This is a genomic window from Acinetobacter sp. SwsAc6 (genome assembly GCF_013391565.1).
In the GTDB taxonomy this organism is placed as follows: domain Bacteria; phylum Pseudomonadota; class Gammaproteobacteria; order Pseudomonadales; family Moraxellaceae; genus Acinetobacter; species Acinetobacter cumulans.
Window position 1 is genome coordinate 57,672 of record NZ_JACAXE010000013.1, and the last position, 43,478, is coordinate 101,149.

General features: G+C 37.3%; 46 protein-coding genes (1 of these 46 only partly in view). 27 read left to right on the plus strand and 19 right to left on the minus strand.

Annotated elements, in window-relative coordinates; translation table 11 throughout:
* The 3 genes in view from HYG93_RS10335 to HYG93_RS10345 are tightly spaced (at most 22 nt apart) and all read left to right on the plus strand, a layout consistent with a single transcriptional unit that may run on beyond the window.
* Positions 1-1,305, plus strand: the 3' portion of a protein-coding gene (locus HYG93_RS10335; RefSeq protein ID WP_005028664.1) for a peptidoglycan DD-metalloendopeptidase family protein. 708 nt of this gene lie to the left of the window's left edge; only the last 1,305 of its 2,013 coding nucleotides appear in the window; its start codon lies off the left edge, out of view; its stop codon occupies positions 1,303-1,305.
* A 22-nt stretch (positions 1,306-1,327) separates the two neighbouring features.
* Positions 1,328-1,738: a hypothetical protein gene (locus tag HYG93_RS10340; protein ID WP_005005820.1), complete on the plus strand. Its 411-nt coding sequence runs from the start codon at positions 1,328-1,330 to the stop codon at positions 1,736-1,738.
* A gap of 14 nt (positions 1,739-1,752) precedes the next feature.
* A complete protein-coding gene (locus HYG93_RS10345) occupies positions 1,753-2,178 on the plus strand; it encodes a hypothetical protein (RefSeq protein ID WP_005028662.1) in 426 nt (141 codons plus the stop codon).
* Between the two features lie 52 nt (positions 2,179-2,230).
* On the opposite strand, the gene HYG93_RS10350 is transcribed toward HYG93_RS10345, so the two are convergent.
* From HYG93_RS10350 to HYG93_RS19415, 7 genes are all read right to left on the minus strand, one after another.
* Positions 2,231-2,875, minus strand: coding sequence for a hypothetical protein (locus HYG93_RS10350; RefSeq protein ID WP_005028658.1), 645 nt, complete (start codon positions 2,873-2,875; stop codon positions 2,231-2,233).
* Positions 2,868-4,424 (minus strand): UvrD-helicase domain-containing protein, encoded by a 1,557-nt coding sequence (locus HYG93_RS10355; protein ID WP_005028656.1) that lies wholly within the window; start codon positions 4,422-4,424, stop codon positions 2,868-2,870. The genes HYG93_RS10350 and HYG93_RS10355 overlap by 8 nt, the downstream gene beginning before the upstream one ends.
* 3 nt (positions 4,425-4,427) lie before the next feature.
* Entirely contained in the window at positions 4,428-4,985 is a 558-nt protein-coding gene (locus tag HYG93_RS10360) for a hypothetical protein (RefSeq protein ID WP_005028652.1), read from the minus strand.
* Positions 4,985-5,554, minus strand: a complete 570-nt coding sequence (locus HYG93_RS10365) for a hypothetical protein (protein ID WP_005028650.1) — start codon at positions 5,552-5,554, stop codon at positions 4,985-4,987. Before HYG93_RS10365 ends, HYG93_RS10360 begins: the two co-directional genes overlap by 1 nt.
* Positions 5,555-5,566: 12 nt before the next feature.
* Positions 5,567-6,241, minus strand: coding sequence for a hypothetical protein (locus HYG93_RS10370; RefSeq protein ID WP_005028648.1), 675 nt, complete (start codon positions 6,239-6,241; stop codon positions 5,567-5,569).
* A 12-nt stretch (positions 6,242-6,253) separates the two neighbouring features.
* Positions 6,254-7,159, minus strand: a complete 906-nt coding sequence (locus HYG93_RS10375) for a hypothetical protein (RefSeq protein ID WP_005028646.1) — start codon at positions 7,157-7,159, stop codon at positions 6,254-6,256.
* A gap of 122 nt (positions 7,160-7,281) precedes the next feature.
* Positions 7,282-8,811 (minus strand): hypothetical protein, encoded by a 1,530-nt coding sequence (locus tag HYG93_RS19415; protein ID WP_256733432.1) that lies wholly within the window; start codon positions 8,809-8,811, stop codon positions 7,282-7,284.
* Between the two features lie 1,081 nt (positions 8,812-9,892).
* Between HYG93_RS19415 and HYG93_RS10390 the strand changes: the two genes are divergently transcribed.
* Together HYG93_RS10390 and HYG93_RS10395 are read left to right on the plus strand one after the other, a co-directional pair.
* Positions 9,893-10,729, plus strand: a complete 837-nt coding sequence (locus HYG93_RS10390) for a ParA family protein (RefSeq protein ID WP_005028640.1) — start codon at positions 9,893-9,895, stop codon at positions 10,727-10,729.
* Positions 10,730-10,738: 9 nt separating this feature from the next.
* The gene (locus HYG93_RS10395) at positions 10,739-11,800 is read left to right on the plus strand and encodes a ParB/RepB/Spo0J family partition protein (RefSeq protein WP_024160785.1); all 1,062 of its coding nucleotides are present in this window, start codon (positions 10,739-10,741) and stop codon (positions 11,798-11,800) included.
* A 45-nt stretch (positions 11,801-11,845) separates the two neighbouring features.
* Here the strand turns inward: HYG93_RS10395 and HYG93_RS10400 are convergent, their stop codons facing one another.
* From HYG93_RS10400 to HYG93_RS10420, 5 genes are all read right to left on the minus strand, one after another.
* Entirely contained in the window at positions 11,846-12,673 is an 828-nt protein-coding gene (locus tag HYG93_RS10400) for a hypothetical protein (RefSeq protein WP_024160786.1), read from the minus strand.
* Positions 12,670-13,776 (minus strand): ParM/StbA family protein, encoded by a 1,107-nt coding sequence (locus HYG93_RS10405; RefSeq protein WP_024160787.1) that lies wholly within the window; start codon positions 13,774-13,776, stop codon positions 12,670-12,672. The genes HYG93_RS10400 and HYG93_RS10405 overlap by 4 nt, the downstream gene beginning before the upstream one ends.
* A 305-nt stretch (positions 13,777-14,081) precedes the next feature.
* Positions 14,082-15,377 (minus strand): ATPase, T2SS/T4P/T4SS family, encoded by a 1,296-nt coding sequence (locus HYG93_RS10410; RefSeq protein WP_024160788.1) that lies wholly within the window; start codon positions 15,375-15,377, stop codon positions 14,082-14,084.
* 27 nt (positions 15,378-15,404) lie between these two features.
* Positions 15,405-16,214: a type IV secretory system conjugative DNA transfer family protein gene (locus tag HYG93_RS10415; protein WP_024160789.1), complete on the minus strand. Its 810-nt coding sequence runs from the start codon at positions 16,212-16,214 to the stop codon at positions 15,405-15,407.
* Between the two features lie 37 nt (positions 16,215-16,251).
* The gene (locus tag HYG93_RS10420) at positions 16,252-16,698 is read right to left on the minus strand and encodes a DotD/TraH family lipoprotein (RefSeq protein ID WP_024160790.1); all 447 of its coding nucleotides are present in this window, start codon (positions 16,696-16,698) and stop codon (positions 16,252-16,254) included.
* 1,066 nt (positions 16,699-17,764) lie between these two features.
* Here HYG93_RS10420 and HYG93_RS10425 point away from each other — a divergent pair.
* The 12 genes from HYG93_RS10425 (at position 17,765) to HYG93_RS10480 (ending at position 32,882) form a co-directional block, all read left to right on the plus strand.
* Entirely contained in the window at positions 17,765-18,985 is a 1,221-nt protein-coding gene (locus HYG93_RS10425) for a hypothetical protein (RefSeq protein ID WP_228199015.1), read from the plus strand.
* A complete protein-coding gene (locus tag HYG93_RS10430; protein ID WP_024160792.1) occupies positions 18,986-19,273 on the plus strand; it encodes a hypothetical protein in 288 nt (95 codons plus the stop codon). It abuts the gene before it with no gap.
* A 133-nt stretch (positions 19,274-19,406) separates the two neighbouring features.
* Positions 19,407-19,967: a DotI/IcmL family type IV secretion protein gene (locus tag HYG93_RS10435; protein ID WP_228134816.1), complete on the plus strand. Its 561-nt coding sequence runs from the start codon at positions 19,407-19,409 to the stop codon at positions 19,965-19,967.
* A 13-nt stretch (positions 19,968-19,980) separates the two neighbouring features.
* The gene (locus HYG93_RS10440) at positions 19,981-20,928 is read left to right on the plus strand and encodes a DotH/IcmK family type IV secretion protein (protein WP_005005900.1); all 948 of its coding nucleotides are present in this window, start codon (positions 19,981-19,983) and stop codon (positions 20,926-20,928) included.
* Positions 20,929-20,949: 21 nt separating this feature from the next.
* Entirely contained in the window at positions 20,950-22,461 is a 1,512-nt protein-coding gene (locus HYG93_RS10445; RefSeq protein WP_024160793.1) for a DotG/IcmE/VirB10 family protein, read from the plus strand.
* 5 nt (positions 22,462-22,466) lie between these two features.
* Entirely contained in the window at positions 22,467-23,348 is an 882-nt protein-coding gene (locus HYG93_RS10450) for a hypothetical protein (protein ID WP_024160794.1), read from the plus strand.
* A 10-nt stretch (positions 23,349-23,358) separates the two neighbouring features.
* Complete coding sequence (locus HYG93_RS10455; RefSeq protein WP_024160795.1) at positions 23,359-23,934, plus strand: hypothetical protein; 576 nt, start codon at positions 23,359-23,361, stop codon at positions 23,932-23,934.
* A gap of 167 nt (positions 23,935-24,101) precedes the next feature.
* Positions 24,102-24,515, plus strand: coding sequence for a hypothetical protein (locus HYG93_RS10460; protein ID WP_130576362.1), 414 nt, complete (start codon positions 24,102-24,104; stop codon positions 24,513-24,515).
* A gap of 110 nt (positions 24,516-24,625) precedes the next feature.
* Positions 24,626-25,513 (plus strand): HNH endonuclease, encoded by an 888-nt coding sequence (locus HYG93_RS10465; protein WP_005005914.1) that lies wholly within the window; start codon positions 24,626-24,628, stop codon positions 25,511-25,513.
* 10 nt (positions 25,514-25,523) lie between these two features.
* A complete protein-coding gene (locus HYG93_RS10470; RefSeq protein WP_005028615.1) occupies positions 25,524-26,723 on the plus strand; it encodes a hypothetical protein in 1,200 nt (399 codons plus the stop codon).
* A gap of 61 nt (positions 26,724-26,784) precedes the next feature.
* Positions 26,785-29,967 carry a hypothetical protein gene (locus tag HYG93_RS10475; protein WP_005028612.1) on the plus strand — a complete coding sequence of 1,061 codons (3,183 nt, stop codon included), beginning with the start codon at positions 26,785-26,787 and terminating at the stop codon, positions 29,965-29,967.
* A 122-nt stretch (positions 29,968-30,089) separates the two neighbouring features.
* Positions 30,090-32,882, plus strand: coding sequence for a hypothetical protein (locus HYG93_RS10480; RefSeq protein WP_005005919.1), 2,793 nt, complete (start codon positions 30,090-30,092; stop codon positions 32,880-32,882).
* A gap of 40 nt (positions 32,883-32,922) precedes the next feature.
* On the opposite strand, the gene HYG93_RS10485 is transcribed toward HYG93_RS10480, so the two are convergent.
* Positions 32,923-33,108: a hypothetical protein gene (locus tag HYG93_RS10485; RefSeq protein WP_178962463.1), complete on the minus strand. Its 186-nt coding sequence runs from the start codon at positions 33,106-33,108 to the stop codon at positions 32,923-32,925.
* 409 nt (positions 33,109-33,517) lie between these two features.
* Here HYG93_RS10485 and HYG93_RS10490 point away from each other — a divergent pair, with 409 nt between their 5' ends.
* The 9 genes from HYG93_RS10490 to HYG93_RS10530 all read left to right on the plus strand — a co-directional run bounded on the left by HYG93_RS10490 (position 33,518) and on the right by HYG93_RS10530 (position 39,086).
* On the plus strand, positions 33,518-33,691 hold the full coding sequence (locus tag HYG93_RS10490) for a hypothetical protein (protein ID WP_165382508.1): 174 nt from the start codon (positions 33,518-33,520) through the stop codon (positions 33,689-33,691).
* Between the two features lie 86 nt (positions 33,692-33,777).
* Positions 33,778-34,866, plus strand: coding sequence for a DUF6685 family protein (locus HYG93_RS10495; RefSeq protein WP_042892355.1), 1,089 nt, complete (start codon positions 33,778-33,780; stop codon positions 34,864-34,866).
* Between the two features lie 12 nt (positions 34,867-34,878).
* The gene (locus HYG93_RS10500; protein ID WP_005005926.1) at positions 34,879-35,385 is read left to right on the plus strand and encodes a hypothetical protein; all 507 of its coding nucleotides are present in this window, start codon (positions 34,879-34,881) and stop codon (positions 35,383-35,385) included.
* The gene (locus HYG93_RS10505; protein WP_005005928.1) at positions 35,378-35,920 is read left to right on the plus strand and encodes a hypothetical protein; all 543 of its coding nucleotides are present in this window, start codon (positions 35,378-35,380) and stop codon (positions 35,918-35,920) included. Before HYG93_RS10500 ends, HYG93_RS10505 begins: the two co-directional genes overlap by 8 nt.
* Complete coding sequence (locus HYG93_RS10510) at positions 35,917-36,288, plus strand: hypothetical protein (RefSeq protein WP_005005929.1); 372 nt, start codon at positions 35,917-35,919, stop codon at positions 36,286-36,288. Before HYG93_RS10505 ends, HYG93_RS10510 begins: the two co-directional genes overlap by 4 nt.
* A 9-nt stretch (positions 36,289-36,297) precedes the next feature.
* Entirely contained in the window at positions 36,298-36,717 is a 420-nt protein-coding gene (locus HYG93_RS10515; protein ID WP_000145713.1) for a hypothetical protein, read from the plus strand.
* 5 nt (positions 36,718-36,722) lie between these two features.
* The gene (locus tag HYG93_RS10520; protein WP_033917408.1) at positions 36,723-37,175 is read left to right on the plus strand and encodes a hypothetical protein; all 453 of its coding nucleotides are present in this window, start codon (positions 36,723-36,725) and stop codon (positions 37,173-37,175) included.
* A gap of 276 nt (positions 37,176-37,451) precedes the next feature.
* Positions 37,452-37,961 (plus strand): hypothetical protein, encoded by a 510-nt coding sequence (locus tag HYG93_RS10525; RefSeq protein WP_005005975.1) that lies wholly within the window; start codon positions 37,452-37,454, stop codon positions 37,959-37,961.
* Positions 37,962-38,099: 138 nt separating this feature from the next.
* Complete coding sequence (locus HYG93_RS10530) at positions 38,100-39,086, plus strand: hypothetical protein (RefSeq protein WP_024160941.1); 987 nt, start codon at positions 38,100-38,102, stop codon at positions 39,084-39,086.
* A gap of 55 nt (positions 39,087-39,141) precedes the next feature.
* On the opposite strand, the gene HYG93_RS10535 is transcribed toward HYG93_RS10530, so the two are convergent.
* The 5 genes from HYG93_RS10535 to HYG93_RS10555 all read right to left on the minus strand — a co-directional run bounded on the left by HYG93_RS10535 (position 39,142) and on the right by HYG93_RS10555 (position 42,284).
* On the minus strand, positions 39,142-39,519 hold the full coding sequence (locus HYG93_RS10535) for a hypothetical protein (RefSeq protein WP_024160775.1): 378 nt from the start codon (positions 39,517-39,519) through the stop codon (positions 39,142-39,144).
* A gap of 13 nt (positions 39,520-39,532) precedes the next feature.
* On the minus strand, positions 39,533-39,847 hold the full coding sequence (locus HYG93_RS10540) for a hypothetical protein (RefSeq protein ID WP_024160774.1): 315 nt from the start codon (positions 39,845-39,847) through the stop codon (positions 39,533-39,535).
* A 531-nt stretch (positions 39,848-40,378) separates the two neighbouring features.
* On the minus strand, positions 40,379-41,329 hold the full coding sequence (locus tag HYG93_RS10545; protein WP_005005981.1) for a hypothetical protein: 951 nt from the start codon (positions 41,327-41,329) through the stop codon (positions 40,379-40,381).
* Positions 41,330-41,340: 11 nt separating this feature from the next.
* A complete protein-coding gene (locus HYG93_RS10550; RefSeq protein ID WP_005005983.1) occupies positions 41,341-41,811 on the minus strand; it encodes a hypothetical protein in 471 nt (156 codons plus the stop codon).
* 65 nt (positions 41,812-41,876) lie between these two features.
* Complete coding sequence (locus tag HYG93_RS10555) at positions 41,877-42,284, minus strand: hypothetical protein (RefSeq protein WP_005005986.1); 408 nt, start codon at positions 42,282-42,284, stop codon at positions 41,877-41,879.
* Positions 42,285-42,504: 220 nt separating this feature from the next.
* Between HYG93_RS10555 and HYG93_RS10560 the strand changes: the two genes are divergently transcribed.
* Positions 42,505-42,798 carry a hypothetical protein gene (locus HYG93_RS10560; RefSeq protein WP_005005987.1) on the plus strand — a complete coding sequence of 98 codons (294 nt, stop codon included), beginning with the start codon at positions 42,505-42,507 and terminating at the stop codon, positions 42,796-42,798.
* Between the two features lie 195 nt (positions 42,799-42,993).
* Here HYG93_RS10560 and HYG93_RS10565 read toward each other — a convergent pair whose 3' ends face one another.
* Positions 42,994-43,269: a hypothetical protein gene (locus HYG93_RS10565; RefSeq protein ID WP_372658877.1), complete on the minus strand. Its 276-nt coding sequence runs from the start codon at positions 43,267-43,269 to the stop codon at positions 42,994-42,996.
* Between the last annotated feature and the right edge of the window lie 209 nt (positions 43,270-43,478).

The following is a 43,478-nucleotide window of genomic DNA, read 5'->3' on the forward strand; positions in this document are numbered from 1 at the left end:
CCATATTTACCTCAAGACGTTGTGATTAGTGTCTCGCCACAAGGACAAGCATTAGAAAACAAATACACACCGTACTTGGGTAACACCATTAGGACTCAATGGAATGCCTTATATTCATCATCAACAGGAATCACCCTCCCCGTTTCTTCATCGGTAGATGGCATTGCAGTAAAACAAGGCAAAAAGCTTCCAGCACTTGCATTTAGTGGCGATGTTTCGATGGATGCTTATGGATCTGCACAAGTGCAAGTCGCTCAAATGATTGCTGACGGTACTATCTCACCTGAAGCAGCTGCAAGCGGTACCATTTATGCAAATGATGTTGCTCAATATGCACCGCCTAGAACTATTTTTGGTGGTACGGCTGATGATGTGGGTTTTGATATTGGTGCACTTAATTCTACGCCAGCAGAATTAATTGAAAACATTGGTACTGGACGTTATGGCAACTCTAAATGGTTTAATGAATTAGCAACTATGTCGATGATGGGGCTTTTGATTGAAAAGCTAAACATTATCAATGCACAAAACTATTTGACTAAAGAGATCCATAAACAAAATGAACGCTTAGAGGCTCTTTTGGCAGCTTATACAGCGTCAGAAACTCAACGCTATTCTGGCCGTGTAGATGAACTTTATACGAAAGCTGAACAACCAACTGTTATTCCTGAAGTAGCAGTAGTTGAAATGAAACAGCTTTTTGAGGAAGGTGGAAACGGGCAAGTTTATTCAGATGCACAAATCTTAAAAGGTGGACAAGGTACTCCAGATCGTAAATGTGGTTGGGGTATACCAGGTGCTTTTGGTGCGGTTAAAGATGGTATTAAACGTGTTTCTTTAAAACATGGTTATAACCCTAATGACGTTGCAGCTATTCTTGGTTTTGAATCTGCCGGTTTTAATCTTAAAATTGACAACAACGCTGGTGCATATGGTTTAAGTCAATGGACTAAAATTGGTATAACAGATATTAATGCTTCAGATTTAACAGCGAGAGGAATACCAGCTTCAATTAAATCAAACCCTAAGCAAATCACTACACTGAGTGCTCAACAACAAGTCGAATTATTAGATTTATATCTTGCAGTAAAAGCACGACAACGTAAAAGCGACTATAATAATAAAACAATAGCTGGGTTTTATGCTCTAGTTTTAGGTGGACCATATAAAAGCCCTAGTCGTGAATATAATGCGAACAGAAACCTCGATAGAAACCCTCGAGATGGTGTTGTGACTTTAGCTGAAGCCGTTACATTTGAAGGTATTGTTATGCGTTTATGCCCTTACTATTCTGAATACCCTTAATAGAGCAATTAAAGGAAATATTATGAAAAACAGATTTTTGTCTTTATTGGGTTTTAGCCTTTTAGCATGTGCATCTTTTAATGCTAGTGCTAATACTAGCTCAGACTCTATTCGTGCTGAACTTGAAAAACTGCGCTTAGTAAACGTTAAATGTGCTGCGGTTTCTAACGATCCATTTGATGCAAAACACCTAAATTGCTATACAAATGTTTATAACCGCGCAAGTCAGCTTGGTAGCCTTGCTTCTAAATATATTAATAATGAAGAAGCTCCGCGTGTTCTAGCTGATCACAATCGAAACTTTACTCAGTTACTTGCTAACTGCGATCAGTTATACGCTGGCCAGACTGCAAAGTACAAAACACTAAGCATGCAATGTAAAGCGACCAATAAATTAGGTTGGGCAATGTTTATTCCGGCATTAATGAAGTAATAAAGGATCAGGTTATGAAAAAGTTTTTAAGTTTAGCTTTGTTATGTGCTGCTACCATTATTACGTCATCTGCCAACGCTGGTTATAAGACCAAAGCTGAAGCTATTCAAGCTTATAACAAGGTACAAGCTGAGTATCAAAAATGCGTGTTTAATTATAATGAAGCGCGTGATTCTGAGTACGGTTCACCAGAACTTAAGTGCAATACACCATACAACCAATCATTAACACGTTTCATCAAAGACGTTCGTGCGGAAAGTCAAAAAAATGCTGCAGCTTGGCAAGCAATCAATACACAACATATTAAATTTAGCCAAAACTGTGATAGTCAAACTATGGTGAGCTCATACAATCCATCGTTTTTTATTCGTCAATCTTTTATGTGTGAATCCTCTGCTTTTACATCTTTAGCACAAGTGGCAATCGACCTTTCTTATTAATTTCAAAACATAAAAAGGGCATCTATAAGATGCCCTTTTTTGTCGTTTGGTTTTAGACTTTTTCTATAATTGTTTCGGTATCTGGTGTTTCAACTTCAAACCCAAAGTGAAGATTACCGTATTCAATTGCTTCTTCTACCCAATGCAAGCCCATGTTTTGCTCATTTCCTACTTTGCTTGAATCATAAGCCTCAAGGGGCATCACCCTCTTAATATCATTTTCGATGAAAAAATATGTATAACAGTGAGGGTGCACATATATTCCATCAAAATAAAATGGAATTAAATATCTCCCCTTTAATTCCTTAAACTGCTCAATTGTATGTTTACTTGAAGCAATTCCACCGCCTGAATCTATGACAATGCTTCTAAAAGATCCTGAAGGAATATCAACGATAGCCAGGCCATCGAACGTTTCTACACCATTTAATATCTCTTTAGTTTTGAGATAAACACCTGGTTCAAAATGGCGTTGCTTGAAATTAAAATCTTCCGTGAAACTAAAGATTGACTTTGTTTCCTTTTCAATTAGATGAAACATTTCAAGAAGTGGTGTGATTATATCTGCGACCTGTGAGCCCTTTTTCTTAACAAGCTCCATGATATACGGTTCGTGATGAAACTCTCCGCGAATATAACTAGCATTGTGACATGCCTGAAACACTCTATTTTGCAGAACTTCAACTTGATTAGGCATTTGAAATCTCCGTATTTTTTGAATTTAAGTGTTCCAATAAATCATTAATGCCATCTGTAAATAATATGTTTTTGGCTCGTGTTACGGTCACATACAACAGCCGTTTTTCATCTGCAGAAATCATTAGCTTTTTATCGAGAATTTTATAGTTAAAGCCTTTTGCGATTAGGACATTATCCCACTCTAAACCTTTACTCTTGTGTGATGTGCTAATGACCAAAGTGTTTTTTGGGTCAGTTTCATCATCAGCCATACTATTTTCTAACGCCCACTCAATCACTTGCCATGAGTATTGGTTTGTTAGATCCAGAAAGGTTTTTAATTCTGTAGTTGCCCCCTCCACTTCTCCAAACACTTGTATATGGTCCACAAGCTCTTGGTAGGAAGAAAAGTTTTGAAGCTCTTTACACGTTGGCCGTTTATTTGCTCTCAGTTGAAAAATCCCACTGAAAATATCTTTACTGCGCTTTCCATCAACCTCAAGACGTATTTTCTTTTCGCCATTAAGGTAGCCATGAAACTTAAAAAAGTATTCAAAAGCCGTAGCATTTGTTCTACAAATAATCGCGTTCAATGAAGATGGTGCATAACTTGATGTACTGAAAGTGGTAACTTTTGACGTTTTACTTGGTAAACCTTTTAACTGTCTGGTTTCACCAAAAAGTTTATTGAGAAGTAGATTAGCTATATCTGCAACTGCATTACCAAACCGAAACGACTGTTCTAAGTACAATGCTTCAAGATCTAGGTTCTGTAAAATATCTTTCGCACCCCTAAAGCCATATATGCTTTGGTATGGATCTCCAACAAAAATAACTTTTGCTTTTTGACGTTTGAGTACGTCTAGTATTAATTGGTCACTATCTTGGCTTTCATCTACCATCACGTAATCAAAATCAAGTTGTGGTTTTTGCAGTACCCACCACTTGAGATAGTAATCGTGTGTAATACCATAATCACCGTTTGGATCAACTACATCATTCCAGATCATTTTCGCAATTGAAGTGATTTTATCTTCAAGAACGTCATTGCGCTTAATTGATGTTTGTTCTTTTAAAGCTATGTAAGCATGATCATTGGTAACAGTCTGATCCACTGTCATACAAAAATAACGTAATGTATTAAGGATAATCAGCGCTAATGTTAGATCGGTGAGTTGTCGGTTTTTCCCGTTGTACTGAAATCGAATGTTTTCAAGCTTAAACTTTTGAACAATATCTTTAGGAAGTAACGTAGGTTTGTTAATCTTATTTTTCAGCCAACCAGGTATATTTCTGTAAGCTAGAGAATGGAATGTAGAACATGTGACTGAATTCAGCCCATATTCAGCGAATTTTTGATTAGCTTCATCTGCCATCTTTTTATTAAATGATAGATATAGTCCAAGCTTACCTAGTTGTTGCAAAGCACTACTACAATGGATCAATGTCGTAGTCTTACCAGTACCAGCAAAAGCAATCAATTTAAAACTGGTTTTTAGTCGTGTTGCTTTATCAATTGCTCGTTGCTGTTCACTGGTAGGTTTTTGAGTAATTTTCTTCACAACCATTGCTTAATTTCGTGCTAAAAAAGAACTTGGTTTTTTGTTTTTCATTACAAGCACATCGCTTTCAACAATTTGCATCTGGCTTGCTAAAAAGTTAACTTGTTGCTTCAGTTCGTTTATATCGCTTTTTAGTTCAACTACTTGCACTTGCATCTCAAGGTTTGAATATTTGAGCTTGTTATTCTCAGTTTCTTTCTCTTTTAGTGCTGCCTGTAATCTTTTGATTTCCTGTTGGCTCTCTATGTTAGCCACATTAATATTGCTCTTGCTTTGAATATTTTGTGCTTGAGAAGATGTACTCTCAATTGCAACAGGTGTTGGCTTTGGTTGTACTGTGCCATTATATTTGGTTGTCTCTGAGATCTTATCCCATAGTGAATATGTGCGTAATGGCGCTGGTATATTTTGATTTGGTGTTGAAAAACTGGTGCGTAAAGCATTTGCACTGTCTTTAGATACAATGTCTCCAGAACTATTAATTTCAGTAAAGCCAGCATAAGCAAGTGAAACAACTGTTGAAACTGCTATTGCACCAATTACCTTAAAATAGTTTGATTTCTTCATTAGAATGCCCCTTTCAAGCGCTTATTTTTTGCCGTTTGATTTGATGATTTTCGAGTGATTGTGTTGTTTTCTAAATTGATAGAAACACCTACATTCATGACCTGATTTTTCTGTGGGTTGTATTGAATAAAGACCAGTTCTTTTGCATATTTCTTTGCGTGTGTTAAACGTTCAGCATGAATTTCATCAAGATTAAATCTGATTTGCATTCGCGATATATACAGCTTGAATAACTGATCATTTACTTCAGCTAAATTTAAAACTAAGCCTTTTTCATCTATAGAAGCAGACTCGAAAGTTAAATCATTTAAAAACCAATTTTCGGGTTGTATTAGTAAATAAAACTTTTCAACTTCGCTTGTGATTGCATATGAAAAACAAAACTCATTCACCTGATAGGTGCTTAAGCAAATGGTTTCATTGTTATAGCCACGTTTCATGTTTCGGTCATATGAGCTCAACCACCAAACTAAATAGTGTCGTGCTTCCAACTCTTTAACGGTTATTTGTGCTATTTCTGAGGCCTTTAGCTGTAATGCTTCAAGGTTTTCTATTCGTCTAGCTCTCATAGATATTTCACCTTATTTTTCTTGAAAGCATGAGTTATCAAAAGCCATTGAGTTAGGATCTAACCCCATGTTTTTAAGAGCCAAGGCTTTACCGTCAAGTTCAGGGTTATCAGATGTGCTTAGTTGTTGCGAACTTGTTTCTGAAGATGCATTTTTCTCATTAGTACCTGAACCTAAAAAGTAACCGCCTCCAGCAAAAACAACTACTGCAGCTACAATGCCCATAGCTGGCCAAGACGTTTTAAAACTAGAGAATCTATCTGCTAAAGATAAGCTGTATTTTTCTTCATTAGAACGTATAGGGCTGTCTGTAACATCAGCCTTATATTCATTTAGAGCTTGATGCCAAACTTCCTTTATGTAGCTCTGAAGTTCATATGTACTGAAACGAACCTTGCTTTTGTTTAAGTAATAGCATGGCTCACTTATAAGAATTTCTGTGTTTTCGTCAGACTTTAAGAAAACTTGTCCTCTAAACAAATTATTCTCGACCTGATCAAATCCTTTGATCGTTAATAGTAGATCCGTGGCCTTTGCATCTATATTGAAGATGCTCACCTGGCGATTTCTATCCGTATCTCCAGAAAGGTCAGAATCTAAAAACATAGACTCATTGTTTATCTTAGAGAAATAAGGTGAAAAGTTTCCGACAATCGATTGGAAAGCTTTCAATTGAGTTTTGTTCATCTCAATTCCCTCTTATTTGAAAATATAGTCAAGAGTGGCTGTTTCTGAAGTTCCTCTACGAGCTTCAACTTTTCCAGTCTTTTTATTTACAAAGATAGCAACTGGTACACCAGCAGTTAGTGGCTGTGGCTTTTGTCCAGCGCTACGAATTGCTTCTCGCTGTTCACGATCTTCTTTTGGCATTGCAACAATATCTTCGTGATAGAAGAAGATAGATTGAAGAGCGCCTAAGTGTTTATCCAACTCAGCAAGTTCCTGTGGTGTAGGAATCACTTTAATTGAGTTAATTTCTTCATCTGTTCCATTAAAGGTTTTATTAATAGTATCTTCAGATGGTTTACGAAGAATTCCAGCTGCTAATTGTTTTCCGTTTTCACTTTGGTTTAGAACTAAAGCTGGAATCCATTTAATAGTTGCACCGCTTTTAACGTATGAGCGAGAAAGGTTGAATGTTTCGTGACAATATTTACAGCGTGGATCGTAAATGATGTAAACAGTGTTGTTATCATTCGCTTTCCCCTCTTTAAACCCTGAAAGCGTTTTTACAGCTTTAAAGACTGGATGATTGTATGCACTGGCCAAATTCCCAACGGAAGCTGTTGGTTGTCGTGCTGGTGTATTCATTTTTTTTGCAGTTAATTTAAGAGGCTCAGATATATTTTTTTTAGTAGCAGAATCCCAAGCTGTACCATGTAAGATGACTTTTTCATCGGATGTTGTAAAAAACACCGCATTTTTCCCATTAGGTGCCTCAAGAATCCAAGAAGTTAAACCTCCACTAAAGGGTTTAACTTCTTTTACTTTGCCCATTTTTTGCATCTTAGAAGTAAGGTCCTGAGATGGTGCAGCGTAAGTAGAGATTGTAATAATACTAATAGCGCAACTTGCTACTATTTTAGTGAAATTATTTAAAAGCATTTTAGAGTATTACCTTTTAAGCCATGTTTTAGCAGTATAGTTAAAATATGGTTTTAAAAAAATAGTTAAATAAAAAAGACCGGTGTTTTAATACCGGTCAATTATAACTTATAAGTTTAAGACTAAAACCCTTTTTGCTTGTTTTTTTGTATTTCATCCTGTGGTATTTCTACGCTCACCATATCAAAAACATGATCGTCACTATACTTAAAATCATCTTTATCATTGTTTTTAGAGTTATAAGATCCGTTGTTTAATTCCTTGTCCGTAAACTCTACTACTCGAATAATACTGTTCACATCTTCAGCAGCTTTTTGTCTAGCTTCAGTCATGGCAAAACTCAATAATTCGTATTCAAAACCAACAAGGCCAATGTTAAAGTCTGGCTCTTCTAATGGCTTCCCTAATTTCACCTCAATTAGATAATGCGAGATTGGACCTAAACCCTCACTAAACAAAGACGGTCTACCAATATTCTGTATGAATGCGTATGCAGTTCGATTGTATAGTTTTAACCAGCGTATATCTGTTGGTGGCATTACACCTAGTTGTCTTGCTGTTAATACAACCTCACACAAAATAGTTCTTACATATGCATGGTTTTTAAAAATCTTAGTAGCAACGGGATGTTTAATGTATTTGTGAATTCTTTTTCTAAGGAAATCAAAATTAAACCCTACAAGCTTACGATCGCCCTCAACATACTGATTTTCAATTGCAAACAATGGGTTGTTAGGTATATTTTTTGTGCAAATATCCCAATAGTAATTAATTAATGTTGTTGAATCTTTTTTGATTTTACGGAACTCTTCATCATCCATAGATTCATCGGTTGCACATGCTACTGGTAAATACAAAGCTAGCAAAATTGTATCAACATCGGATAAATACGATAATTCATCGGGTGATGTTTCTTTTGAATTATCAAGGGTTATCCAAAGATCCCCTAGTTGTTCACGTAAGACATTTAAAAACTTCTCTTCATCTATGATAGGTACTGTTTCACTTTTATCATTATATTCTTTCGTTACTCCGTTGATTGTAATGTTCACAAGGCGCTCTTTAGTTCCTGTAATTAACTCATGCCTATTTGCAAACTCATAAGTTGAATCTAGCGCTTTAAAATGACCATTGTTCGTATCATATTTTGACAAGTCTAATGGACCAAAAACCTGTAAGTGTCTTTGGTTTGGAATTTGTTCCTCTATGAACTCTTCTAGGTTCATGCTTTTGATAAAGCCCCGTGCTGGATGCTCGCTGTTGAAGCGGTCATAAGCTTTCTTTATCCAAGGTGTTGCCAGCAAAAATATTAATAAATTCCATGCTTGACTGGCTTTTGAAATTTGAAAAATAGTGACTTCGCTAAACTTATTTTGACAAAATAATGGAAGCCAATTGTTTGTTGGTTTACATAGGTGTTCTGTTGAATACACCAACTCACTTAGTAAAGGCACGTAGTTAAGCCCGATAGCTTTGAATATGCTATGTACCCACCATAGAGGAATAATTAAAATGCCTTTTGTGTATACTAAAAACCCTACAATTTGAGGTTTATAAGCAAACCATACAGCAAAAAAAGCCACTAAAACCATAACAACAGTAAATATATAAATATGATTCTCATGTACAAGCTTATCTTTTGGATCTGCCATTTTATAGCCTATTAATATGTGTATTGTTGGGTATTATATAGTTAATATTGGTTTTAATCTAATTCCCCTTAAACCTTTTAAGGATTTTAAGTCTGGTTTTAAGCTCTTGACTAAAGTGGCATTTAATACCTTTTAAAGCTTAAATCAGGTCAATCTCAACACTAAGCCAGTATTCTTGGTCAAATACTAAAAAGAATGAATAAGAAGCCCTCCCCTACTAGACATTTAAGTGGATTAACCGCCTATATAATAAATTTCTCTATAAATATTGTTGGTAGTCTTTTTATTGAATAGGGCACTCCCCTACTCAGCTAATATAGATCATTTTCAGTTGTGCATTTCACAACGTCTACTCATTTATTTAACTGTAAGTAGTAGTAAGCCCTCCCCTCTTCTTGGCAACTCCATTTTTATCAGTCTGATAATGAATAAATCAACGATTTAGAATCGAAAAACCGTTATCAGCCTGATAATGAAAAAACCACGCCAAGGGATCTAAAGCTGTTATCAGTCTGATAATGAAAAAAACCATGCCAAGGAATCTAAAGCTGTTATCAGTCTGATAATGAAAAAAACCACGCCAAGGGATCTAAAGCTGTTATCAGTCTGATAATGAAAAAAACCACGCCAAGGAATCTAAAGCTGTTATCAGTCTGATAATGAAAAAAACCACGCCAAGGGATCTAAAGCTGTTATCAGTCTGATAATGAAAAAATCCACGCCAAGGGATCTAAAGCTGTTATCAGTCTGATAATGAAAAAATCCACGATTAAAAATCGAAAGCTGTTGTCAGTCTGATAATGAAAAAATCCACGATTAAAAATCTAAAGCTGTTATCAGTCTGATAATGTAAAAAACCACGCCAAGGGATCTAAAGCTGTTATCAGTCTGATAATGAAAAAATCCACGCCAAGGAATCTAAAGCTGTTATCAGTCTGATAATGAAAAACACATAAGATATGGACACATGTTAGGCATATAGATTGAAAAAGTTGAAATATATTAAAAATAAAGTGAAAAAGTATTTTAAATATTTTTCAAATATTGTATTGTTTGACTTTACTTGAAAGGTGATTGAAAAATGGAAAAGAACTCAGGAAAAACTTATATTTGTACAAGCATCCACTTTAAAGGTGGTGTGGGCAAAACAACATCTACGGTGAATTGTGCTGCTAAGCTTGGAAAATTAGGTTATACGGTTTTAGTAATCGACTTAGATAGCCAACGTAATGCAACAAAACATATTTCAAATGTTCCAGATATTAACGATATAGATGGCACTCTAAAAGATATTTTTGAAAACTATAAAACAATTAACATTCACGATGTTATACAAGGTCCAGATAAAACCAACTTTGAAAATGTGTCTTTGATTGCTTGTGCTAATAACATTCGTGATGTTGAAATCAATATTCAGCGTTCTAGTCCAGTTCCTAATGAAATTATTAGAAGTGTATTAAGAAAGATAAAAGGGGATTTCGACTTTATTTTGTTAGATTGTCCACCGCGAATGGAAACTCTAACTTTTAATGCTTTGTTAGCATCAAACAGTTTATTAATTCCATTACAGGGTGAATACAGTATTCAGGGTTTGGAAGATATACTTAACTCTATGGATGACTTAGAGACAAGCAATCCAGATTTAAAAATTCTATCGCCAGTACTAAACTTTTATAACAAGCGTAATACAGTGGATCTTACCTTGGCTGAAGATATTCGCAATGAATATGCTCAACCAAAATTGCAAGAAAAACTGGTAAATAAGGAATTAATCTGTATTCCAAATGCTACGGTTTTTAGTCAAGCATCATATGTTAAGTGTTCCGTATTTGATCTGGATGCTGGAAAAGAAACACCAGCAAAACAAGCAATTAATCAACTTGTAGATCTAATGGTTTCTGAATACAAAAAATTATAAGGTGCTGATATGAACTTTAAAGATAAAGTAAAAAGCATGAAAAAAACATCTGTTGCTAATGCAACAGGGAGTGATGCTCAAGTTACTGATGTAAAAGAAAATACAGCGACTCCAACCATAGAAGAGGGGAGTCTTAACCCACTAGCTAAGCGAGAAACAAAAAATATTGTTAGCGGATCTCATTTAGAATCAATCGACATTGATTTAATTGATCCATCACCTTATCAACCACGTATCATGAATAAACGTGTATATGAGAAGTTGCCAATTTTGGCTGCTGATATAGAAACTAATGGACAAATTAACCCGATTACAGTTCGACAGAAGGGTAATCGTTACGAGTTAATTGCTGGTGAGAGACGTTTTAGAGCAATTAAAGAGATTTTAAAGCTCAAGAGAATTACTGCTTTAGTTAAAACATCTATGAATGATGATAAAGCTGCTATAACAGCTTTATTGGATAATACTGCTAGACAAAATCTTTCAGATTTTGAAAGCATATTAAAAATCAAGCAATTATGTGAAGAGTTTGGTTATCCTTTTGAAAGTTATGAATTTGTTACTGAAAAATTTGCGATTGATAAGTCGAAGTATTTCCGTCTCAAATATATTCTAGACTTACCTGAGTTCATTTTGGACTCTTTGAACGAAGATCCTGAGCTAATTTCTGGATATATTGCTCAAGAAGTGAATACCGCAATAAATAAAGCTTTAGAAACTAAAACTGAAAAAGCAATTTTCGACTTGTTAAGACCAGAATGGGATAAATACGTTGAAGAATTTAAATCCACGGGCAAGCGTCATAAAGGATTTATAGCTATTTTGAGTGAAGAAGAAAAAGCAAATAAGGCGACTAAGCCTGAAAAAACTGAAGAAGCTACTACTGAAGAACAACCGAGTAAGATTAAATTCGATTTTAAGACAGATAAGGGCGTTAAATTTGGTTCTATGAGTTCTGAATGTGGTACCAAAGGTAAGAGTGTACTTAAGTTGCGAGTAGCCTTGGATGCAGATATTACAGAAGAGAAAGCTAGAAAAATTGAAGAGTTTTTTAAGAGCTTGAATGATTGAAGTTTCAAAACTTTGAATGAAAAAAACCGGCATTGCCGGTTTTTTTTATAATAGATCTGGATTAAAAGTCTGGTTCAGCCAATCCGAACTACTTGGATTGGTTACTGGTTTTGATTCAGATACGTTTTGACTTGGTTTAGCATTGTTAATTTCGGACGTTTCGGTATTTTGAGATGTTTCAACGGTAGGGGAGTGGTCCTGAATGTTTTTATGTTCAGTATGTTTAGCTTCCTTTATCTTAACTGCTTTTTGAACAGGAACCTCCTTGCTCTTGATAGAATTAGTTACGGGCTTTTTAGGTGATTGTTCAATTTGCTCCTTACTACTTTCTGGTATTTGTATGGATATATGATCAAGATACTTTTTTTCAAGATATTCAATATCGTACACATAGTAAGCAGTATTAAACTTGGTGTATGTTTCAACACAAGTACTTAAGCCAAACCTTAATAGGAAAGAATTGACAGAATATAGGCTTGCCATATCCTCATTAACTTCATACAACTTATAAAGGTATGAAAGCTCAATTAGAACCGCTATACCAGCATGTAAAACAGCAGTTATGTAATTTCTACGAAGCTTTCCTTGAGGATGTTTTTTAATTGAATTAAATAGTTTTTGATTTGCATTTTTATCTATTTTCATTCGTACAGGCTGTGCAAACGTCTCGTCTATTTCATTTTGCACTGGCGCATTTAGAAAAATCTTCTGCTTGTCAGTACAAAAGATAAATCCTAAATACAGCAGACTTAAACTAAAAGCGTTTAAGTCTAGACCTGGTAGATTTCTATTAACATTACTAATCACATCAAGATCTTCTCTTGTTAAGTGAATTAATTGATAGGATAGTTGTATGTAGTTTGAATCTGTCATTTGATTTCTGCGTACATTTTATACATGTATTTAGCTAACTTATATAAACCTTTAGCATTGGCGTACTCTGGTGATTCAGCGATTCTTACGTTCGGTAAGTCGTACTTTTCTTTAATCTCTTTTTCAAGAAAAGCTGCACCGCCTCCACAAAATAATACTAATGCTAAATCATCGCCTCCACCGATCTGTTTAGAGATAAAGTTATTTAATTCGATCATGAATTCGTTTTTAGCTTGCTGAATTAAACCTGTAATATCTTTGGCTTGAGATCCTATACCATAAGTTCCAGATTTTAGTGCGAAATCTAGCCAGTTAGCGTTAACTGTTTTATAGCCAGATTCAAGAATTAAGCTAGTGATTCGTTCATAGATGGTAAGAATACCAAGGTTACGTGATGTAGAACGATGGCCATCAAGCATGTTTCCTCCATCTAATGTGACTACAATATCAGTGGTTTTACCGCCAATATCGATTACAGCACATTCAGAACTTATTAAAAGATCACTATCTTCTGAACCGTTTCCGTGTACATCAATAATCTCATTAAAATAAGCTGTTTGAGCTTCACATTTAACAATATGTCTTTTAATGATATTAAGCGGTTTACCAGCTTTATGATCTTTTAAGTTGAAGCAAACATCACCATTGAGTAGAAAATTAGTTTTCATATCAATAAGTGGCATGTTTTTGGTTTTTTCAGGTGTGTAATAGCGACTAACAGGAAGTGAAGTAGCGATTGCAAACGCTCTACCATCATATGTTCCGATATGGTCAATATAGGCCTTAATTGCCTGGTGTATTAGTGCCTTGTTATATTCAGATGTCGGGTATTCGTCTGTTCTGGTATCCAGAGGAACACTACTATTGATCTTCTTACCAACTGTATAAAAGTTTTCATTAACTTTAACCACATAATAGTCAGTAGAATCCTCTTCGCCAGTGAGGACTTTTCCTGAATAAGCAATACTAGGAATAGTCAGTTTGATTTCATTTCCATCTTGATCTAGACCAGCATAAAGCTTTGTACCGCCATGTCCATCATCAATACCTAGAACAATATAACGTTCTTCAATCGCTGGTTTTTCATTTTGAGTATTTTTCATAAGTTTACCTTTCAATTTTTCAAGATTTACAACGAGTAACGTCTTCTACCGCGTCTAGTGTATTTATTGCCCCCAAAAACTAAGCGTCTAAGAGCAGAGGGGATATAGCTGTATTTGTATTTAAATACTTTTTCAATAACCAATGTTGCTACTATCAAGCCGATGAAAAGCATAAGTTTGAACAAGGAAAACTTAATAACAACAGCTAGAAAAGGTATAAACAAATATCCGTTTAAACCGCCCCATAGGATTAGATTTAATCTAAATTGCGACCAGTGTGCATATTGATCATCCATATTCGCCTCTTAATAAATCAGTTTGTAATAGTAGTCTTCATGCAAACGACCAGCTTTGAGTAGATCGTCAGCTTGTTTCCTGAAACTCTTACTGATGTTTGGATCTGAACCATCAGAATTAATCATTAACTCTCGAATAAACTTCTGTTGAGCATGAATATCATCAATTAAAAGCAATTCTTCTTTCAGTTGAGGTGATAAAATTAAGTGTTCCCTTACAGCAAATACCTTGCCGTTCACATCTTTAACAAGACGTTGAGCAATCAATGTATAAACTGAACCAATAATGTCAGCTGCAGCCTGAAGATGTTCTTCATGCTTAAAGCGCTTCAACATACGTGGAATAATTTTGTCTACGGTGGTTGCGTGAACCGTTGCAAAAACAGGGTGGCCAGTTAAAGAAAGTTCTAGAGCTGCAGAAATTGTTTCTTTATCTCGCAATTCACCGATTTCAACTGCAGCAGGACGTCTACGCATCGCCTCTCTATTTGCATCCGCAAAAGTCTCGAAGTTATTGGGGATTTCGCTTTGACTAACAATACTGTGTGTGCTTTCAATTGCGTCATACTCGTATTCGATAGGCTCGTTGTGAGTCAAAATATTTCCACGAATATGAGTATTATTTTCCAACACATAGCGAATATTTGAAGCTAGTGTTGTACTTTTACCAGAACCAGTGATTCCGCCAATGATGTAGCAACCATTGTGAGGTAGCGATCTTTTAATGAAATCTTCATCTAAACCCACTTTTGAAAAGTGAGGGGGAATGCCAGAAATTGTACGTAACGTTATCTGAAAAGAATCTCCAGATCCACGATACGAAGTTCGAGATACGTTCACACGAAAGTTATAACGAGTTTCCTTACCTGAAGCGTCTTTCTGCAGAATACGATATGCCTTATTAATAAACTTATTATTAATAAGGACTAAGTAGGCATTTTCATCAGCAATCGTTCTTAGGATGTGTAGAGCTTCATCACGATTGATAATACGGTGTGTTAACGAATATAACTCCAAGTCTTTCATCATTGTGATGGGGCGATCTGGACTAATGAAAATATCTGAAGCACCATGAGCTAATGCTTCATATAGAAGACTTTCAAATTCATCGCGACTTTTAAACCCTTGTTTCGGATCTTTGTATGTCGTTATGGCTGTTAATGTAGCCAAACCAAAACCACGGCTAGAATCGTAGTCTTTGCGAATGTCTTTGGTAGCTGTCAGAATCTTATTTTCAGATCCTTTAATCTTGTTAACATCAAATAATGCAGATTTTGCTTTTAATGTCGAAACCTTCATTTGCATTTAAAACTTCCAATTGAGTTAGCGAACTTAAGGTTCGCTAACAAGGTTAATTTTTGGAATTTGATAGCTAGGTGCAATTTGTTCAGGTTGGAGAATTGGTTTCCAAGTTTCAATATTTGAATTGAACTGCGGTAATTGTTGGATTTGAAGCAATTTCATATCAAGAGCAATAGTGTCTTGTGTAGAAGAAACAGCCAGTGATTGACTGCTAATTGCTGGCATTGATAACTTGCCCTCTAAAACAAACTTATGGAAAGTAACCATCCCCAAATAATCTCGTTTAAGACGATCTACTGCATCTTCAACAATATTTCGGCCCTCAACTAAACCCATTTCATAAGACTTAGCAGCAGTCTCTTTCCATATTTTTCGTTCTTGTTCGTTAGCTGGTAACATTTCTTTCGGAATGAAAGTCACGTAATCAACATTGCTATCAAGTGTAGGGAAAACAAGGTACTGACGCCAATCAGGTGCACGAGTACTGAAACGAGCTTGTTTCAAGATTTTATAAGTCTGCTTAGTCGTCTTGTACGACATGGCATTAGGTGTCTCAGTTACATCTTTTGATTCAATAATAACCGGGGGAACAACAACATCTTTGATCATGTAAGGTTTAAAGTTAAAGATTGTATCAAGGTTACGCTCTTGGCTTTTGATGACCTCACGAGCGTTGCTTAAATAAGTATTGATCCCTAACTTAATACCTTTTTGCTTAACTAATTCAAGCATGGCTTCATAACGAGCTTGCTGTTCAACATTACTAACATGAACTTCTAAAGAAGACTGGTTAGATGGGTTTAGTAGCTCTTGTAATGAAGCATTATTAGAGTAGTCCATAAAAACTCCAGATATGTATAAAAGGATTTAAAGGGTATTAGTTATAAGTCAATAAAATACTTTTATTTTGATGATCTAGAGTTATCGAAGCAGTATTTAAATATGCAGAAACATCGCGTAAAGCTTCTACACCAGTAAGACGCTTTTTATTAAAATTAACAATTGGAAGCTCATGAGTAGGACCAGCTTCTACAAAACGGTATCCGTATTGGCTAGAAATACTTTTAATTAAAGGTATTGGATCGCCTATGTAGTCGATATTTAAAAGGTCATGGTTGATGCTACCTTGTTTCTTCTGAACAGTTTGCATTTGAATTGCAGAAGAGTTCTTTAAGTTCTGTTGTGCAATTAAAGCCTCTTGAGATGCTTCAGATATAATAGATAAAGGGCTTGCTACGTTTAATTGCGTTACATCACGACTAGCACACCCAGACATCATTAAACCAATTACAAGAACGCTTAAAAGCTTTTTATTGTGCTTCATTTTTACTCCGGATTAAGTGGGTATAAAGACAAAATGATTTTAGTCTAAAAACTATTAAAATGCACTTTATTAATTATAAAAAATCCCTTAAAAGGTATAAAGCCGACTTTTAGGCACTCGCTTAAACCTAATTTATAAGCTTTAACGTATATCTAAGGGCGTTCTTCAGGCAGTCGTACCTGGCCTAAACAAGACAAATCTGTAAAAAATACTCTTTTTAAGTGCATTGTCTGTCCAAAACAATGCTTTTTTTTAGTAGTACCTATCTGAAATGGAAATACAACGTACTTTTTTCAATCAATTATAGAGAGTAAATGAGCTCTTATAGTTTGCTAGACGTCTTTTATATTCCTTTATAGTCTTATTCTTTCTTTTTATTATCTTTTCTATTCTTTTTTGTTCTTTTTTTAGAATATAATTTATACAGAAAATAACAAAGTACATTTATTCTTTTTTTAATTAAAATATTATTAATACTGTAATTTATATTTTACAGTATAGAAGTATATTAATAAAGATGTTAATATGCTTTTTTTAATTAATATTAAAAATATTATTGGTGATAATGCAATTTATTTATAAGCCAGCTTCTTTAATATTAAATAAATTGATAAAAACTGTTTGAAGAAAAAATGCATCTTGGTATATACCATTCCTAATTTAAAAGTTTAAAGACATTAAAGCTGCTACTTATAAAAACCTATCTTATGGTTTAGTGCTGTGCATCTTAAATATAAAGATTTGACACCTTAAACACCAATTAAACTGCAATAATGATAGGCTTAGAGTCGTATTTTTCCCTAAAAATTTAAGGCATCGCAACTGGCAAAAGACTATTGAAACTATGCATATCAAGCACTTCACTGTAAAAAAGGACCACTGTGTTTTTATGATTTCTCAACTTCATTTTTTTGATTTTTCCACTGTACTAACAAGAGAGGAGTCAAAAAAGACATTCGCATTTATTGGGCTTAAAAGTGAAAAACATTTTAACGAGTACTTTTAGAAAGGTGTTTAACGTTGTAGTATGTGCTCATGTTTTGCATGTGGATAAAGGGTGGTAGTGGTGAGCAGTTTTGAGAATCCTAATAGCTATCCAAAGACATTAAAAGAATACACAAGTCGTATAGAAGATTTTCCGTATTCTACTAAGACCAAATATGATATTGAGCTTAAGCAAAAAATTGATAAACATTTAGATAGTTCAGAGCTAGATTTAAAAATGTTATATGAAAACATATATTCTGAATTTAAAACTAAATCTGAAAATGGTTATTACGCGGAATCTACATTTAGAACATATCGTGCATATTTAGTGTATGGAATCGGTCTAAAGCTTAATGAGCTAAATAATGGCTCTATTAATGATGAAGATATAGATGCTGGTTTTGATGAATATTTTTTAGAAGAATTATATTTAAGAATCATTAACACAAAATATACAGCTAATAAGGACAAACCTAAGCGTACTTCTGAGCTGAAAACAAAGTACTTTGAACGCACGTTTTACAACTACTTGGTAAGAGAATTCGAGCATAAGAACGAGAGTAACACCAGGGTTAGTGAGTTTGATCGGATGATGGTTGCTTTTGTTGATGCCAATCTTGTTGTTGGATTGCGTCCTGTTGAGTGGTTTTCCGTTTCATTCTGTTGTGCAGTAAAAGGACCAAAACTGATCATGATTGTGGAAAATGGCAAGGCTACACATGGTCGGGCTAATGGACTTAAAAGGTATTTAATACTTGATGACCTTAAACATGAAGATCAAGAAAAGATATACCTTTATTGGAACTTGCTAAATAGGTATGTGAGAAAGGTATCTAGTTTAAATAAAACTAGTGGCTATACCTTTGGATGGGATGAAAAACAGACTTTTATTAAAATACTGCAAGAGCGTTTACGTTTAAGTTATATCAATTACTTTAAGCTTAGAGGCAAGGTTTTAACTAATGAAGATCAACGACCTACTTTATACAGTACAAGGCATCAATGTATTGCAAATGCTAAGGTAAAGGGTATTGATAAGTTTGTGATAGCTGGTGCTTTTGGACATGCTGGTAAAGATACTGCTTCTAACTTTTATGGGCGAAAGTGGAGAGGCCATAGTGGTTTTAGTATAAAGCCTACTTTAGATTCTATTGAAAACGTTAATGGTAGCCATGAATTTGTTAAAACACTTTTAGCTAATAACCTAGATACCTTTTATTATTTTGATCTTAATATAGCAAATGAGTTTAATACCGACTATTATAAGGACGAATTAAAGTCGGGTTTAGTGATTGACTAAATGGATAACTCTAAAACTAATTTGACTACTTCAACATGGGGTTCTCCTTACGCTGAAGTATCAATAATAGGTAAAAGAAAATACGCAAGGCTTTTAAGAGTGTTGGTTAGTACGTTTGCCTCATTGTGCATTTTAACCGTTTTAACAACGCTTAGTTTTGTAGCTTTTAAACTCACCACAACAGATTTTGAATCTTTGGTTTTTGATGACGGCACACCAGTTAAGTGTGTGCTTAGCTCTAAATCAGATCGTCCAATTCCATCTGTTATATATCAGCCAGCGAAATAGGAGTGCTGTTGTGTCTAAAGACAAATCTAATGAAAACGCTGAAATAGGTTCTTGTGATCCTAGTCTTTGGCTCAGAAAACAGGTGGATGAAAAAGATAAGGAGATTGCAAAGTTAAGACGATGGCTTGTTTTCGTGTTTTTCGCTTTTATCGTGAGTGCTGTTCTTGCGATGATTATTTTTGCTGCCTTTAATGCATACCCAAAAGTCAAAGCTGTTCAAACAGTAGATAACTCGGTTATCTGTCCAATCGAAGCATCAAAAAACCCTCGCGTTACTGACGTTGTTATTTCTGAATTCGGTAAGAGTGCAATTCTTTCTGTCTACAACTTTGATTTCTTGAACTGGCGTGACGTTATTAACAATGCTGGTTCAATGTATTTCACTGAGGGCGGTAAAGATTCATTGATGAAGCAAATCGCTCAATCACAAACAGTTGGCACAATCGTACAAAACAACCTAACGATGCGAACTACTGCTACTGATGTTCCACAAATCGAAAACCGTGATTTACATGCTGCAGAACCTAGTTGGACTGTTCGTGTTCCTATCACTACTCAATTCTTCTTAGGTGACAAACAACCTAAAGAGACTCACCGCTTCATTGCGACAGTTACTATTGTTGAGCATCCACGTTCTTATCTGAACTACAACGGTATTGCTGTTAAGACAATTACGTTAACTCCAGCGCGTTAATTGGATGATACTTATGAAATTGAAAAAATTATCTTTGGCTCTTTTTGCTTCTACTGCATTAACTACAATAGTTAATGCTGCTGATATGCCTCCGAATACTTTTGCGGATGCTCAATCTCCTTTGGTTGCACCTGAGGTAGTTGATACAGCATCGGAAATTGACAGACAGGTTCACAATCTTGTTGGTTTGCAGTTCACACCTGAGCAAACAAAAATAGTTAAAGGACTTTTGTTGCAACAAAAACGAAGCCTTTCTAGTCCTTATGTAAATACGCCACAAGCGAAAACCCGTAGTTTGGGTATTTCATTAAACCCTGGTGAGGAACCGCCAGTAATTCGTTTAAGCGCTGGCATGCTATCTACTATTGTCTTTACCGATTCTTCAGGAAATCCATGGAACATTGAAAAGATTTCTTTGGACCGTGGACGTTTCTCAGATGGCTTAGGTGAGCAAAACGAAAAAGAGCCAGACGAAATCCCTGAAACTAACATCCTTTCAATCGAACCATTAGATCCAGCTGCTTTCGGAAACGTAACGGTCACATTAAAGGGATTGGGTGCTCCAGTAATTTTGATGTTAGCTACTGGCCAACGTGATTTAGATGTTCGTGTAGACGCACGTATACCTGGTCGAAGCCCAACAGCCAAAGCTATGTATTCAACAGGCAATCAAACATCGATTATTCCAGATGGTGTGAGTTTGCAATTTATGGATGGCTTAGCGCCTGAGGGTGCTGTTGAAATGCGAACCGATAGTCCTAATGTCCGTGCTTGGAAGTTTGGTGGCTATATATATGTGCGTAGTAACTTTGGTGTTATTCAACCAGCCTTTTTGAGTTCTTTCCGCGCTAACAACGGTATGAAGATCTTCCGTTATGAAGATTCTGAAGATCTGAAGTACATCACATTTTCAACGACTGGCGGTACACCTAAAACTGTTTACCTCGAAGACGCATTTTAAGTCATTAAGTGAGAATTAAAAATGGATTCAACGAACCAACAAAATAACCCGAATGACATTGAAGAGAATTCTAGTCGTAGCACTGAAGTAGGTACTACCGATGAAACTATTATTTCTGCAAACCAAGTTCATTCAGAAGAAGACCAACCTAAAAAACTGAAAAATACAAGTATTAAAACTGCTAACAAAAAACGTGTTTTTGCAGATACGCGCTTTCGCGTTGTTGCAATTATTGGTTTGGTAGTAGTTGGTGGATTAGGCTTTTTTATGTTTAACCCAATGGGGAAAAGTGACCAACTAGCTTTAGATAATCAGGTTGCTATTGCTACACCAGAAATCCAAGGACAGGGTACAAATGTTATCCCTCCTGAATATGTAGAATATGAACGTCAAAAACAAGCTGAAGAAGCTGCTCGAGCTGGCAAAAATGGTGAAAGCTATTTGCCCGAATTTAAAACAGTTGCAACACAAGATCCAAACGGCGATCTGAACGATCAGAATTTTATTACAGGTCCAAATGGGCAACCTGTAAACGGTTCTGCAACAGGTGGTACACCAAATATTACGCTTGAACTTGACCAGATGGCCAGAGCTAATATGGCAAATCAAGGTGGTGCATTACCTCAACCAACTAGCGGTGGTCTACCACAACAACCACAAACACAAAACGGTGCTAATCAAAACGCACCGATTTATCAAACTAACTACGCGCAACAATATGAACATGCTTCATCTGCTGCTAATGATGTTGCTAGTGTATATAGCCAACAAGCAGCTGCTTATGCAGAACGTAATGCTGCAACGCGTGAATTAAGTCAAACTGCTTTTGTTGATCAACTTGCTGCGTTTTCTAATACAAAGAACAAGGTCAACGGATATTCAACATATAAATATTCACACAACACTAAAGCATCGGAAGGGCAACAAAACCTTGGAAGCTTGAACGTTGCGAATACGACTAGCGAATCTACTAAAGGACTAGCAATCATTAAAGCTGGTACAACAATGAAAGCGCGTTTAGATACAGGTGTGAATACTGATAAAGGTAAAAACCTATTTGCTACTGTTATTGGCGGTAAATTTAACGGCGCAAAACTTATTGGTACTGTTGGTCTGAATACTGCGGATATTGAATTTAACTTTACCCGTATGTTGTTTAAGGGCGAAGAGTATGCAATCCAAGTACGAGCTTTAACTCTTGGAACAAAACAATCGGGCATGGCTGATAAAGTCCAAAAACACACTTTGCAAAAGCTTGGCGGTATGGTTACTGCTGGAATCTTTGAGGGTTACGGACAAGCCTATCAAAACATTGGTACAACCCAAATCACAAATACTGGCAATGTTGTAAGCACGAAGGAAGAGCCAAACGATAAAGAAATTGCCGGGAACATCATTGGTAACGTTGGTACGGAAATGGCGAACATGGCACGTACATCAACAGTTCGACCAACTACGTATATCGTTAACAGCGGAAAAGTATTTGAAGTCTTTTTTGATGCTGACGTAACAACACCGAAAAATAAGGGGTAAGCGAAATGTCTGATAATCAAATGACTGCTGAACAGGCAAAGAAAAATCTAAAAGATGCTGAAGGCAAACCCCAAAAAGGCGAAGGTAGTGCGAAGGGTGGTATTCCTCCAAAACTTCTTATTGTTATTGGTGTTATTGCCTTAATTATGATTGGTACTTTCTTTTGGATACAAATGAGTAAACCAAAAGACGTCAGCACGGCAGTTGCTCCAGAACAAACACCAGAATCCATTGATACTGTTGGTCAAGGCATTCAACAAACACAAGCAACATACAACCAAAATCAACAACCTTTAAAGGACAATAGTATTGCTGATGATACGGCGTTCATTGTTGATGAAAATATTGTGTTTAAAGATCCTACCACTGGTCAATACATGATTATGTACAAATCCATGTCGTATCCGATTGATTCTGATCTAGGAATAGAGGCAGTTAACTTCTATCAAAGTCAGGGTACGAATGCACTTATTTTATTACAACGTTTGAAAGAAAAAGAGCAAGCGCATGGGCAAGTACAAAACGGCGAACAAACTGCAGTTGCTCAATCAGAAACCATAATCAAAAATGAACAACTGAAAGCTGAAAATGACGATCTTAAAAACCTTGTTGAATTGCAAGAACAGGCAATTAAGGAATTAAAGACTAGTTTAATCAAAATAGCTAAAGACCAGACTAAGCAAAAGGCTTTAAGTACATCGGGATCTAAAACCTTATCAATTCCAAAAGGTGCAAAACGCTTGGATGCTTTTGCGGTTGTAGGCGATCGCGCTTGGATGACAGATTCTCAAAACCATACATATACAGTCTATGTAGGTCAGAAGATGCCAGACAATCGCACGGTCTATGCTGTTGACGAAAACGAACAAGCCATTTGGGTGAAATAAGGAAAATAGCGTGGATGCATTAGATATAGTTAAAGCGATATTAAACATATACGGTCCACTACTAAGCTTTATACGCATTTGCTTTGTTGTAACGGGGTTGGTGATTACTGGCACGGCGCTTTTTGACTTAGTGCAAGCATCATCACCTCAACAAAAGTTCTTTGGTCATGGAATGAAAGAGCCTACCACTGGTGGGGCATTGTTGAAGATTCTTATCGGTGGTGCTTTTGCATCACTTGGATATGACGGATATATCATTGGTGCACTAGGTTCTTCATTGTTTGGTGGTAATGGCATAGAACTTGTAACGGTACAAAGTTACTTGCCTAATGCTGGTGCTAATGATTTAGGTGCATATATCGTTACGGCGGTTGTAGGTTTTACGCAACTGGTAGGGATTATAGCGGTAGCTCGTGGCTTATATGGTTTTGTAGAGAAAATTGATGCTCAAGGCAATGCGACATACCGCAAAGCATGGGTTTTAATTATAACAGGTGTATTATGCGTATACGTTCAGGACGTACACGATGTCTTTGTTAATACCTTTGGAACACAAATAGGAGGAACCTTTTTTACAATATTTTAAACAATCTTCTTAAAATAGGGTGAGAGTTTCTTAAAAACCTTGTATAAGATATTGAAGATATTTAACGAGAAGTTTAAAATTAAGCAACTTAAAGCAATAGGGTTTTAAGAATGTTTAATTACAGTGCGGAGATTAGCTCCCGTATATTAAATAAAAGGAAAATGACAATGGTATCATTAGTAAAACACTCAGTTCGCACTGTAAAAGCGACTGCATTCCGCGCAAAAGTAATGTTTTTAGCTTTTGTTTCTGCATTAATGGGTCAAGTTGCATATGCAAACACTGGCACATGGAACCCAGGTGGTACAGCTTACGGAAAACACGCTGCTGGTTCTGATGCGAATGAAATCTTAGGCCGTGGTGAAACATTAGGTCAAAACGTTTATAAATTCTTAATCGTAGTGTTCATGGTGCTTGGTTTAGGCTTAGTTGGTACTGGTTTGTATATGATGTATACATCAGAAGAAGATCAACAAAAGAAAAAGAAAACTGCTTGGATCTGTATTATTGTAGGTGGTGCGTTATCAATCGTAGGCTTCATCATGTTCTCTGCTGCGAACACTATTACTGGTAAAGCGTAATATAATAATAAATAAGTTTAAAAGCGTGGCTTAGGCTGCGCTTTTTTTATTTTAAAAATAGTATATACATGTTTTAATTAGACCTTACTTAATAGTATTAAGGGGTTTAAGTGAAACATATAAACCGTAAGTTTGGTATTTTAAGACCTATTAACGGCGTAAACGACAAGCAAGAGATACGTCAAGATAAAACTATCCATGATGGTTTTAAAACCAATGAGACAATAAAGCAAATAATGTCTTCACAACCAGCTAAATGCTACTTTTGTGATTTCTATGACGAATACTTTTTAGAGCCACATCACTTAGACGGCGATCATAGCAATCATACGGCTGAGAACATTGTAGCGGTCTGTACGCTATGCCATGCACAAAACCACATCTTTGCACTATCACTGGAAAAGAAAGCTGAAATATGCGTATTGAGTACGAACATACCTCAAGAGATCTTTAATCAATATCAACGTTCATTACTGGTGTTATCGCATAAGTCTGACAACCAAGATCCTGAGCTTGCTAAGTTCGCACGGCGACATCGCCAAAGCTTGCTTGTAGAGCCGTTAAAGCGCCATCAACGCCCTAATCCTACAAAGATGTCTGAAGCAGAATACGCACGTAATATGTTTGAGGATATACAGGCGTTTAATGCGATTAAGACACGAGCCCAAAGCATTGATACCCAACTGTACTTCACGGACATTAAGTTCAACACAATGGCTGAATATGAAGAAGCCAAGCAAGAAGATATGTTGGTAGCGAACGTTGATTACGTAGACCAGCTCCGCAAGTACAAAGAGTGGTATTTGAATGCCATCAAAGAGAACAAAAACTTTTCTTTGTATCAACTCGCAAAAGCTTTGGAAAAGGTATCAGACGAAGCATACGAGAGCTTTAATCTGCCAAACCACTACATAGTATTTTCCCCGAATATCTTTACTGACGAGCAGTATGAGTACTACCAAACACTAGATGTATTTAAGGGTTTGGGTGATAAGTGAGCTCACAAAAATGACAGAATGCTTAGCAGATACCGAATACATAGATATGAGCTTAGAAGAGGTTATATCGGGCATAGTGTTACAGCCATTTAAGCCTGACATAGTGAATGATATAGCGGTATTGGATAGCGTATTTGAGACGGACATATTGAATGATGAATACTCATTTATTGGTCCATACATCTACAAATATTGGGAACTTGGGATAGATGCACTACCAAAGGAAACGCACGATCAGCTATCGATATTTCGCTTATGCGTTATAGGTACTGAGGCTTTCAACTTCCTGAACGATTTGTATATACCAACGACACGGGACACTGGCCATACATCTAACACGCTATTGCTACTCCATGTTGTACATATAGCGATAGGGAATCAGACAACAACTGGTGAAGACACAACGGGGCATTTTCAAGATCCACTGATTAAAGCGCTACTGTTGATGAATATCCCCGTTAACAGCGATTGTTTGCTGTTGGATGACACTTTGGTACACCTAAACAAAATAACGGCGCTGAGTGGCTTAGACGTTGAAATACAGGTTAAGCAAAGTGTGAGTGTGAAGCATAAGAAATTACTGAGCACCAACTTTGGATTTGACAATCCATTATCAATTATAAGCGTTTTGGAACAAAAGAAACTGTCTGAAGAACTGACACGCTACTTTCCGATGATACACCTACCAACGTCCGTAGAAGATGCGACAAACCAGATAGATACGGGCAACTTAAAAATGAGTTCGCTGCAATCTTTTTGTATATACCAAAACTTAAAGCTATCGGTGTCTAAAGTTTTCCACGAACAGGGCTTATACCAGAACAAAGAGATCTACATAGAGCTTGATAAGGTTCACTTCCAACTTAAAAATACAGGTTCCTTAAACTTCAAGGTGGGTACTTTAGGGGAAAGCCAAGAGGTTTTAGAAACGGCGTTTTGGCAACTGCTTAATAAGGGTTTAGTGTTTGACCTAAATAGTTTTAAGAAGTATGTCGAATTAAAAGAGGACGAAACCGTTAAAACTGATGTATTTACTAATTCAAAAAATGATAATATCCCTTTTAACAGTACCTTCTATGAGCTTTTATTAAGGTTGGTTTTAGATACAAGCTTAAAACCCTCTGTTAAAAGTCTTGAGGTCGCAATTCAAAAAAAGGATTTCGACAGTGCGATTAACGTTTTAAGAGAATTACCGTTTTTTAGTGCTTAATGCTTAAAGACATGTCTAATCAAAGATAGACGTAGAAAGGTGAATTAATAAAGGTGTTTAAATGAGTAAGAAGAAAGCTGAGAAGTCTGGTTATAATAAGACTGGTTACTCCAAGATTGAAATTATATTGATGTTATTCCTACAAAGCATGAAAGCTGACGTAGAGGATTATTGCGATTTAGAAACAGTATCGGACGAACATACGTTTGTCACAAAAACTGGTGCAATGATTACGATCATCGAATATAAGGGGATTAAGAGTTTAATTAGTGGTGATGCATTCAGCCGTCAAATTGGTTTGATGACGAGCAACATGCGTAACTACTTCAAAGACCGTGGACATACGATTCATCTAGCGTTCAAAGTAGACCATGAGACGCCATACGCCATTCATGACTTGAACGCCATGCAAAAGGCGACCACGGCGCGTTGTGCGATGAATCTAGACATCATCATTGATGAAATGACAGAAACCATTTCAGGCGGTGTATTTAACGAAAGCTGTTATATCGCTTTAATCTCTGAGCCAACCTTACTATCGCCAATCGATAAAGCTCAAGACTCAAAAAACCGTAAAAAGCTACTGTCGCAAATTACAATGCCAAGTACGGTCAATGCTCAAGACATGCTTAAATCATCGGACAGCTTATACGTACACCATGAGTCTTTTGTCTCACAATTCTTAAACTCACTCTCAACTGAAGAATTTCCAGCAATCTATGAAGTATTGAATGTTATTGAAGCTGGTCTAACGATTAAAAAACAAATTGCCTCACATTCAACTTCAGATGACTTCACCTTGTCTGTGCCGATGTTGAATACACGCTTACCGATGCGTTGGAAAGAAATACCATCAGAACATGATGCGTCACACGTTTTGTATCAACCGATCTCAGAACAACTCATGACGAATGCGATCTTACCTGGTACAAGTCAAGGTTCATTCTATCCAGTGGGAAGTGTTATCACTGACGGCGTTGTATATGCGCCATTGATGGTAGATATATATCCAGCTAAGACGAATACGTTTGAAACGCTATTCCGCTTACTACACCAGGCCAAAACGCACGACACTAACGGTAACATCCGTTCTATCCCATATGCGGTGAGTTACTGTATTACTGGTGATGGTATGGCTGGAACCATGATGAAACGCACGTTATCAAGCGTTATTCACTTTATGACGGCACAAAACAAAGCCATTCGTAATGCTGGTAACATTTTGATGGCCACTAAAAATGACCTAGATCAAGTAGACACTGTTGCTGGTCTGCAAATGACCATGATGACATGGGCACCGAATACCGAAGATGGTGTAAACATTCTTGTAGGACGGCGCCAAAAGCTTTGGAAGAGTTTTGAAGCGTGGGGCGGTGCAAAAGTCATGGAACAGGCTGGCGATCCTATTTTGACTTGGGCATCACATATACCGGGCTTGATGGTACGTAATCACGCACCTATTTCACCAGCACCGTTGTTTGATGTGTTCTACATGTTACCGCTGACACGTATTAACTCACCATTCCATAAAGGGCATCAGCTCAACAAAACCTTAGACGGTAAACTGATTATTCTTGATTCGTTCTCAAATGAAGTGACTGTATGGACGACTATTAACATTGGTAAACCGGGTACGGGTAAATCGGTCACAATGAACAAAGGCATGCTTGAGGACATCATGATGCCTGGTAACGAACGTATCCCGTTGACCTATATTGTCGATGTGGGTGAGTCAAGCCGTGGGTTAGTAGAAACAGTGCAAGATTCATTGCCTGAAGAGCTACGTCACTATGCCATCTATAAGCGTATTAAAAACTCAAAAGAAGAAGCGATTAATCCGCTTGAATTCAGTATGGGCTTACGCTACCCGTTGAACTACGAAATGCGTCAAATGACAGCGTTTTTAAGTTCATTGGTAACACCGCCTGAATTGAAAGGGCAACCAGCCAAAAACACTTCTGACGTTATTGGTGCGGTCCTACGCCGTACATTCTATTTTGCTGATGATACGAATGCTGATCATAAAGCACGTAAGTACATGCGCTTTGCAGATCCAGAACTAGATCGCATCATGGAAAAACACGGACTGATTGAGCCACATTCTGAACAAGGTAAGGATATTTCTTATTACGCTCTACGTGATCTTTTCCATTCAATGAATGAGATCCGTGGACGCACGTTGGCTCACCGTTACGCAATGCCGACTATTGGCGATATGATTGAAACACTTTCTGATTCATCAATTTTAGATGTTTGGAGTGATGTTCATATTGATAATGAACGAGCACTGGACTTTTTGGCGCATCAGATTATGGCTGCACAAAATACCTATCCAGCATTCTTCTATCACACCAACTTTGACATTGGTAACGCTCGTGTAGCTTCTATCGACTTAAACGAAGTTGCGACATCATCAGATCCTAAAACTACATCGCTATTCTTCCAGATTGTACGGATGTTCATTAAACGTAAGTTCGCCGTGAGCCGTGACGATATTCCAAAATTCCCACAAGCTTATCGTGAATATGCAACCCAACTGATTAATGAGCTTCTTGAAGACCGCAAAATTATGTCTTATGACGAATTGCACGTTGCGAAAGGCGATCCAATCCTATTAGAAGAATTGGCTGAAGACGCACGTACATTGCGTAAATGGGGTGCTCGTCTTAACTTGGCATCTCACAAAGTAGAAGACTTTAAAGACTTGGTGGGCTTTGCTACGGCGTATGTGATTGTCGATCCTGGTACACGCGAATCTCGTGAAGCTATTCGTGACAGCATCGGTCTAACTCAACTAGAAATGGATGCGCTTGGTTCAGGTAACGTAGGTTTCTCAGATCAAGGCTTAACGTACTTCAGTAAAATTAAACTCGAAAAAATGGAATGTTCGGGCTTATATACCGTTTCACTTGGTCCAATCCTTTTATGGTCACTCAGTACACATCCCGATGAACGTGCGCTCCGTAACTACACGTATGACCTTATCGGTGAACGTGGTAAGGCGTTGAAGGTCCTTGCACAATTCTATCCAAAAGGTGCGAAGAACCAGATTAAGACACGGCGTACCATGATTGAGAAAAATGCCAAAAATAAAGGCACGGACTTTGACGAAAACAAAGCAACTGCTTCAGTGATTTCTACCATGGCACAAGAGATGGTTGTTGAATATCAACGCTATGAACTTGAGCAAAACATGAAGAAAAAATTACTGAACCAACGTAAGTCTGAAGCTGTTTCTTCTTAACTCCAATCAGCTATATAGATTTGCGTTAATTGGTATATACATTGAAGTGCTTGGATATGGGTAAGGTCGTTAAACAACGACTTTGCCTATTATCCTGAAGATAAAAGAGTAGGTCGCAAAGTATGGCTTCTACACAAAAATACGGCACACAAACAAAGTTCAGACCTAGTTCGCTTAAGCGTGATACACGATCAGGCTTAGAGAAAATCCATTTAAAACTTACAGCGCCAGACGGCGCTAATTATTTGGTTGGCGTTCTTGGTGCTATTGCAGTTATTTTGTTTGTTGTTCCGTTTGGCGGTGAGATATTTATAGGGATCGCGTATTACCTATTAAAACGCTACACACATCCGAATGATTACTTTTTTGAGTGGCCATTCCGTGCGCCGTTGCATTCAAACTCACTGGATGCGTCAACTGACATTACATCACGCGTAAAAGATGACGTACTGGACAATCCAAAAGCCTTTTTGGAATACGCACGTACCAATCGCGATAAGCTACAAGGTGAGGGTGTGACTTACCTTGGTCGTTGCCGTGAAACTGGTCTACCTGTTTATGCATCCAACTCCGATGACCGTACACATCAAATTGTGTTAGGTACTACGGGTTCGGGTAAAACAGAATACATGCTAGGTAACTGTGCCAACCAGTACGTACAAAACTCAGGTTATATCTTTGTAGACGCAAAAGGTGATACCAAGGCTCAACAAGACCACTATCGTTTATGTAACCGCTTTGGGCGTAATGAGGATCTATTAACGATCAACTTCATTACCTCAGGTCGTAACATGCTACGTGCACAAACCGACAAGATGACCAACTCAATGAACCAAATGAGCAACACCAGCTCAGGGATGTTGATTGAATTCTTGATCAACTTGCTTGATGACTCAGGCGGTGGCGGTGGTGACATGTGGAAAGGTCGTGCGATGGCCTTTATCGCTGCACTTACACGAGTTTTGGTCTATCTACGTGACAATGGCTTCATTCAGCTTTCACCAAAAGTATTCACGCAATACATGGAACTTGAAGCACTTGAAGAATTGGTATTTTGTCATAACGATAAATACGGGATTGACTTTGAACGTGTGGCTGAACAGCTTCAAGGCTACCTCGTTTCATTACCTGGTTATTCAAGCAACCCTAAAAAGTTAAAGAAACAAGAAACCAAAACCCGTGAGCAACACGGTTATATCACCATGCAGTTAACCAAGGCGATTAACGACTTGACGTTTAACTATGGTCACATCTTTGGTGTAGAGCATGGCGGTGATATTGATATTTTTGACGTTGTACTTAACCGCCGTATCTTAACTGTGCCATTACCAGCTCTTGAGCGTTCACCAGACTCACTCAAAATGCTCGGAAAATTAATCATTGGCTCAATTAAACAAATGATGGCTGGTTCCCTTGGTAACAAAATGGAAGGTTTACGCCGTGCCATTATTGACGCACGACCAACCAACGCCTCTACTTCATTTAAGCTATTTTTGGACGAATGGGGCTACATCGTTATTGTCGGTGCTTCGGTTTTACCAGCTCAGGCACGTTCGCTTAACTTCTCTATTACGTTCGGTGCTCAAACATTTGAAGATATTGAACGTGGATCTAAAGAGGAAGCAGCTGCTACATGGGGTAACACGACCGTTAAAGCCATTGGACGTACTACTTCGGGTGCTGAAAGTACAACATACAAATTGGTTGATGGTTTTGCTGGTGAAGAGTGGCAAGGTAAAGTTAACTCAATCAATATGTATCAAGGTCTAGTATTCAACCGTTCGGTACCACAAACAGAAGTCCAGTTCGCCAAAGAAAAACGTGTGACAATTGAACAAATTGCCGGACAGCACAACGGCGAATTTACCTTGCTCATATCAACTAAAGGGGAAGGTGGTAAAACTTCAGACGTTAAAATCGTATCAATGTTGGCGTTCTATGTGGCTGGTGATCAACCCAAGTACTTACGCTTAAATGACCTTTGCCCAATCTTCAATATCCAAAAATCTGAAATCTACGATCCTACTTTAAAAATTGAAGACTTCATTCATGAGATTGAGGAAAAACACACGCTACTGACAGACAACAATTCATCTGCCAATGTCACGGCGCTTGGTGATTTTGAGATCTGCAGAAAGCTCAATAACACCTTGTACGAAAACAACAACACGGTAAAAGACTTTACTCAAGATTTTGTACATCAGATTCTTGAAGCAAGACGTCTTGAATCCATCACACCTGAAGGGATGGCACCTGGTCAAAGAACAGTAATGTCTTCGTCCACGGCGAAAGGTGAAATCTCCAAAGAACAAAAACACCGTGAAAGTATTGTTTCAGCACAAAAAGAAGCAAACATTAAAGACCAGATTATTGAGAAGCGAAAACAGTTCCAGTACTTCGGTAAAGATTCTGACATTTCACCTCAAGTACAAGCTGGTGCTTACAACAATGCGGATCTTGATGCTGAATTTAATATCTATGGTGAACGTATAAGCGAACCTGAACAGGCTCAACAGGAAAGTGATGTTGAAACTGTGACTCGCGCCGTTATCACACCAATGAACCTAGACAGCTACTATGATGAATTGAAAGAGATCCTAACAGGATATGACTTAACCGTTGCGCCAATTACTGAATATCAGCTTGTTCAGATACCACGCCATGTAAAACCTGAAGATCAGACACAATACATTGCGGAAAACAAAGCCAGTCTTGATCAAGCCATCTCACATAGCACTAAAAATGAAATGGAATTCGTAGAACAACAGTATGCAGCTAAGTTTGAAAAAGCTTTGATGAAAAACCCGTTCTCGCACGAATGCGTTACTTTTGAAAAATTGTTGGTGATACTTGGTTCAAAAGGTTCTTCAGCTTCATTACGATCAGGCATTACAATCAAAAAAAAGGATGACTAAACGCATCCATGTAGAAGACATAAGGCTGGTTATCCAGCCTTTAGTTTTTTTGGGTGAGCTGTTTGTACTTAATACGCCTTAATTCATCACTCGGCATGTATTGGACTATTTCATATTCGCTCTTATACGGCGTTTCATTGAATATGGCCAATAACAACAACTGCGACAGCGGAATGGCTTCAGGCACCATCATTTCGATTAAGCGAAACTTTTCAGACGCATTCACATCAAATGCAACCAATAGCGCCGTATATGGAATGTGGCGATCTGCAAGTGATAAATCGGGGTAAATAGGTTGGTCCTAGTGCTAACGTTTGAAAGTCATACATATTCAAGCAAGAGATAGCTTTAGGTACATTGGATAGGTTCACGGCGTAAGATTCAATGTTTGAACACATATTGGCATCCAGTTTGGTTTTAACCCTAGTTTAGATGCATTTTAATATAATAACTTAGTTTTAACGTGCGTATTCTTAAACATAACTAAACCACTTCTTAAAACCTTGTTTTGTTTTAGGCTTAATCGGTATATACCATTTCATAAAAAGTTTAATGAACTGTGTTTTACCCTTTACAATCCTTAATACATCAATTAAATTGCCCTTAAATCACATCCAATATACAGGATATAGGCAATGACTAAAGAACAGCTAGACGACTTACAAACACTTGCAATGACTGACTATAAAACACGTTTACACGTTAAAGGTGTGCGAATTGTTGAAGTGCAACAGTACTCAAAGTCTGTCGATAACAACGCCGTACAACCACTTGCAACTAATACCACTCAACCGCAATTCTTAAATTAATTTTCCAAAAAAATACTTATAAGCACTTTCTGTATTAATATATCTTTATTAGTTTTAATAAAGCATTAATCAATGGAGTGCTTAAAATGTTAGATACTTTACTTTCGGTATTTTCAGCAAAACATAAGCTTTATAAGAATCTCAAGTTAAAACCCTTTATTGATACCCGTTTAGTCAATTCTGACAGCATCGCCATGACCGATGTTTTCCCTTTTCATCAAATCAAAGATTCTCTTTGTATGACTGGTATATCTCCTACTAATTTTGTACCAGGCAAAAACATTGTTTTGAATCCACATGCCAAAGATAACGATTCCATCAGCTACCTTGGTCAAGATACGCAAAATCATAAGCCGTTCTACATCTCTACCTTTGCTGAAGAATTGGCTGAAGTATTTAATCCGATTTTTGCAGAAATCATTCATCTTGAAACACCATGCTTACTTGACCTATCTGAAATTGGGGGCTTCTCAAATTCCAAGTCGGATTTAAGCCAGTACCGTAGCATTGATGATTTTGTAAAAAACGCATGCCCTGATTACATTAGTGATGTGAGTATGGAAAATTTAGATCGAATGTTGTTATGGCCAGAAATCCGTTTATTGAACTCTCCAGATACAACCACTGATCAATTTTTTATCTATGGCTGGAGTCCTAAGATTTTTGTTCAAAATGCTGGTGGATCACATCACATGGCTGCTGCACATTACTTGGCTAAGAAACTGAGCCAATGTGTGCCGATTCAAGGCAAAGTAAGTTTGAATCTAATCTCAAATAAAGCACTTCAAAACTTTGATTCAAAATACGCTGCGTTCGCCGTACCAGATGATGCATTGATTGATATGGGGAATGATTTATCAGAATCAGGGCTTGAATATCAGCTGGTGTTTTTCCGTGAACGTGAAGTTAATTTTATCTTCTTCAAAAAGAATGATCAGAATGCCCGTGTTATTTCGCTATTCAACAATCTGCATGCTTCATTGAATGGTGCATTAAAGACGGCGGTTCAAGCGCAATTCAAAAATGAAGCACTACTCACCATCATGAGTGCTAACCTCTCTGATACATCAAAAGATCAATTTTTTAGCACACGCCCTCACTTGGCTGAGATCTACAATCACGTTCAAAACGAAGTTTGTTTGAGTGGTCCTAAACCGACTAGCCCGACAATCTAAGGGGTAGGGAATATGGATCACCAATCATCAACTACACCACATGCACTCATTCTCGGTCTGACACTTGAACAGGCCATTTCTGTTTTAGCAAAGAAACCCGTTGATGCTACCCACTACAACTATCTTGAAGATGACGAGTACAACACCTACGTCATGATGAAACCTGAGTGGACTAGTCTCAACAAACATGCCTACCTACATGTAGATGGCTTAACCCATGAGCGTAAATGGATGTTTATGCCGAATGCTTCAGGTGAGTACAACTTGCTAGAGGGCTGTATTGACCTGTTTGAACTTAACCAGGCCATCGAACAGCAATATCTTGTGTTTGAACAATTCCTGAATAGCCACGGCGCACCGTTCCGCAAAGTTGGTGAGAAGTTTTCTTTTGTCACTCAACTTCTCTTTGATGCATGGGTGATAGATCCAGAACGTGCGATTCAAAAACTTCATGAGATGAAGGAAACAAAAATCTCATTACAAGTGCCTTTGCTTCATGGGGATAGTCAGCATGATTGATACGCAAAATACTAATGAAAACATTGCTTCAGAAATTGAAGCTCGTAGCGCTTTTGAAAATAGATACGGCGTGGTCGGTAGTCTGTTGGCCAGTGGCAATTATTCTTCTTGGGTGCATCAGGCGAAATGGGAAGCTTTTCGTGATGGTTGGATGCAAAGTGAAGTAGAAACTAAAAAATCTATCTATCAAATGCAAACACCAGCCATCAGCGATGACCAATTGGAAGTGGAAAAATTACTGCAGTTGCTCGATGACTTTTGGAATAAGAAATGGGGCGATTGGAAATCATCTGCAGATATGGTGGCGCAAGGTGAGGCAAATGCCTATGAACATGCGAGAGGATTGCTTGAAACGGCGATAAAACAAGATGAAGCCACATGCCAGTGGTTACGCAATCAATTGGCAACGATTCAAACTGAATTGGATGCTTTTATCACATTCGTTAATGAACACCTTGTTTACCATGAAAGTGATGGTCCAGATTTAATGTCGAAGATCCAGAAGCTCAAACATTTGATAAAGGTTAAACCATGATTACGGTTCAAATAGAGATGTGTGGCTTTGGGATTAAACGGCGTTGGGAGTTTGGAGATCCGCGCCGTGCGCCAATTACAGTTTTAGAAATGGGCTTCATTAAGGTTTGTAAAATGCGTGGTGATAGCAAACTGGTTGAGTTCATGAGGGGTTATGCAGACGACAAAGAATTCAACTGGCATCCCAAAGTTCGCATTGCACGTAGAAAAGCAGAACGTAAAGCCTATTCGTACTATGACAACCACTACAAACAGCAGATTAGAGAACTTTTCGATCGCCAAAATGTAGACCGCCAAAAACAATATGAATTGGAACGCCAAAACAAAGCGTTATTGGCTGTTATTGAACTTAAAAAAGAACAATCGTAGGTATATACCATGACGGGAATTGAATATTTTCAGAAGTATGGCTGGAGTCACGCCGTCCAGTCCGTTAGTCGAATTCCAAGTGAATACAACGAATATTCACCAGATCTCAAAACTGTTGTTGTAAACGGCAACTTTCGTTATGCGATGGCTGCGGAAATCAGCAAAAAGAAAACTGAAGTCTATGTTACTGAGCTCAAACAAATCATTGAGAGTGAAAAGCTACTAGAAGACTTCTTTAACTTGAATCTGGTTGGTATAGAAAAAGGCTTAAGTAATGCTAAGCGTGAAATGCAAGACATGGAAGAACAGGGGATTGTTGAATTCAACCATCGTTTTGATGACGACCTGACTTGCACCACGGAACGCATGAAACTTGCCATCGCTCAAATAGACCATCTTTATCAAAACAACATTACAAAAAGTGAGTAATGCCCATGTTAGAAATGTTCCAAAATCAAACCATGCGATATATCTCTATTGCCATTGGCGTGATTAGTATCTTTATATTCCTATACCTACTTAAACTCGGTGAGGGGCTTGTCATTAGCCTTATAGTTGCTGTGTTCATATGTGGTTTGAGTTTATTCAAACTGAAAAACTACTATGAAAAAAATAACCCATACATCAATGCAGAACACCTTGCTTGGCTGTATGGTGAATTGCAAGAATATGACCAGGATCTATTCACAACTGTCAGCAATCTGACCAAGAGTACTGGACGTTTAGAATTGAGCCAGCTTAAATCAATCCGTAACCGCTATGCTTCTTCCATGAACGAAACTCAACTACAAGCATTGGCCAGTGAACATACTGAAGAAAGCAAATATCGCTTAGACCAGTACAACTACTCAATTTATGTGATGGATGAAGTCATTAATCAATATTAATGGCTGTAATCTAATGGTGAGAAATATGAGTCAGCAAAAACAAATTAAGCAAAAAGTGAAGCTTTTAAATATATCCCCTCTATCCGCTTTTTTTGGATTTTAATGTCTGAACTCTCAGTCGTTTATGCGTTTTATTCGCCCTTATATGATGAATTATCGGGTGCCAACCTGATCATCATTCTTCATGCAATCTCTATTAACATCGCCGTGTTATATATCTGCTATACGCGGTATCAAATGTATAAAGAGCTACAAAACTATTGAAAGGTTTATAAAATGAACACAACTCTACCTATTCTTATTCATAGCGTTATTGGTGGTATTGGTGAACATCCAGATGCTAAAAAACGAAGCTTAGGATACGGCGCTATCATGCTGTATATACCGATTGAACATATGGTCGGTTCAGGTGTACTTAAGCTGATGATTGATGTGAATACACTGTCGATCTATGCGTCTGAAAATCCTAATTACCTAAAACAACCACATACCATCAATGAAGCTTCTCACTTGTGGAATGCATTGCGCTTTGACAGTGCTTCTAAAGCCAGTCGGAAGGTCATTCATGATAATGGGTATGTTGAGTGTTTGTTTTCCATTCCTATGAAGGTTCTTGAGCCATTTATGGGTGCTGAATTGATTCAAAACGAATTAGGACTTCCATACATGGCCATCGATCAAAGTGACAAGTCGAAATGCATGCCGATTTGGTATGATGTCAGTAAATCGACCAATCAATTTATTGATGGCAACTACAACGATTATCCTGGTGTGCAGCCAACTTAAATTTTTAAGAAAAGTTTTTAGCTTTGATGATTTGTTAATTATTTATATCGACCACATTGGCGATGATGAAGAGAACAGACTCAATATGGCCCGTTTAATGGGCCACATTTATTTTTATAGATTAGGGATGCTAACTGCGTGAAAACAAAAATCATTTTAAACATCATTTTGTGGACCTTAACCGTCCTAACTTGTTATGCGTGGATTGCCTTTACGTTTATTGAACCAGTTGGCTACACCATGACTTTTCTTGTTATTTTAATATTGATGACAGTAGTGCTCAGCTGGTGCTTGGCAACACCTTATATTAAGACCAAAGACCGAACCAAGCGACTAGACGAAAACTTTAAGCTACTTATGCTCTCTGTTGCTGTTGTTCCACTCCTAATGTTTCTACTGTCATATGGTTTTATATGGTGTTTCAAAACGCTAGAAAAGAAACAGTTCAACCATGACCATATTGCTGCGATGGTACCGGGTAGTAACTTCAATCAACTACAAAAGTTTGCCAAGGAAAACTACAACGCGCCACTTGTGTTAGGTGACTTTAACGAAAGTTGGGCTTTAACTTCCTTAGATATACCGCAAGCTTCTCCAGCTTCATTAAGATCTAGTACAGGATATTGCCTGGTGAATATGTCTAAAACCAGCATGAACACCATGTATAAAGAAGCAAAAACCGATGTAAGCTACAACGATTGGGAAATGCTGATATTAGCGCACGAGTTATCTCACTGTTTAGATCGTGCGACCGATGTGCCTGGTGAACTTGGCCAGCCACTTAAAGCATTAAATTCAATTGCGCCGTCTGATCGGTCCAAAGTAAAGATGGATGATGTATCTACCTTTGTAACGGCTGAAAGTAGCGGTAAAACGCAACTATGGCGAGAATCTTATGCGGATCTGTTTGCGGTAGGTTTTATGTCACTTGATCCAAAATACGATACTGCAGCGTTAAGAGAAAGCCTGATTAAATTACGTGAAAAACGTAAGGCACAAGATCCAACCCATAATTCGGTGTGTTGGTTGCAGTATTCTAAGAGTCAGCCTTTCCCACAAAAAGGTTCGGATGTTTATTCTTGGGCAAATAACATCAGAATTAAAGCGCCGTGCGAGTTGAAATAACTTGTCTTCAGACAAATTAAAAGCCCGAATTTCGGGCATCTTTTATACCAGCTAATTAACAATAAAAGCCAGGGCTTATAGTTGGTGCAGACATATCATCATAGATGCAATCTATACTGACTGCAGGTTTATCAATGTGGCTAAATAAGCTTGGATTGACCAATTGATTTGTTAGCTTAGATTTTTCTATACTAAAGCCAACCAGTTCAACTTCACAATCACACACGTAATGGAATTTTGCCTTACCGTACAACACAAATACATTAGGTGACTTCTCATACATCTTGAAGTACTCGGCTTGAGTTTGTGACAATGGAACCTCCAGCACCACAAAGCCATTTGGTACGACAAAAACTGCAGATCCATCTTTTACTGAGTAAACGATGGCTTGAACATCAGAAGCACGTTCAAAACCCACACTTTTTTTTATCATTTAGATTACCTTTTTATTTTGTAATATTCGCCTCGAGCGCAGCGTTTCGTACATCAGCTAGGTTTAACCAATGGCGGTGCTCAGCTTTAGTTTTTTCAATTTTGTGTGGTGTTCTTGGGTATTCCCAACTCCAGTAATGCTTTTTATAAATCTCCTTATCTTTCACAAGATACGCCTGTATAGATTGACTATCCTCATTAGTTGCATAGCCAACGCCAAAGTAAATATCTAAACCTTGCTTTAGTGCAGTTTGATAATCGGCTTCAAATTGAATAACAAGGGATTCAATCCTAGCTTCATGAGAAAAGATACTAGATAGTTTTAACATCACACGGCTCCAAGTTTAAGGCAATATGCCTCGAGATAAAACCATTATAACGGTCAAAATCCACTAAATTAGTTTATTTAAAAAAATTTCATTAAAGTTAAACCCTTGAAGATTAAAACATACGGCGAAAAACTTAGGTTTTTTATTCAATATTAATCAGACTTACTCAAATTTAGTCTAGATGAACTGGTATTTTTAAAATTAAGGCTGCTTCGCGTTCCCATTTGTGAACAGATTCTCATTTTTGAGAATGAATTATATTTCATTTTTTGACTGACACTGGAACAATTAGCCATAGACGAGTAGGGGGTGGGTAAAGCCATATACCACATTTAAGAAATAACGCCGTAGTGGTGTTAATTCATTGTTAATTGAATATGGTTTGAATTAAGGCTTGATGGAAATGCATTAGTAGAATTATGGGTGCTGAATTATCAAAATTAAGTTTTGGATTATTTTAATCAATTAAAAAAACATCGTTTGCGTTTATAAAGCCAGCAGTTGATCAATTAGCTGATCAACGCAAGGGTATTAACCTTTTTTATGGTTTAAATACTTTTGAGTACGTTCTAATAATTTCGGGATGGTTTTTTCTGCTTCTTCTTGGGTGAGATGCAAACCATAAAATTTATTAGTTGTTCCGTAGCTTTCATTAAGTACTGAATAGGGAATATATAAGGTGTACATGTCTTGTTCTACTGAGTACAACGTGATGAAGTCAGTCGTATATGAAAACTTGCCATTTTCGCTCTCTAGCTTGATTTGTTGGTGTTTAACGAGCTTGAGTGGTGAAATGCAGTCACCGCCATAGATCGCAACTGTGCCACGCTCTTTGTACAGCTTAATGAGTTTTTTGGTGCATTTTAACGGCTTGCCGTGTTTGTCCAATTTTGGTTGGTTGCGAACAAAGATGTTATAGCGAAGATTCGAGTCACCAAGCATCCCGCTTGTTGTTTCACTGATGGTCAATTGGCGTTTAGACTTCTTATAAAACTCTAATAAGCGTTGCTGTAAATTGAACCGTGAAACACCGCATTCGATGTCAAAATCTAGACTTTTAAAAGCGTTTTTATTACTGTTGTTTCCAAAGTAACAAACTGCATCGTTAAACATTTGCGTTAAGTTTGCAAAAATTAAGAGAAAGTCGTTTTGTGGGTACGGACGTTTTTGATACATGCACCCAAACTCACTGTCTGACAACTTATAAAAATAGGTGCGAACGCCAGTATAACTGCAAAGTGAATCATAAATGCGTGTGCCTTTAATTTGAATCTGAGTAACATAGCTAGATGAAAATTCAGGGGTAGCCCAAAGCATAGGGCTGAACAGGATGTCTTTCACTAATCCATTGTCGTATGCACGGTCGCCAACGCGACTCTTTTGGTTAATGCGGTCGTTTTGGGTGTAAACATGGATGTTCTTCAGCTCCAACGTTTCACGTTTGAACACGGTCTTTTCAGCGGTAGCAGTAGCGGTCGTCATGGTGAAGTTCCTTATCGGCTTAAATACGTGTGTGCAAAAATTGCTTGCATGGTTTTAAAAATTTGGTCTGTTTCAAAGTAGTCAGAAATTTGCTCTTGGAATGGGCTTTGATGGTTGCGAACCAACGTGCGAATCGCAGAACTATTTAAGGTGTCTGAGTTGGTAAAACCATTTTTTAGTACTTTGATCTCAAAATATGGGCTAGTGGATGCAATCACACTGACAATAATGTTGCCGTCTTGGTCTGTCTTAACTGACAAATCAGCAATTGGGCTTAGCTCATGGCGTAAAAAATACATATTGTCGGGGTTATAGATTGCTTTAAATCTGATTCCGTCTTGGCATATAGCGCAAAACAGTTCATTCACCGACTCAGCAGTAAAGATCGCCCCAAACGTCACAACAACAGGCCCGACATTTTTTTGCTGTTTTTCATCATGTTTGATGGTTAGCTCGCAATGCGCTGTAATTAGGTTTTGCATGGTTTATATCCTCAAATGTGATTCAGTGGCATACGCACGTTATCCGTGCGTATGGGTGAATTGAATTAAGAAAGTTCGCGTGACCAACAATCTTCTATACGGTCGTATGCGTAGCCGTTTTGAGCCATTAACGTGCAAATGTCTTCAAGGTTTTTGCCAAAGATATTTACTGAGGTAACTTGGTCGAGTACTGATGTATGACCAAAGTTTTCTTTTAATGTTGCAACGTAGATTTCAACGTCCATGAAGAAGAAATTTGTTTTATCAGCCAATGTCGGCATGTGCTGTTGAAATTGAAGTTGAGCATAGTCACTATCCGCTTGAAGATCCGCAAGGGTTAAATCACAGTTGTTGTCGATGTAATCTGAGATTTCATCAAACAATGTTTCCATGTGAGCACCGCTAAAAGTTTTAGGGAAACCGATGTATAAAGTGCCTTGTAACTGTACTGATTGAGCGTTTAAATTTGACATGCTGTTCACTCCAAGTTTTAAGCTTTCTGCTTTTGATAGTTTCATTTTATGGGAAAACACAACCTGGCAAACTTTTCTCGAAAAATAAGATTTTCAATCTTTTTTAATCAATTAAAAAACATCGCTTGCGTACTAATATGATTTTTCTATTAGCCGTATCGCCGTAATGCATTAAGAATAATTTAACGAGCAATTAGTTAATTAATTAAGTTTAATTAAATTGTTAAGTTTTAAAACATATGAAGATGAACCAGCTCAAGACCGTCTTGTGCTTGAAAACATCACCATTGCTGAAGCGATGAAGTTAGCTGAAAACAACGGATTCTTTAAAGCAAAGTACCAGGTGCTTAAAGTGATTCAATATTTTGATGTTGAATTGGTACTCACGGCGTCTGATGTTGAGTACTGTGCTGAATTACACCAGTTTAGCGGTGGCTATAACGTGACGGTGCTTGCTGATACACCTGAACAAGATCTTATTGCAATTCTCAATTCATTGGGGATATTGAATTAGAGCCATCTCGTGATAAGAGAATGCAGCTCCGAAAAATGGAGTCTAAATTTAAATCTGCCTTTAAGGGATATGATTTATCCCAAGTATCCATAGTGATATGGTCAGTGTATGTTCACCAGTGGCACGATCGCAAAATTAGTACCGTATATATCTAAAAAAAAACCACAATAACAATTGATGGTTTTTTAATGAGCTTTATAAAATGGGTTCATCATACGCACGGCATTTGTGTTTTACATTTGGATCTATGCCAATTTGATTCGGATATAACAGGTTTAATACCTGGTTAATGCGATCAACTACGCATTGATTAAACAAGATATGACAGTTACCGTTTTCGTAGATCTTAATGCGTAATAAATTATCATCAATGCTATGCCAGATACCACGATCTAACCTGAGTTTATCTAATCTAGTGTGGTCTAAAGGCTTGCCAAATAACTGCCTTGCTATAAAGCGTACTTCTTCCACTAAATTATCTCGTCTGCAATAAGAATGGTAGCTATTGTGATGAATGATCACGCACGGGTTAATACCAGCACCAAGATTGGTTGAGGGTGTAAATAATTCTGTGTAAATACAGTTTTAAAAATACTTGGTTACACGCTCTTCAAACATGATACTAAAGCGGTTCATAGCAGATTTCCAATTTTGGATAGGCATTGTCCATTTTTTGCTTG

Coding starts and splice junctions, on each gene's coding strand:
- HYG93_RS19415 (WP_256733432.1), bottom strand. CDS start 8,811: ATGGCAGATCCAAAAGATAAGCTTGTACATGAGAATCATATTTATATA.
- HYG93_RS10550 (WP_005005983.1), bottom strand. CDS start 41,811: ATGCAAAACCTAATTACAGCGCATTGCGAGCTAACCATCAAACATGAT.
- HYG93_RS10520 (WP_033917408.1), top strand. CDS start 36,723: ATGTTAGAAATGTTCCAAAATCAAACCATGCGATATATCTCTATTGCC.
- HYG93_RS10545 (WP_005005981.1), bottom strand. CDS start 41,329: ATGACGACCGCTACTGCTACCGCTGAAAAGACCGTGTTCAAACGTGAA.
- HYG93_RS10400 (WP_024160786.1), bottom strand. CDS start 12,673: ATGACAGATTCAAACTACATACAACTATCCTATCAATTAATTCACTTA.
- HYG93_RS10365 (WP_005028650.1), bottom strand. CDS start 5,554: ATGAGAGCTAGACGAATAGAAAACCTTGAAGCATTACAGCTAAAGGCC.
- HYG93_RS10510 (WP_005005929.1), top strand. CDS start 35,917: ATGATTACGGTTCAAATAGAGATGTGTGGCTTTGGGATTAAACGGCGT.
- HYG93_RS10500 (WP_005005926.1), top strand. CDS start 34,879: ATGGATCACCAATCATCAACTACACCACATGCACTCATTCTCGGTCTG.
- HYG93_RS10505 (WP_005005928.1), top strand. CDS start 35,378: ATGATTGATACGCAAAATACTAATGAAAACATTGCTTCAGAAATTGAA.
- HYG93_RS10360 (WP_005028652.1), bottom strand. CDS start 4,985: ATGAAGAAATCAAACTATTTTAAGGTAATTGGTGCAATAGCAGTTTCA.
- HYG93_RS10420 (WP_024160790.1), bottom strand. CDS start 16,698: ATGAAGCACAATAAAAAGCTTTTAAGCGTTCTTGTAATTGGTTTAATG.
- HYG93_RS10445 (WP_024160793.1), top strand. CDS start 20,950: ATGGATTCAACGAACCAACAAAATAACCCGAATGACATTGAAGAGAAT.
- HYG93_RS10350 (WP_005028658.1), bottom strand. CDS start 2,875: ATGCCTAATCAAGTTGAAGTTCTGCAAAATAGAGTGTTTCAGGCATGT.
- HYG93_RS10405 (WP_024160787.1), bottom strand. CDS start 13,776: ATGAAAAATACTCAAAATGAAAAACCAGCGATTGAAGAACGTTATATT.
- HYG93_RS10460 (WP_130576362.1), top strand. CDS start 24,102: ATGGTATCATTAGTAAAACACTCAGTTCGCACTGTAAAAGCGACTGCA.
- HYG93_RS10340 (WP_005005820.1), top strand. CDS start 1,328: ATGAAAAACAGATTTTTGTCTTTATTGGGTTTTAGCCTTTTAGCATGT.
- HYG93_RS10355 (WP_005028656.1), bottom strand. CDS start 4,424: ATGGTTGTGAAGAAAATTACTCAAAAACCTACCAGTGAACAGCAACGA.
- HYG93_RS10515 (WP_000145713.1), top strand. CDS start 36,298: ATGACGGGAATTGAATATTTTCAGAAGTATGGCTGGAGTCACGCCGTC.
- HYG93_RS10470 (WP_005028615.1), top strand. CDS start 25,524: ATGACAGAATGCTTAGCAGATACCGAATACATAGATATGAGCTTAGAA.
- HYG93_RS10430 (WP_024160792.1), top strand. CDS start 18,986: ATGGATAACTCTAAAACTAATTTGACTACTTCAACATGGGGTTCTCCT.
- HYG93_RS10415 (WP_024160789.1), bottom strand. CDS start 16,214: ATGGACTACTCTAATAATGCTTCATTACAAGAGCTACTAAACCCATCT.
- HYG93_RS10395 (WP_024160785.1), top strand. CDS start 10,739: ATGAACTTTAAAGATAAAGTAAAAAGCATGAAAAAAACATCTGTTGCT.
- HYG93_RS10495 (WP_042892355.1), top strand. CDS start 33,778: ATGTTAGATACTTTACTTTCGGTATTTTCAGCAAAACATAAGCTTTAT.
- HYG93_RS10375 (WP_005028646.1), bottom strand. CDS start 7,159: ATGCTTTTAAATAATTTCACTAAAATAGTAGCAAGTTGCGCTATTAGT.
- HYG93_RS10525 (WP_005005975.1), top strand. CDS start 37,452: ATGAACACAACTCTACCTATTCTTATTCATAGCGTTATTGGTGGTATT.
- HYG93_RS10370 (WP_005028648.1), bottom strand. CDS start 6,241: ATGAACAAAACTCAATTGAAAGCTTTCCAATCGATTGTCGGAAACTTT.
- HYG93_RS10475 (WP_005028612.1), top strand. CDS start 26,785: ATGAGTAAGAAGAAAGCTGAGAAGTCTGGTTATAATAAGACTGGTTAC.
- HYG93_RS10535 (WP_024160775.1), bottom strand. CDS start 39,519: ATGATAAAAAAAAGTGTGGGTTTTGAACGTGCTTCTGATGTTCAAGCC.
- HYG93_RS10450 (WP_024160794.1), top strand. CDS start 22,467: ATGTCTGATAATCAAATGACTGCTGAACAGGCAAAGAAAAATCTAAAA.
- HYG93_RS10345 (WP_005028662.1), top strand. CDS start 1,753: ATGAAAAAGTTTTTAAGTTTAGCTTTGTTATGTGCTGCTACCATTATT.
- HYG93_RS10540 (WP_024160774.1), bottom strand. CDS start 39,847: ATGTTAAAACTATCTAGTATCTTTTCTCATGAAGCTAGGATTGAATCC.
- HYG93_RS10390 (WP_005028640.1), top strand. CDS start 9,893: ATGGAAAAGAACTCAGGAAAAACTTATATTTGTACAAGCATCCACTTT.
- HYG93_RS10410 (WP_024160788.1), bottom strand. CDS start 15,377: ATGCAAATGAAGGTTTCGACATTAAAAGCAAAATCTGCATTATTTGAT.
- HYG93_RS10490 (WP_165382508.1), top strand. CDS start 33,518: ATGACTAAAGAACAGCTAGACGACTTACAAACACTTGCAATGACTGAC.
- HYG93_RS10440 (WP_005005900.1), top strand. CDS start 19,981: ATGAAATTGAAAAAATTATCTTTGGCTCTTTTTGCTTCTACTGCATTA.
- HYG93_RS10480 (WP_005005919.1), top strand. CDS start 30,090: ATGGCTTCTACACAAAAATACGGCACACAAACAAAGTTCAGACCTAGT.
- HYG93_RS10555 (WP_005005986.1), bottom strand. CDS start 42,284: ATGTCAAATTTAAACGCTCAATCAGTACAGTTACAAGGCACTTTATAC.